The 42118-nt window shown below is 58.5% G+C and carries 48 protein-coding genes, 1 tRNA gene and 3 pseudogenes; 15 read left to right on the top strand and 37 right to left on the bottom strand.

Annotated features, from left to right (window positions below):
- Window positions 1-110, bottom strand: a pseudogene (locus ACR0CG_RS20570) (IS5/IS1182 family transposase); the annotation flags it as partial.
- Between the two features lie 50 nt (window positions 111-160).
- On the opposite strand from ACR0CG_RS20570, the gene ACR0CG_RS20575 reads away from it, so the two are divergent.
- Entirely contained in the window at window positions 161-670 is a 510-nt protein-coding gene (locus tag ACR0CG_RS20575; RefSeq protein ID WP_480527208.1) for a TIR domain-containing protein, read from the top strand.
- Window positions 671-743: 73 nt separating this feature from the next.
- On the opposite strand, the gene ACR0CG_RS20580 is transcribed toward ACR0CG_RS20575, so the two are convergent.
- The 5 genes from ACR0CG_RS20580 to ACR0CG_RS20600 all read right to left on the bottom strand — a co-directional run bounded on the left by ACR0CG_RS20580 (window position 744) and on the right by ACR0CG_RS20600 (window position 6378).
- Complete coding sequence (locus ACR0CG_RS20580) at window positions 744-2141, bottom strand: KAP family P-loop NTPase fold protein (protein WP_480527209.1); 1398 nt, start codon at window positions 2139-2141, stop codon at window positions 744-746.
- A gap of 541 nt (window positions 2142-2682) precedes the next feature.
- Window positions 2683-2759: transfer RNA gene (locus ACR0CG_RS20585), tRNA-Arg, on the bottom strand.
- Between the two features lie 64 nt (window positions 2760-2823).
- On the bottom strand, window positions 2824-4209 hold the full coding sequence (locus ACR0CG_RS20590; RefSeq protein ID WP_480527249.1) for a sensor histidine kinase: 1386 nt from the start codon (window positions 4207-4209) through the stop codon (window positions 2824-2826).
- A 15-nt stretch (window positions 4210-4224) separates the two neighbouring features.
- Window positions 4225-5643: a dihydrolipoyl dehydrogenase family protein gene (locus tag ACR0CG_RS20595; RefSeq protein ID WP_480527211.1), complete on the bottom strand. Its 1419-nt coding sequence runs from the start codon at window positions 5641-5643 to the stop codon at window positions 4225-4227.
- A gap of 3 nt (window positions 5644-5646) precedes the next feature.
- Window positions 5647-6378, bottom strand: coding sequence for a TVP38/TMEM64 family protein (locus ACR0CG_RS20600; RefSeq protein ID WP_480527212.1), 732 nt, complete (start codon window positions 6376-6378; stop codon window positions 5647-5649).
- Window positions 6379-6674: 296 nt separating this feature from the next.
- On the opposite strand from ACR0CG_RS20600, the gene rpmH reads away from it, so the two are divergent.
- From rpmH to ACR0CG_RS20665, 13 genes and pseudogenes are all read left to right on the top strand, one after another.
- Window positions 6675-6809, top strand: coding sequence for a 50S ribosomal protein L34 (gene rpmH, locus ACR0CG_RS20605; protein WP_005980833.1), 135 nt, complete (start codon window positions 6675-6677; stop codon window positions 6807-6809).
- Between the two features lie 26 nt (window positions 6810-6835).
- Window positions 6836-7262, top strand: a pseudogene (gene rnpA / locus ACR0CG_RS20610) (ribonuclease P protein component).
- Window positions 7259-7504 (top strand): membrane protein insertion efficiency factor YidD, encoded by a 246-nt coding sequence (yidD, locus tag ACR0CG_RS20615; RefSeq protein ID WP_170613710.1) that lies wholly within the window; start codon window positions 7259-7261, stop codon window positions 7502-7504. The pseudogene rnpA and the gene yidD overlap by 4 nt, the downstream one beginning before the upstream one ends.
- Window positions 7505-7574: 70 nt before the next feature.
- Complete coding sequence (locus tag ACR0CG_RS20620) at window positions 7575-9191, top strand: acyl-CoA dehydrogenase family protein (RefSeq protein ID WP_480527213.1); 1617 nt, start codon at window positions 7575-7577, stop codon at window positions 9189-9191.
- Window positions 9192-9235: 44 nt separating this feature from the next.
- A complete protein-coding gene (gene ttcA, locus ACR0CG_RS20625) occupies window positions 9236-10129 on the top strand; it encodes a tRNA 2-thiocytidine(32) synthetase TtcA (protein WP_170613714.1) in 894 nt (297 codons plus the stop codon).
- A 301-nt stretch (window positions 10130-10430) separates the two neighbouring features.
- Window positions 10431-11741: pseudogene (locus ACR0CG_RS20630) on the top strand (EAL domain-containing protein).
- A gap of 126 nt (window positions 11742-11867) precedes the next feature.
- Entirely contained in the window at window positions 11868-13697 is a 1830-nt protein-coding gene (gene yidC, locus ACR0CG_RS20635; RefSeq protein WP_480527215.1) for a membrane protein insertase YidC, read from the top strand.
- Window positions 13694-14431 carry an MOSC domain-containing protein gene (locus ACR0CG_RS20640; protein WP_480527217.1) on the top strand — a complete coding sequence of 246 codons (738 nt, stop codon included), beginning with the start codon at window positions 13694-13696 and terminating at the stop codon, window positions 14429-14431. The genes yidC and ACR0CG_RS20640 overlap by 4 nt, the downstream gene beginning before the upstream one ends.
- Complete coding sequence (gene yihA, locus ACR0CG_RS20645; protein ID WP_480527218.1) at window positions 14428-15081, top strand: ribosome biogenesis GTP-binding protein YihA/YsxC; 654 nt, start codon at window positions 14428-14430, stop codon at window positions 15079-15081. The genes ACR0CG_RS20640 and yihA overlap by 4 nt, the downstream gene beginning before the upstream one ends.
- A gap of 60 nt (window positions 15082-15141) precedes the next feature.
- Window positions 15142-16005, top strand: a complete 864-nt coding sequence (gene argB / locus ACR0CG_RS20650; protein WP_480527220.1) for an acetylglutamate kinase — start codon at window positions 15142-15144, stop codon at window positions 16003-16005.
- A 57-nt stretch (window positions 16006-16062) separates the two neighbouring features.
- Window positions 16063-16857 carry a sterol desaturase family protein gene (locus tag ACR0CG_RS20655; RefSeq protein WP_480527251.1) on the top strand — a complete coding sequence of 265 codons (795 nt, stop codon included), beginning with the start codon at window positions 16063-16065 and terminating at the stop codon, window positions 16855-16857.
- Entirely contained in the window at window positions 16794-17507 is a 714-nt protein-coding gene (locus tag ACR0CG_RS20660; protein ID WP_480527222.1) for a ferredoxin, read from the top strand. The genes ACR0CG_RS20655 and ACR0CG_RS20660 overlap by 64 nt, the downstream gene beginning before the upstream one ends.
- Window positions 17504-18001 (top strand): SixA phosphatase family protein, encoded by a 498-nt coding sequence (locus ACR0CG_RS20665; protein WP_480527223.1) that lies wholly within the window; start codon window positions 17504-17506, stop codon window positions 17999-18001. The genes ACR0CG_RS20660 and ACR0CG_RS20665 overlap by 4 nt, the downstream gene beginning before the upstream one ends.
- 46 nt (window positions 18002-18047) lie before the next feature.
- On the opposite strand, the gene ACR0CG_RS20670 is transcribed toward ACR0CG_RS20665, so the two are convergent.
- From ACR0CG_RS20670 to ACR0CG_RS20760, 19 genes are all read right to left on the bottom strand, one after another.
- The gene (locus tag ACR0CG_RS20670; RefSeq protein WP_170613728.1) at window positions 18048-18839 is read right to left on the bottom strand and encodes an amino acid ABC transporter ATP-binding protein; all 792 of its coding nucleotides are present in this window, start codon (window positions 18837-18839) and stop codon (window positions 18048-18050) included.
- 12 nt (window positions 18840-18851) lie between these two features.
- Entirely contained in the window at window positions 18852-20207 is a 1356-nt protein-coding gene (locus ACR0CG_RS20675) for an amino acid ABC transporter permease (protein WP_480527225.1), read from the bottom strand.
- 1 nt (window position 20208) lies between these two features.
- Window positions 20209-21477, bottom strand: coding sequence for an amino acid ABC transporter permease (locus tag ACR0CG_RS20680; RefSeq protein WP_170613732.1), 1269 nt, complete (start codon window positions 21475-21477; stop codon window positions 20209-20211).
- A gap of 128 nt (window positions 21478-21605) precedes the next feature.
- Window positions 21606-22622, bottom strand: coding sequence for an amino acid ABC transporter substrate-binding protein (locus ACR0CG_RS20685; RefSeq protein WP_480527227.1), 1017 nt, complete (start codon window positions 22620-22622; stop codon window positions 21606-21608).
- 206 nt (window positions 22623-22828) lie between these two features.
- The gene (locus ACR0CG_RS20690) at window positions 22829-23536 is read right to left on the bottom strand and encodes an ATP12 family chaperone protein (RefSeq protein ID WP_480527229.1); all 708 of its coding nucleotides are present in this window, start codon (window positions 23534-23536) and stop codon (window positions 22829-22831) included.
- A 4-nt stretch (window positions 23537-23540) separates the two neighbouring features.
- The gene (locus tag ACR0CG_RS20695; RefSeq protein ID WP_480527231.1) at window positions 23541-24212 is read right to left on the bottom strand and encodes an HAD-IA family hydrolase; all 672 of its coding nucleotides are present in this window, start codon (window positions 24210-24212) and stop codon (window positions 23541-23543) included.
- Window positions 24209-25252 (bottom strand): RluA family pseudouridine synthase, encoded by a 1044-nt coding sequence (locus ACR0CG_RS20700; RefSeq protein WP_480527232.1) that lies wholly within the window; start codon window positions 25250-25252, stop codon window positions 24209-24211. Before ACR0CG_RS20700 ends, ACR0CG_RS20695 begins: the two co-directional genes overlap by 4 nt.
- A 109-nt stretch (window positions 25253-25361) precedes the next feature.
- Window positions 25362-26675: a replication-associated recombination protein A gene (locus ACR0CG_RS20705; RefSeq protein WP_480527234.1), complete on the bottom strand. Its 1314-nt coding sequence runs from the start codon at window positions 26673-26675 to the stop codon at window positions 25362-25364.
- Between the two features lie 3 nt (window positions 26676-26678).
- On the bottom strand, window positions 26679-28064 hold the full coding sequence (locus ACR0CG_RS20710; RefSeq protein WP_480527236.1) for a trypsin-like peptidase domain-containing protein: 1386 nt from the start codon (window positions 28062-28064) through the stop codon (window positions 26679-26681).
- Window positions 28065-28146: 82 nt separating this feature from the next.
- On the bottom strand, window positions 28147-29202 hold the full coding sequence (locus ACR0CG_RS20715; protein ID WP_480527237.1) for a TauD/TfdA family dioxygenase: 1056 nt from the start codon (window positions 29200-29202) through the stop codon (window positions 28147-28149).
- A gap of 159 nt (window positions 29203-29361) precedes the next feature.
- Entirely contained in the window at window positions 29362-29784 is a 423-nt protein-coding gene (gene rplQ / locus ACR0CG_RS20720) for a 50S ribosomal protein L17 (RefSeq protein WP_039538314.1), read from the bottom strand.
- Window positions 29785-29902: 118 nt separating this feature from the next.
- Window positions 29903-30919 carry a DNA-directed RNA polymerase subunit alpha gene (locus ACR0CG_RS20725; RefSeq protein WP_480527239.1) on the bottom strand — a complete coding sequence of 339 codons (1017 nt, stop codon included), beginning with the start codon at window positions 30917-30919 and terminating at the stop codon, window positions 29903-29905.
- A 114-nt stretch (window positions 30920-31033) separates the two neighbouring features.
- Window positions 31034-31423 carry a 30S ribosomal protein S11 gene (gene rpsK, locus ACR0CG_RS20730; protein WP_008757289.1) on the bottom strand — a complete coding sequence of 130 codons (390 nt, stop codon included), beginning with the start codon at window positions 31421-31423 and terminating at the stop codon, window positions 31034-31036.
- A gap of 15 nt (window positions 31424-31438) precedes the next feature.
- Window positions 31439-31807 (bottom strand): 30S ribosomal protein S13, encoded by a 369-nt coding sequence (rpsM, locus tag ACR0CG_RS20735; RefSeq protein ID WP_170613752.1) that lies wholly within the window; start codon window positions 31805-31807, stop codon window positions 31439-31441.
- A 201-nt stretch (window positions 31808-32008) separates the two neighbouring features.
- Window positions 32009-32653, bottom strand: a complete 645-nt coding sequence (locus tag ACR0CG_RS20740; RefSeq protein ID WP_170613754.1) for an adenylate kinase — start codon at window positions 32651-32653, stop codon at window positions 32009-32011.
- Window positions 32650-34014 (bottom strand): preprotein translocase subunit SecY, encoded by a 1365-nt coding sequence (gene secY, locus ACR0CG_RS20745; protein WP_170613756.1) that lies wholly within the window; start codon window positions 34012-34014, stop codon window positions 32650-32652. The genes ACR0CG_RS20740 and secY overlap by 4 nt, the downstream gene beginning before the upstream one ends.
- Window positions 34015-34123: 109 nt before the next feature.
- Window positions 34124-34597 carry a 50S ribosomal protein L15 gene (gene rplO, locus ACR0CG_RS20750; protein WP_480527242.1) on the bottom strand — a complete coding sequence of 158 codons (474 nt, stop codon included), beginning with the start codon at window positions 34595-34597 and terminating at the stop codon, window positions 34124-34126.
- A gap of 147 nt (window positions 34598-34744) precedes the next feature.
- A complete protein-coding gene (locus ACR0CG_RS20755) occupies window positions 34745-35608 on the bottom strand; it encodes a hypothetical protein (RefSeq protein ID WP_480527243.1) in 864 nt (287 codons plus the stop codon).
- Between the two features lie 161 nt (window positions 35609-35769).
- The gene (locus tag ACR0CG_RS20760; protein ID WP_480527245.1) at window positions 35770-35985 is read right to left on the bottom strand and encodes a DUF1127 domain-containing protein; all 216 of its coding nucleotides are present in this window, start codon (window positions 35983-35985) and stop codon (window positions 35770-35772) included.
- A 451-nt stretch (window positions 35986-36436) separates the two neighbouring features.
- Between ACR0CG_RS20760 and ACR0CG_RS20765 the strand changes: the two genes are divergently transcribed.
- Window positions 36437-37321, top strand: coding sequence for a LysR family transcriptional regulator (locus tag ACR0CG_RS20765; protein ID WP_480527247.1), 885 nt, complete (start codon window positions 36437-36439; stop codon window positions 37319-37321).
- 122 nt (window positions 37322-37443) lie between these two features.
- Here the strand turns inward: ACR0CG_RS20765 and rpmD are convergent, their stop codons facing one another.
- The 12 genes from rpmD to ACR0CG_RS20825 all read right to left on the bottom strand — a co-directional run.
- The gene (gene rpmD, locus ACR0CG_RS20770; protein WP_170613764.1) at window positions 37444-37632 is read right to left on the bottom strand and encodes a 50S ribosomal protein L30; all 189 of its coding nucleotides are present in this window, start codon (window positions 37630-37632) and stop codon (window positions 37444-37446) included.
- Window positions 37633-37644: 12 nt separating this feature from the next.
- Window positions 37645-38214: a 30S ribosomal protein S5 gene (gene rpsE, locus ACR0CG_RS20775; RefSeq protein WP_155148691.1), complete on the bottom strand. Its 570-nt coding sequence runs from the start codon at window positions 38212-38214 to the stop codon at window positions 37645-37647.
- Window positions 38215-38330: 116 nt separating this feature from the next.
- Window positions 38331-38690 (bottom strand): 50S ribosomal protein L18, encoded by a 360-nt coding sequence (gene rplR, locus ACR0CG_RS20780; RefSeq protein ID WP_010437103.1) that lies wholly within the window; start codon window positions 38688-38690, stop codon window positions 38331-38333.
- An 11-nt stretch (window positions 38691-38701) separates the two neighbouring features.
- On the bottom strand, window positions 38702-39235 hold the full coding sequence (rplF, locus tag ACR0CG_RS20785; RefSeq protein WP_170467582.1) for a 50S ribosomal protein L6: 534 nt from the start codon (window positions 39233-39235) through the stop codon (window positions 38702-38704).
- Between the two features lie 11 nt (window positions 39236-39246).
- Complete coding sequence (gene rpsH / locus ACR0CG_RS20790) at window positions 39247-39639, bottom strand: 30S ribosomal protein S8 (RefSeq protein ID WP_155148687.1); 393 nt, start codon at window positions 39637-39639, stop codon at window positions 39247-39249.
- Between the two features lie 13 nt (window positions 39640-39652).
- Window positions 39653-39958 carry a 30S ribosomal protein S14 gene (gene rpsN, locus ACR0CG_RS20795; protein WP_068340744.1) on the bottom strand — a complete coding sequence of 102 codons (306 nt, stop codon included), beginning with the start codon at window positions 39956-39958 and terminating at the stop codon, window positions 39653-39655.
- A gap of 19 nt (window positions 39959-39977) precedes the next feature.
- Complete coding sequence (rplE, locus tag ACR0CG_RS20800) at window positions 39978-40538, bottom strand: 50S ribosomal protein L5 (RefSeq protein ID WP_170613766.1); 561 nt, start codon at window positions 40536-40538, stop codon at window positions 39978-39980.
- Window positions 40531-40842, bottom strand: a complete 312-nt coding sequence (gene rplX / locus ACR0CG_RS20805) for a 50S ribosomal protein L24 (RefSeq protein ID WP_039523375.1) — start codon at window positions 40840-40842, stop codon at window positions 40531-40533. The genes rplE and rplX overlap by 8 nt, the downstream gene beginning before the upstream one ends.
- Before the next feature lie 2 nt (window positions 40843-40844).
- Window positions 40845-41213 carry a 50S ribosomal protein L14 gene (rplN, locus tag ACR0CG_RS20810; protein WP_005621870.1) on the bottom strand — a complete coding sequence of 123 codons (369 nt, stop codon included), beginning with the start codon at window positions 41211-41213 and terminating at the stop codon, window positions 40845-40847.
- 76 nt (window positions 41214-41289) lie between these two features.
- Window positions 41290-41520, bottom strand: coding sequence for a 30S ribosomal protein S17 (gene rpsQ, locus ACR0CG_RS20815; RefSeq protein WP_170613768.1), 231 nt, complete (start codon window positions 41518-41520; stop codon window positions 41290-41292).
- A 4-nt stretch (window positions 41521-41524) separates the two neighbouring features.
- Window positions 41525-41731: a 50S ribosomal protein L29 gene (rpmC, locus tag ACR0CG_RS20820; protein ID WP_037311745.1), complete on the bottom strand. Its 207-nt coding sequence runs from the start codon at window positions 41729-41731 to the stop codon at window positions 41525-41527.
- A gap of 307 nt (window positions 41732-42038) precedes the next feature.
- Window positions 42039-42118 (bottom strand): EF-Tu C-terminal domain-related protein (locus ACR0CG_RS20825; protein WP_480525033.1); only part of this gene is annotated, 80 nt, incomplete at its 5' end.

The raw sequence follows: 42118 nt of genomic DNA on the forward strand, positions 1-42118 counted from the left end.
ATGCCGCTCAACACATGTCGATCATCAACGCGTGGTTTGCCGTGGGACTTGGGGAAGAAAGGCTCAAGACGCGCCATCTGCGCATCCGTCAACCAGAAAAGATCAGACATGGTCACCGCTCGATTTTCGAACCGTGAATAACGCAGCCACGCGGAAATCAATGGGTCCTGACCCTAAGTCGGACTTCAAATATTATGCGACGGTTCAAGGCTGGAATGCCGCCAAAGGTATCGAGTTCAAGTTTGTTAATAGCCATGAAAAGGCAAGTTCAGTACGTGACACTAGCAAGCTAGAAACGCTCAAGACCAGCATCCGAGCAAGGCTTGCTGCGTCCAAGAACATGGTAGTTATTATTTCTTCGGACACTCGGAAGACTGGAAGCTTGCTGTCCTACGAAATCGAGAAAGCAGTGGACTACTACAAAATCCCTTTGATCATCGCCTACACAGGTTACAATTCAATTCTGAACACCAAATCTCATTCCGATGAGTGGCCCACGGCCCTAAAGACTAGGCTGGACAATTCCACCGCAGCCGCAATCCACGTGCCCTTCCGTAAGGACGCCATCATGGATGCTATAGGACAGTTCACTGTAAACAGTGGGAAACTCAGTGGTCCTCACAACTACTATAGTCGCGACACGCAAGTGGACTGGGGCTATATTAAGTAGCGCACCAAGTGTAGACCAACCCCAAAGGGACAACCCAACACCGTTTGGATAGGCTAGTGTTATTTTCCCAGACTCACTGAGCTTTGAATAGCTCCAGCCAGTCCCTCTGAACCTTTTTGGGGATCGATCGCGGATCATCGGGGCCACCGCTCCATTGAGAAAACAAGCCGTCAATGAACTTTTTCATGCCATCCTCTTCGTCCGGTAAACTCCCACCGTTGGCTAGATAGAGCCATGAGTAAAACTGAGTCATGGTATAGCGGTCGAACTCCGCATTGTGTTCGTCATCAATTCGATGGGTTCGACGCCGTATTGTTGCATCAAAGTAATCCTCTATGTCGCCTTCACTAAACGACAAAGACAGGAACTTTTCGTGGATCTCCGGCCGGATGACCTTCGAAACGAGCAAGGCGATCATGACATCTATCCAACCTCGCAAGTATCTCTCATTTTGCAGTATGTCGCCGCTCAGAAGAGTGACTGCGTTCAGAATTTTTCCCACATCTCTTATTGATATTGAGTTGTTTCGGGACACGATTTTCACATGTGGTTTTAGCGCATTGGCAATGTGATCAGGTATCCCCATTTCTTGAAGCCGGTGTTCGAGGTAAACCGCTACAGTGTCTTTCGTGTGGTGCTCCCGGCCAATTTCTGAAGGTAACGCTAATGAAACGTTGATGAACTTTCGTAAGTATGCAGACGCGTCAATGTCGGGCCCATAGCGGGCTTTCACACTGTTTTCCAGCGCCCTCAGATTGACCCCCAAAACGAAGGCAATGCCCGGAATTGCAAAAAAGTGCTTTATCACCTCCAACACCTCCAACGCATAGTCCGGTCGACATCGATCCAATTCATCCACCACCAAGACCAATCGCGCCCCAACAGTCGTTGGTTGGTCTTCCGCTTCCAGATGAGCTGCTACCAGTTCCGTCAGAGCCGAACGAAATTCATCCATTGCGGCACGGCGCCCGGTTTCCTGCGACCAGTAGTTTTCCAACGCATCGGATGCCTCTGTACTCAAGGCCTTAGCGGCGGCATCCCCAACGGGTGATAACGTTTCTGTAGCACCAAATGTTGCCATTGCTACACCGATCCGCGCTAACGGTTTTGCGAACTTGAAGGTCGCAGCCTTAATCCGCTCCATGGTGCTCTCATCAGCGTGCGGGAAACGATCACTGATGGTCGATACAAGGCTAGGTAGCGGATCATTTAAGAAGTCATTTGCGAAAGCATCAAAATAGATGGTCGTTGCTTTGCCCTCGTTGGCAAGTGTATGTGCACCAACCCAACGCTTTAGAAAATAGGTCTTTCCCGTGCCCCAACCGCCATCCAAGGCAACTACTATTGGGTCTTCAATACGTTCTACTAACCCAGAAAGAGATTTACCAACTTCCGCGCGTTGTAGAATATCACGACCTTCGAAGCCCTCTTCATAGGGTGCCACCTGCGGTTCTGAAGGGAAAATCTTCATCAAACTTGGCCCTGAATTTTGCTACCTATTTAGAGTTAGTAATTTTTTCGGTGAAGTTCCAAACGCAAATTCACTGCACGAGTTTGGCAGCCGCAGAAAAAGTCTAAACTTGTGCAGCCAAGCTGCGGAGTCCGTTGCTTCGGTAAGCGCAGCTTTGGGTCGAAGTTACAAGTCGTGGCGGGGTTATCAGCCATCGACCTTTTGTGGGCCAGGGGGATTTGGGCAAGCCAAACGCCCCTGACCGTCAGGGTGAGGGCGCTGCCCTCCCCCTCGGGCAACCCTATTAGACAGGGCCGTGTCCTCGGCTTTGCCTGCGGGCCGCACCACCCCTGTCGAATAGCATTGCCTCGCCCCCTCCCGCGTTCGCCACGTGGCAGATCAGCAGGAACAGGCGGCTTCGCCGTCTGATCTGCAAATCAGCCCTGATTTTCCAGAGGAGAAGTCAGATCAAACGAAACAGTCTGCGGGAGTACGAAAAAGGGGTGTTGGGTCAGTTTATGACGCAAAGGTCAATTTCGTCTGACGTCCAACAGTAAACCAGTGGCGGACCGAGGAGGATTCGAACCCCCGACCCCTTGATTCGTAGTCAAGTACTCTATCCAGCTGAGCTATCGGTCCGCGTTGGTGAGGCGGTATTTAGACCCAGGTCCGGGGACGTGCAAGTCGATTCTCAAAAAAACTTTCAAAAAGTCCGGTCGCCGCGCGGCAGGCTTATTTCAAAGGTGGTTCCGTCAGGACCTGTGTGCTTCAGCACCAGATCTCCGCCATGTCCGCGCACCAGTTCCTGCGATATCGCGAGGCCCAAACCCGAACCTCCTTTGCGGACGCCGCCCTGAAACGGGGTAAACAGGTTTTCCCGCGCTTTCGGGGGCAGGCCCGGACCATTGTCGCGGACTTCAACGCACCAGCTATCGTCGTCTTCACGGCCTTCTATCGTGATCTTCCCGGGCTTGCCCGAGGCGACAAGCGCCTGACGCGCGTTGCGAACAAGATTCATCATGACCCGGAACATCTGCTCGGGGTCGGCGCGGGCGATCAGGTCCTGCGGCAGGTTGTTGACAATTTCCACGCAAGAATCGGCAACCGCCAGCCTTTCACTGGCCACAACATCTTCACCGACATCGCGCAACCGGACCATGGTCAATGTGGGTGCCGGTTCCTCGGCGCGGCCAAATGCCAGCGTGCTTTCACATAAGGACACCGCACGGGTGATCGAATTCACCAGCTTGGGGGCCAGACGCCGAACCACCGGATCGTCACTGGATTCGATGCGGTCCGTGAACAATTGTGCCGAGGTCAGGATATTGCGCAAATCGTGACTGACCTTGGCCACGGCCCCACCCAACTGAGCCAAGCGTTCACGCTGTTTCAGGGCCTGCGTCAGCTCCTTCTGCAACATTTGCAGGGCCTCCTCGGCTTCCCTGAGTTCCGTCACCCGGGAATCCGGCGAGATGATGCCGCGCGCATCCTCAGGTGCGCTGGCATAACGCTGCATGTATCCGACCACGCTTTTGATCGGACGCACCAGAACGACACGCACCGCAAGAAACAGGAAAAAGGCGGTGATGATGGAAATCACGAAGGACAGCCCCAGAATTCGCAGGCCGTAGTCCGTCATCGCCATGCGCAGCGGCGCGCTGTCGATCGTCACTTCGATCAGCAGCCCGGCACCCTTGACCGGCTCGCCTATCACTCGGATGACTTCGTTTTCCGGAGTGAACAGCCGGGCCATCGCGCCCCGGATCAGAACCCAAGGGCTCGCGTCGCGCAGATCGTAGGTCTTGGTGATCGGCTCGGGGATCGGTGAGGACAGCATCAGCTGACGCACCTCGTCACGCCGCAACACCACATTGTAGACGCCCGCATTGGCCAGAAGCTCGGCCTCCAGATCTTCGGCCAGCATGTCATCAGCCAGCAACGCCAGCGAGGCGATCTGGGCCCGTTCAAGCCGGTTCAGCAGGAAATCTTCGCGGAACCGCGCAATCGATGGCACAAAGATCAGCACCTCGGCCAACATCACGAAGACCGTCGTCAGGATCAGAAATCGGCCCGACAGCGAGTTCAATATGCGCTCCTTTCCCGGTCAGGGGATCCAGCGCTGGACGAACCTGACCACTCGTTTAACTGCCTGATTCTCAAACAGCCTTGGCGAGAAATAAGCGCCCGCCGCGCGTTTGTTAAGCTCTCCGATCGTCGGATAGGGGGACACCATCGCGGCGACCTGACCCATCTTCAGATTATTGGCCAGGGCCAGCGACCACAAGTTGATCAGTTCGCCCGCCTGATGACCCACGATTGTAACACCCACGGGCCGGCCTTTTACGACCATGACCTTAATGAAGCCTTTCGTTTTCCGCTGGGAAATCGCCCTGTCAACGTGATGATAGTCAAAACGGGCGACCTCGACCTTGTCGCCATGGTGTGCATGCGCCTGCGCTTCGGTCAGGCCCACCTGCGCCAGTTCCGGATCAGTATAGGTGGCCCACGGGATATGCGCCGTCTTCGCCTTGGACGGCAGGCCGAACAGTGCCGAACGGATGACAATCCCGGCGTGATATCCGGCCACATGGGTGAATTGCAGCCCACCAGCGACGTCACCGATGGCATAGACCTTGCGATTGGTGGTCCGCAACGCCTCGTTAACCTTGACCCCGGTAGGGGACAGTTCGATCCCGGCGGCTTCAAGGTTCAGGCGGTCTGTGTTTGCCTTGCGTCCCGCCGCCAGCAACAGATGCGAGCCCGAGAAGACGTCACCATTCTCGGTCACTACCTCAATCGTGCCAGCGTTGCCCCTGATCTGCGCGACCAATGCCATTTCGTGAATCACCACGCCTTCCGCGCGCAAAGTCTCCAAAACAACCTCGGCCGCTTCGGGGTCATCCTTGCCCAGTGCTGTCATCCCTTCGATCACAGTGACTTTGCATCCCAGCCGAATATGGGCCTGCGCCATTTCCATGCCGATGGGCCCGCCGCCGATGATCAAAAGGTGATCGGGCTTGTCGCGCAGGTCAAAGATGGTCTCGTTGGTGAAATACGGCACCTGATCCAACCCGGGGATCGGCGGCACCAAAGGGGAAGAACCCGTTGCGATCACCACACGCCGCGCAGTGATCAGGTGACCACCCGCCTGCACCTGGGTCGGAGAAACAAAACTGCCATATTCTCGGATGACTTTGACGCCAAAACCCTCGAACCGCTCCTGGCTGTCCATCGGTTCGATCTGGGCGATAACGCCCCGCACGTGGTCCTTGGCGGCAGCATAATCCACCTGCGGAACCACGTCCGCCACGCCCAGCGCCGAGGCATGGGCCTGCGCATGGGCTGCGTTTGCGCTGGCGATCAGGGCTTTGGACGGAACACATCCGAAGTTCAGGCAATCTCCGCCCATCTTGTGGCCTTCCAGCAGGATGACGTTTGCCCCCATCTGGCTGGCCCCTGCGGCTACGGACAACCCCCCTGACCCGGCTCCGATCACCAGGATATCGGCTTTCAGATCTTGCATGTATCAGGCGTCCTTTCGGCCTCGAACGGATTTGATGACAATCGGCAAAGCGGCCAGCACACACAAGCCGATGATGGGACCTATGACAAAGGGTTCCCACAGCAGCGAAACGTCAGGCGTCTCGCCCCGGTCGAACACACCGCCCAGCCCCACGCCGATCCACGTGTACACAATCCCTCCCGGGATAATGCCCAGCGCCGTGGTGATCAGAAAATTGCGGAACTTCACGCCGACCAGAGCGGGCACAAGGTTGGCCACGAAAAACGGCACGACGGGTACAAGGCGCAGCAGAAACAGAACCGGAATTTCATTCTCGCGCAAACTGTCCTTGAGCTTTTTGATGCTGCCCTCCGAAGATTCGAGGCGGGCCGTCAGGGCTTCGCCCAACCCCCAGCGCGCGGCCCAAAAGATCACCGATGCACCGACCGTGGCCGCAAATACGTTGAAGACGGTTCCGGCGATCAGTCCGAACAGGAACCCGCCCGTCATCGAGGCCACCGCCGCACCCGGCAAAGAAAATGCCACGATGACGATGTAAATCGTCACGAAAGCACCGGCCATTGCCCAGTAATTGGCATCACGCCACGCCAAAAGCGCCTCGCGGTTGTCGCGCAGAATTTCGAACGTCAGATAGTCGCCCAGTGTGAAAAACCCCACCGCTGCAACGGTAAGAATCACCAGCAACGGCATATGTCGCGCAAGCCCTCTGCGCGGGGCCTGAGTTGCATCACTCATGTGGCTGTCCGGTTTCGTGTGTTTCATTCTTCAAACAACATGCGCCGCATGGCGCCTCGGCAACAGGGGCCTCACGCTGCCTTGATGTTTTTGTCCGGGAATGTGAGGGTTTGGCGCCGCTGACCCGTCTTTTTGAAACCTTTTCACGGGCTGGGTTACAGAATTGTTGCAAAAGCCGCCAAAACCCCCACCTTGGGGTTTGACTTACCCCCCGCTACCCAGTAGAGGACGGGCTTCGAACACCACGGGCAGGCGAATCCGCGCCGCACCCGACCGCATAGATTGGAGACGGAGCGATGAAACGCACCTATCAGCCTTCGAACCTGGTTCGCAAACGCCGCCACGGTTTCCGCGCGCGCATGGCCACCAAGGCCGGCCGCAAGATCCTGAACGCGCGCCGCGCACGTGGCCGCAAGTCGCTGAGCGCGTAAACCGCTCGACCTGTCAGGATATGAACATGACGCCGCCGGAGGCCCCTCGTGGATGGTAAGAACCAGCCCGGGGAAACGCCCCCGGCGGCGTCCGTTTGCGCGCCTGAAACTCTGACCGTTCTCACGAAACGATCCGATTTTCTGAATGCCGCCCGTGCGCGCAGACAGGGCACATCCTCGATGATGGTACAGGCCCGCAAACGCGCACCTGACGAGGCGACCGGAATTCGCGTCGGGTTTACCTGTTCAAAGAAGGTCGGCAATGCCGTTGCCCGCAATCGCGCCAAGCGGCGTTTGCGCGAGGCCGCCCGCGCTGTGCTGCCCGTCAGTGGGCTTGATGGGTGGGACTATGTACTGGTCGGTCGCGCCGAAGTGACCGCCGCGCGCCCGTTTGACGCCCTTTTGGATGACCTACGCTATGCGCTGCGCAAAATCCACGGTGCGCGGAAATGACCCTGTTCTCTCATATCCTTGCCCTGCCTGTCAGGGCTTATCGGCTGGTTTTCAGCCCCTGGGTCGGGTTCAACTGCCGCTATCAGCCCACGTGTTCGGCCTATGCGCTGGAAGCATTGGAAAAACACGGTGCGATCAAGGGCGCGTGGCTGGCCGCCCGACGGATCGGTCGATGCCACCCTTGGGGCGGTGACGGCTACGATCCCGTGCCGGAACGCCCTGACGAGCAGAGCAGAACTTAATGACCCCCGGTCAGACTTGACCCGGTTGAACCTGCGCTCAACATTCGGATCAGTCCAACCCGAGGTTCTGATGCCACCAGACGCACGCCGCACTCTGCCCACGCACACCGTTCACAACCAACCGCAAGTTCGTGGTGACATTGACCTGTGGGCCTGCGACCCGGTGCTTCGAGACACGGTGAACGTGTCCGGCGCGCGCGTAGCGCCTTTGGCGGCTTTGGGCGAAACACTTGGACGCGCCGAGACACGAGAGCTGGGGCGCGAAGCCAACCGACAGCCGCCCGAACTCCGGGTATTCGATCAGGGCGGGCGGCGTCTGGACGAGGTGCGGTTTCACCCCGCTTACCACCAGATGATGCAGATCAGCCAGTCAGCCGGTTACGCCGCAATGGCCTGGGACGGTCAGCCTGGTGGGCACGCCACCCACGCAGCCATGGTCTACTTGGCGGGACAGGTCGAGCCGGGGCATTGTTGCCCGATGACCATGACCTACGCGGCAATCCCGGCGCTTGAGGTCAATCAGCAGATCGCCTCGGTCTGGCGCCCAAAACTCATGGCGCACAGCTATGATCCGTCGACGCGTCCGATCGACCCAAAAGCCAGCGCCACGTTGGGTATGGCGATGACTGAGAAACAGGGTGGCTCGGACGTACGCGCCAATACCACCATTGCCACCCGCGACGGCAATCACTGGCGTCTGCGCGGTCACAAATGGTTCTGCTCGGCCCCGATGTCGGACGGCTTCCTGACGCTGGCGCAGACGCCGGGTGGGCTGACCTGTTTCCTTGTTCCCCGCTGGCTGGAGGGCGAGCGTAACGCGATCCATCTGATGCGTCTGAAGGACAAGCTGGGCAACAGATCCAACGCCTCTGCCGAAATCGAATACCACGACGCGCTGGCCTATCAGCTGGGCGACGAAGGCGCTGGCGTTCAGACCATTATCGAAATGGTGCACCACACCCGTCTGGACACTGCCATGGCTCCGGCCGGACTGATGCGTGCCGCCCTGTCCGAGGCACATCATTGGGTCAGCCACCGAACCGCGTTTCAGCGCCGTCTGATCGACCAGCCCCTGATGCGCGCCGTGCTGGCCGACCTGGCACTTGATTGGGAGAGCGCTCTGACGTTGGGGATGCGGGTCGCGCAGGCGTTCGACGGCCAGTCGCCCGAAGACAGGGCCTTTGCCCGCATCAGCGTCGCACTGGCCAAATTCCTGAACAACAAGCGCTGTCCGGTTGTCGTGGTCGAGGCGATGGAGGTGCTGGGCGGCATGGGCTATGTCGAGGATACCCCTCTGCCCCTGCTCTATCGGGAAGCCCCGCTAAACGGCATTTGGGAGGGGTCAGGCAACGTGATCTGCCTCGACATTCTGCGCACCCTGATCCGAGAACCGCTGGCTGCCGAGGTAATGCAGGCCGAGTTGGACGCCGCACGAGGTGCAGACCGGGGCTATGACGCAGCGTTGAAGGCGCATCGCGACCGTTGGCCCGACCTGCCACCCGAAGCAGAGGCTCGGTGGTTCGCCGAGCGTACAGCACTTTTGTTGGCGGCGGCGCAGTTGGTGCGACATGCCCCCGGCGCGGTTGCCGACGGCTTCATTGCCACGCGTCTGTCAGGTGAAAGCGGTCGCATCCCGGGATCGGTCACAGGACTGGACACCGACGCCCTGCTGGCGCGTCTGGGCTGACCCGCCCACTTGCCCGGTTGCCGCAACTGCTGTAGGGGCAGCCCATGTTTGACGAAGCTGACGATATCCACCCGCTTTTTGCTGGTGCGCCCTCGACCACCGAGTTCAAAAAGCTGCGCAAGCGCATCGTGCGCCAGACCCGTGAGGCCATTGAGCACTACGGGATGGTGGACCCGTCCGCCCATGACAAGGATGGCAAACCGCCCCGCTGGCTGATTTGCCTGTCAGGCGGCAAGGACAGCTATACCCTTCTTGCGGTTCTCCACGAGTTGAAATGGCGCGGACTGTTGCCGGTCGACCTTCTGGCCTGCAATCTGGATCAGGGTCAGCCGGGTTTTCCCGCCACTGTTCTACCCGAGTTTCTCGAACGAATGGGTGTTCCGCACCGCATCGAATATCAGGACACCTATTCCGTCGTGATGGACAAGGTTCCGCAGGGCCGCACCTATTGTGCGCTGTGTTCACGCCTGCGCCGCGGCAACCTGTATCGCATCGCCCGGGAAGAGGGCTGCTCTGCCGTGGTACTGGGTCATCACCGTGACGACATCCTCGAAACCTTCTTCATGAACCTCTTCCACGGCGGGCGTCTGGCCACCATGCCGCCTAAACTTGTGAATGAAGAGGGCGACCTGTTCGTTTTCCGCCCCCTCGCCCATGTGGCCGAGGCCGATTGCGCGAAATTCGCAACCGCCATGAACTATCCCATCATCCCCTGTGACCTCTGCGGCAGTCAGGACGGCTTGCAGCGCCAACAGGTGAAACAGATTCTCGATCAGTGGGAAAAGAACAGCCCCGGCCGGCGTCAGGTGATGTTCCGGGCCCTGACAAACGCGCGGCCCTCGCATCTGCTGGACCCGAAATTGTTCGATTTCGCGAATCTTTCGCTTGATCCGGGTCAAAAAAACGAAAAATCGGACGAAATTCCGCGTCTGCGTTAACGACTGACTCAGTTTGGTTTCCTACGGTTGGGCTTGCGCGCTGAGTCCAAGCTGAAGGCCGTCAGAACCAATGCGGAACCGATTGATCTTTAAACGAGTTCTCAACACGATTGTCGCTGGCCTGAGCGGCCCTTCCGCACTGGCCTTCATACCGGCACTCAGCCTTGCAGCCTTCTGGATCGGCGGAGAGCAAGTGCTGTTGATCGTCGCATTGGGCTTGCCCCTGATCCTTGCCGGAGCAAGCGCCGCAAATATCTGGCCTGCGATTGGGAATTCATTTCGCGACAATTCTGGCGGGATGATGCCGGATCAGGTGTTTCGTACCAGGTTGGGGCTCCTTCTGGATGGGGCGAGGAAAAATATGGAAAGCTCGGCCTGTTTCGTGATTTCACTGGATGACTATGGGTCGCTGCTAGACCTGCACGGGCAGGCGGCGGCCGCCCATATCGCCGAACTGGCCTGCAGCCGGACCTTGTCCACGATCCGGGCCCAGGACATCGTGACACGAGACGGCAGAGACAAAATCGCTTTGGGTCTTGGGGCATCTCCGCATCTTGACCTGGAATCCTGCATTCAGATGTCCGGCCGTATCCAGACTGCAATCGAAGAACCGATCATGCTGAATGGTGCCGGGCTTTACGTCTCGTGCTCGATCGGGTTTTGCCTGATGCCTCATGACTTCGACGGCGACTCAACCGACGGGATCGAGGCGGCGAACGCCGCACTTGCCGAAGCACAAAGAAACGGCCCTTCGACCATTCGGGCCTATTCCGCCGAAACGCGCCGTCGGTCCCGGATCCGCACAAACCTGCGCAAGGATTTCGAGGCAGCGTTGGACAATGATGAAATTCGCCCCTGGTTTCAGCCTCAAATCTCGACGGACACAGGGCGCGTCACAGGTTTTGAGGCACTGGCCCGGTGGGAGCATCCGCAAAAAGGTGTGTTGGGCCCGCAGGTGTTTCTACCCTTCGCCCAACAGGCGGAACTGCTGGAACGGCTGGGCCATACGATGCGCCACCATGCGTTCACTGCCATGCAGGCCTGGGACCGGGCCGGCGTTGTGATTCCGCGGATCGGTATCAATTTCTCGTCCGATGAACTCCGCGACCCGGGGCTCATGGATCGCCTGAAATAGGAACTGGACCAGTTTGATCTGACTCCGGACAGGCTTGCGGTCGAAGTTCTGGAAACGGTGTTTGCCAAACGGCCCGATGACGTCATCACCCGCAATGTGACCGGAATGGCCGCGCTGGGGTGCTGTATCGATCTGGATGATTTCGGCACCGGTCATGCCTCGATCGCGTCCATCAAGCGCTTTGATGTTTCGCGGATCAAGATCGACCGGTCCTTTGTGACAAAATCCGATCGGGATCCCGGTCAGCAACAATTGGCCAGTGCCATCCTGACGATGGCGGAACGGCTGAACCTGGAAACACTGGCCGAAGGCGTGGAAACCCCGGGTGAGCATGCCCTGATGGCGCAGCTTGGCTGCAATCATGTGCAGGGGTTCGGAATTGGCAAACCGATGCCATTCGAGCAGACGCTCGACTGGATCGCTTCGCACCGCGCAAAAGTGAACAAGGTTCCCGGGATTGGACGGCAAACCGGATGAAATCCGGGATTTTGCAAGGCGCAATCCCTTCCGGTGGCAAATTGACGGGCGATTCCACTTGACCTTTGGGGCTGCACTCTGTTGAACACCTCCGGTGTGTTTCCCAGCTCAAGGTGGCTGTCCCAGATGGACGATCAGAACAAGAATCTCATCCTCGCAACCGCGCTCAGCTTTCTGGTGATCCTCGTCTGGTTCGTCCTTTTCCCACCCCCGGAACAGGCGCCGACACCGGATCAGGTGGAAGTCAGCGCCTCCGAGGGCAGTGAGCTTCAGACTCCGAGCGCAGCGGGTGACACAGCCGTCGGCGATACGTCTGCTGCCACAGAAGAGGCACAAGCCGATGCCGAGGCCCCGCGCATTCAGATCGACACGCCCCGCCTGTCTGGCAGCATGTCTCTGGCCGGCGGACGCATCGATGAGCTGTTTCTGAAAGACTACAAGGTCTCGATCGAAGCAGGCGCCCCGATCGTCGAGCTGCTTTCGCCCGTCGGGTCCGATTCTGCCTATTACGCCTTGTATGGCTGGGCGCCTGGGGCGGGCGTTGCCGGCGCGGATGTCCCCGGGCCGAACACGCTCTGGTCGACTGAACAAGGCGACACGCTTACCGTCGACAGCCCGGTCACACTGGTCTGGGACAACGGTAAGGGCCTGATCTTCCGCCGCACCGTGTCGGTTGATGAAGACTACATGTTCTCGGTCACGCAATCGGTCGAGAACACCACGCAGTCCGAAGTGGGCATGGCCCCCTATGGCATTCTGGCACGCCACGGTATGGGTGAGGATGGCGACCTGCCGGGCCTGAAGAACTTCTTTATCCTGCACGAAGGCGTCATGGTCATGGCGGACGGCGTTCTGGACGAGATCGATTATGGCGATGTCCGCGACTTCGACATTGATCCGAATGAACGCGCGCAAGCCGAAGTCTTTCAGATCAAGGAAGGTGGCTGGGTCGGCTTTACCGATCACTACTGGATGACCACCCTGATCCCGGCTGAAGGTTCGGCCTTCAAGGCGGCGGCAAAATACGACGCGCGCCGCAAGATTTATCAAACTGAAACCGTACTGCCGACCCTGTCCGTTGCGCCCGGCGCGACCGAGGAAGTCACCACCCGCCTGTTTGCAGGCGCCAAGGAATGGGAAACCATCCGCGAATATCAGGCGGAAGGTGTGCAGAAGTTCGTGGACAGCATCGATTGGGGCTGGTTTTACTTCCTGACCAAGCCGATTTTCTGGCTGCTGCACAACATCAACGTTTTGATCGGCAATATGGGCTGGTCGATCATCGGCCTGACGCTGATCATCAAAGCGATCCTGTTCCCGCTGGCGTTCAAGTCCTACGTCTCGATGGCCAAGATGAAGGAACTTCAGCCGCAGATGGAGGCCCTGAAAGAGGCTGCCGGCGACGATCGTCAGAAGATGCAGCAGGGCATGATGGAGCTGTACAAAAAGGAAAAGGTGAACCCGGCCGCTGGCTGTTTGCCGATCCTGATGCAGATCCCGATCTTCTTTTCGCTGTATAAAGTGATCTTTGTCACCATTGAACTGCGTCAGGCCCCCTGGTTTGGCCCGTTCCAGGACCTCAGCGCGCCGGACCCGACCTCGATCTTCAACTTCTTTGGCTGGCTGCCCTGGGCCGGACCGCAGCCTGATACGCTAATGGCGCTGATTTTCATCGGTATCTTGCCACTGCTGCTGGGTATCTCGATGTGGCTGCAGCAGAAACTGAACCCGGCACCAACGGATGCGACACAGGCGATGATCTTTGCCTGGATGCCGTGGGTCTTCATGTTCATGCTGGGCGGGTTTGCCAGCGGCCTGGTGGTTTACTGGATTGCGAACAACACGATCACGTTCACGCAGCAGTACCTGATCATGCGCAGCCAGGGCTACACGCCGGACGTGTTCGGCAACATCAAGTCCGGGTTCAAGCGGACCCCGAAGACGGATGACAAATGAGCGGGTCTGTCACCAGCCTCTGGCGGCATCCAATCAAAAGTCACGGGCGGGAAAGCCTGAGTGATGTAACCGTGACCCCCGGGCAGACAATGCCCGGGGATCGCGTTTGGGCCGTCGCACACGAGGCGTCAAAAGCCGATGGTTCGGAATGGGCGCCCTGTGCCAATTTCAGCCGCTGCTCCAAAGCCCCGCAACTGGCGGCCATATCGGCCCGGATGAACGGCGGCACCGTGACGCTCAGCCACCCGGGGCGCCCCGAGATCAACTTCGATCCCGACACGCAGCAGGATGATTTTCTGGACTGGGTCAAACCGCTGATGCCCGTCGACAGGGCTGCGTCGGCGCGGATCATCCGGGTTCCGGGACGGGGAATGACCGACAGTGACTTCCCCTCGATCAGCCTGTGCAACATGGCCTCGCACCGGGCGGTCGAGCAGAAGCTGGGGCAGGATCTATCCCTTGTCCGCTGGCGCGGCAACATCTGGTTCGACGGGCTGCCCCTGTGGGAAGAGTTTGACTGGCTGAACCGCGACATTCGCATCGGTCAGGCCGTTCTGCGAGTTCGGGAACGTATCACGCGCTGTCTGGCCACGACCGCCAACCCGGAAACCGGCACGCGGGATGCAGACACGCTGGGCACCCTGAACGCATGGGATCATCAGGACTTTGGCGTCTACGCCGAAGTTATCCAGGGCGGAGAGATCCGTGTCGGCGACAAGGTAGAACCGGTATGAGCACGCTTCCTTTTCCAATGGCGGACGCGCCGGATGCGATTGCGCAGGAAACCGGGCGCAAGTTGTTTGCTGGCCCGTCCGAATTCGTCAAAGGCGTGGTTGCCATGGACGGCCTGCCCGCCCCCGACCGGCTTGAGGTGTGTTTTGCGGGCCGCTCGAACGTGGGGAAATCCAGCCTGATCAACGCGCTGACCGGGACCAAGGGATTGGCGCGCGCATCGAACACGCCCGGCCGCACGCAGGAGATCAACTTTTTCACGCAAGGGCCCGACCTCTATCTGGTTGACCTGCCCGGTTACGGTTATGCCAACGCGCCGGTCAAAGTAGTCGAGAAATGGCAGCGACTGCTGAAACAGTACCTCAGCGGACGTCAAACCCTGCGCCGCGCTTTTGTATTGATCGACTCGCGCCATGGAGTAAAACCTGTGGACGACGAGATCATGAAGCTGCTGGATACCAGCGCCGTGACATTTCAATGCGTCATGACCAAGGCCGACAAGGTCAAGGCCAAAGAGCGTGAGAAGGTGCTGGATCAGGTCCGCTCCGCGCTGTCCAAGCACCCTGCCGCCTACCCCGAGATTGTGCTGACCTCCTCCGAGAAAGGTGACGGAATACCGACCCTGCGCTCGATCATTGCACATCTTGAGTAGCTTCGCCCTTGGCAGCACCGTCCAAAGGCCCTAACACGGTTCGCCAGAAGGACCTAAGCCATGAAGACACGAGACATGAACCGGGACTGGATTGCCACCGCCGCCACTCTAAACAGCGCACTGCCCTACCTGCAGCGGTATGACGGCGCGATCGTCGTGATCAAACTGGGCGGTCACGCCATGGGCAGCGACGAGGCGATGGAAAGCTTTGCCCGCGATGTCGTGCTGATGCGGCAGGTCGGGGTAAACCCGGTCATCGTGCATGGTGGCGGACCCATGATCAACGCGATGCTTGATCAGTTGGATATCCAGTCGGATTTCGTGAATGGCAAGCGGGTCACCGATAAGGCCACGGTCGAAGTCGTCGAGATGGTGCTGTCTGGCCTTGTCAACAAACGGATCGTGCAGGCCATCAACCGTCAGGGCGGAACGGCGGTCGGGCTGTCCGGCAAGGACGCCAATCTGATGGTTTGCGAGCAGACGGATTCCTCGTTGGGCTTCGTCGGCACACCATCCGTGATGAATCCCAAACTGCTGCATGATCTTTTCTCGCATGATGTAATCCCCGTGATTGCGCCGCTCGGAGCGGGCAAAAACGGTGAAACCTTCAACGTGAACGGCGATACCGCTGCCGGAGCCATCGCGTCGGCCCTGAAGGCGGATCGACTGTTGCTGCTGACTGATGTATCCGGCGTCAAGAATGCAGCCGGAGAGGTGGTGACCGAACTCAAAGCCGGACAGATCCGCGAGATGACCCGCGAAGGCACGATTGCCGGCGGCATGATCCCAAAAACGGAAACCGCTCTGGACGCGCTGCACAGTGGCGTTCGGGCGGTTGTCATCCTGGATGGCCGGGCCCCAAATGCCGTATTGCTGGAATTGTTCACCGAACACGGTGCGGGCTCTCTGATCCGGCCGGACTGACGCCTATGCGAATTTCCAGGACTTGTCTCGGGCTTTAATATGCCTGAATGTGAATATATGGAGCACGAATCCATTATTCGGCTGGGAATTTTCCTTGGGCTTTTTGCGGTTTTCGCAATTGCCGAGACATTTGCACCTAGACGTTCGCTAGATTGCTCGAAACGACGGCGCTGGCAAACCAATCTTGCCATAACGCTTCTCAACACCCTGACGCTGAGGGTTATGGCAATCTGGGTCCCGTTGCTGGCCGTAGGGGCGGCGGTGGACGCCGGACATCACGGGATTGGGCTTTTTAACAGGACCGACTGGCCCGGATGGCTGGAAATTCTTCTGAGCGTGCTGATTCTGGACTATGCGATCTGGCTGCAGCATCTGGTGACACACAAGGTGCCGATCCTCTGGCGGCTGCACAGGGTGCATCACGCGGACAGGGACATGGATGTAACGACCGCCGTGCGATTTCATCCCATCGAAATCGCACTGTCCATGATACTGAAAATCGCGCTGGTTTATGCATTGGGTCCCAGTGCACTAGCCGTTGTTCTGTTCGAGGTTCTGTTGAACGGAACCGCGCTGTTCAATCACTCCAACATCAAACTCCCCCTTGCCGTGGAGGCGGTGTTGCGTAGGGTTCTTGTGACACCTGACATGCACCGGGTTCACCATTCGGTGCACAGGAAAGAACACGACAGCAATTACGGCTTTGCGCTGTCAGTCTGGGATCGATTGATGGGCACCTATGTGGCGCAGCCAGGCGACGGGCATGACAAGATGAAGGTGGGACTGCAATGGCGGGACGAACGACCAACCCGGCTGGGATGGAGCCTGACACTGCCGTTTCGGCGCAAGTGACATACTCCGACGTGACAGCAGCCGCTGATCGGTCGGGCCTGGTCGTGATGGGTGCGCAGCACCCCCGGCATAGCGGCGCCAAGCAGCTGGATGGCGGCACCCTGATCCTGCTGGGTGCAGCGCAGACATTCTGGCCGGTTTTGAAGGCGTCGCCCGAATGGGTGGATGGGCAGGCGGACCCAGTCGACAGATGGTCCTTGCGGGTTGTCGGCGCGATGGCTGGCGCACTGGGTGCCACGCCATACTATCCGTTCGGCGGGCCGCCCTACACACCCTTCATCGACTGGGCGCTGAAGTCCGGGCGCACGTTTCAAAGTCCGGTTGGCGCATTGGTGCATGACACTGTTGGCATGATGATCTCGTTCCGCGGTGCGCTGCATTTTGCCGATGAGTTCCCGATACCTGCCGCCGAAGGACCAAGCCCCTGCGCCACCTGCCATGCCCCCTGCACGTCGGCCTGCCCGGTTGGCGCTTTGTCGACCCACAGCTTTTACGACGTCGACACCTGCCATGCACATCTGACCACGCCGGAAGGCCAGACCTGCATGGCTGGCGGTTGTCTCGCGCGACTTGCCTGCCCGCTAAGTGCGGGTGCCGGGCGACTGGCAGAACAATCTGCGCATCATATGAAGGCCTTTCACCCATCATGACCCGCACCCTGATCCTGACCCGCCACGCGAAGTCCAGTTGGGACAATCCGCTGAGCAACGACCATGATCGCCCGCTGAACAAGCGCGGGCGCAAGTCAGCCCCGGCCATCGGAAAATGGCTGTCACGGAACGCATGGCTTCCAGATGAAGTTCTGAGTTCTTCGGCCACCCGGACCCGCGAAACCTGGGACAGGATGGGGCTGACTACTGCCAGGACAACCTTCACCCGCGACCTGTATCTGGCCGATCCCGCTGAAATGATGAAGGTATTGCAACAGGCGACCGGACGCACCGTACTGTTGCTGGGTCATAATCCCGGTATTGCCGCCTTTGCGGATCAGATTGTGAAATACCCACCGGACCATGTGCGGTTCTACGACTATCCCACCTGCGCGACGACGGTTATTCGATTTGACATCAACACCTGGAGAGGCTTGCAGCGGCACAGCGGCAAGGTCCTGGGCTTCGCAATCCCACGCGAACTTTTGAACTGAAAAAGGCGGGGCCAGACCCCGCCTTTTTCCGGATTTAATTGCAGGTTCAGTGCCCCAGAATCTGGCTGAGGAACAGCTTGGTCCGCTCGCTTTTGGGGTTGTTGAAGAACTCTTCCGGTTCGTTCTGTTCCACGATCTGGCCGGCATCCATAAAGATCACGCGGTTGGCGACCTGACGGGCAAAGCCCATCTCGTGGGTCACACACAGCATGGTCATGCCTTCTTCGGCCAGCTCGATCATGGTGTCGAGCACCTCTTTGATCATCTCGGGGTCCAGCGCCGATGTCGGTTCATCGAACAACATGATCCGAGGCATCATGCACAACGAGCGGGCAATCGCCACACGCTGCTGCTGTCCACCGGACAGCTGGCCGGGATACTTGTCGGCCTGTTCCGGAATCTTGACCTTTTCCAGGAAATGCATCGCGCGCTCTTCAGCCTCTTTCTTGGGCGTCTTGCGCACCCAGATCGGGGCCAGCGTGCAGTTTTCCAGAATGGTCAGGTGCGGGAACAGGTTGAAGTGCTGGAACACCATGCCAACCTCGGACCGGATCTTGTCGATGTTCTTGAGGTCATTCGACAGAACGGTTCCATCCACAACGATCTTGCCCTGCTGGTGTTCCTCCAGTGCGTTCAGGCAGCGGATCAAGGTGGATTTGCCCGACCCCGAAGGCCCCGCGATCACGATCCGCTCGCCCTGATTGACGGTCAGATTGATGTCGCGCAGCACGTGGAAGGCCCCATACCATTTGTTCATGTTGGTGATTTCGATGGCGACCTCGTCGCTCACCTGCATTTTCGAGCGATCGATTTCACGATCAATTGCAAGTTCAGACATGTGTTGAACTCCTTAACGATGGCCAGTCTGAAGCTTGCGCTCCAGATACATGGAATAACGGGACATGGAGAAGCAGACGACGAAGAACAGAACGCCGATAAAGGCAAACAGTTCCCAGTAGACGCCGTTCCAGGCGGTATCGGCGCGGATGCCGTTGGTCAGACCGATCACGTCGAACAGACCGATGATCGAAACCAGTGTCGTATCCTTGAAGATACCGATGAACGTGCTCACAATGCCCGGGATCGAGATTTTCAGCGCCTGCGGCATGATGATCAGCCGCTGCGCCTGCCAGTAGTTCAGTCCAAGACTGTCAGCCCCTTCGTACTGACCCCGCGGCAGCGCCGCCAGACCACCCCGGATCACCTCGGCCATATAAGCGGCCGAGAACAGGGTCATCATGATCATCACCCTCAGGATGATGTCAAAGTTGGTCCCCGGCGGCAGGAACAGGTTCAGCAGCAGCGAGGCCACGAACAGCAGGGTGATCAGCGGCACGCCCCGAATGAACTCGATAAAGCCAACGCAGAGGTATTTGACGATCATCAGATCAGACTGACGACCGAGCGCCAGCACGATGCCGATGGGAAGCGAGACGCCAATGGCCACAACACCCAGCAGGATCGCCAGCATGAAACCGCCAAAGTCACGGCTTTCGACAGTCGCTATACCAATTGGAATGACAGAGTCGACCGCGTCAGCAACTGCGGCAGCAGCAAAAAACCACCACAGAATGGGCAGCGCGACTGCAAGGATTAACGCCGTCAGGGACCCTGCCATTGGAAGCACAACCTTGTAGGCGAAATAACCGATTGCGAACCCGGCGGCGACCATCAGCGGTCCCCAGATCGACCCGCCCCACATCAGCCAAGGCAGCAGGAACGGATAAGCCGCCGTCACGATCAACAGCTTGCGCGGCACTTTGGTGAACAACACCGGCGCAATCGCAACCAACAATAGGATGAAGGTCAGGTTCGGCCGGAAATAGGCCGGCCAGCCGCCCGATTCAGGCGGATTTGACCACGTTGCGTCCGGATGCGCCGGATAAGGTGGATAAAAACCGTACAGCAATTGCAGCCAACGGTCCTTGATAACACCCCAGCAGGCATGACCATGAGTATCGCCCCAGGTCGCCATCATGATCTCACGACATTCCGACAGGGAATTGGCGTTCCAAACGGATTCGAACGTCCAGGACAGAATGTTGGAGAGCACATAGTAGATGAAATACAGCGAGATGAGCGTCAGGATTGCGTTCAGCCAGCTTGAGAACAGGTTATGCCTGATCCATCCCAGCACACCGACCTCGGATGCGGGTGGTGCCTGTTCCGGCAACATTTCCGTGCGGACAAATGAAACATCACTCATATTACCGCTCCACCAGTTTGACACGGTTGTTGTACCAGTTCATCACCGCCGAAATGCTCAGCGAGATGGTCAGGTAGACCAGCATCAGCAGCAGAACGCATTCCAGCTCGCGGCCGGTCTGGTTCATGGTGATACCGCCCAGCGTCCCCGTGATGTCCATATATCCGACCGCGATCGCCAGCGACGAGTTCTTGGTCAGGTTCAGATAGTTCGAGATCATCGGCGGGATGATCACTCGCAACGCCTGCGGCAGGATCACCAGACGCATGGTCCGGCCCGGGCGCAGACCCAGTGCGGATGCAGCCTCGGTCTGACCCTTCGAGATGGCCAGAATACCGGCACGAACGATCTCGGCGATGAAAGCCGCAGTGTACAGCGACAGGGCCAGCCACAGGGCGATCAGCGAGTTCCGTAGGTGGGTGCCGCCGGTGAAGTTAAAGCCCTTCAGCTCGGGATAGCCCAGATGGAAGCCCAGCGCGCCCAGCAGGATGGCCGATGGCACGAACAGCAGGCCCAGTTGGATGTACCAGATGGTCGGACGGTCACCGGTCTTTTCCTGCGTGGCATTGGCCCAGGCCGACACTTTGCGCATGGCAAAGATGCTGCCGCCAAGCACGATCAGGAAAGCGATCAGGTCCAGCGAGACGTCAAAACGCAGGCTTGATGTCCCGAACAGGTGGATGTCGCCCAGGCTGCGCGAGAACAGAAACTCGGGGATATAGACCCCGCGGTTGGTCACAGCAACAGTGCCGAATAGATCCATCGTGGCTTCTGGATTTTCACCCCGGAATGCGCGCGGCGCAGGCAGGCTTTCAATCAGAATCGCCATAGCGAACACGATCCAAAGCAGGACCGGAACGTTGCGGAACATTTCGACATAAACCGTCATAATCCGCGCGATCAGCCAGTTGTTCGACAGACGCAGAACACCAACCATGACACCGATGATTGTTGCCGTGATACAGCCCAGAACTGCAACAACCAGCGTGTTCAGCAGCCCGATAAAGGCCGCGCGCAGATGGGTATCCTGCGAGTCATATTCCAGCAGGCGCTGGTTGATGTCATAGCTGGCTGGTTCGGCGAAAAAGTCGAACCCGACTGTTCTGCCCAGCGTTTCGAGGTTCTGAATGGTGTTGTTAATAATCCAGGCTGCCAGAAGCATGAAACCGATCATAGCAATGACCTGAATGGTCGCAGATCGGTACCGCGTATCGTAAAGGAGCATGGACAGCCGGAACTGCTCCTTCGGCGGGTCAGTGAGAGTCGTCATGACCTATGTTTATCCCCGTGCATCCCGGTCTTTTGTCGGCAGAGTTGATCTCTGCTCGGACGTTTCCGGGCGTGTTTCTTATTGATTGAAAAAGGGCGCAGGTTGCCCTGCGCCCTTTTCCGTGGATTTTAGCGGAAAGGCGGTGCGTACAGCAGGCCACCTTCGATCCACTGTGCGTTCAGACCGCGTGCCAGGCCAATCGGGGTTTCCTCACCGATGTTCTTGGCAAAGATTTCGCCGTAGTTGCCGCCGACCTTGATGGCGCGACGGGCCCATTCAGCGTCCAGACCCAGCATTTCACCCAGAGTGCCTTCGCTGCCCAGCAGACGATTCACTTCCGGATTGTCGGTTCCAGCGGACATTTCATCGATATTGGCCGATGTCACGCCCATTTCCTCGGCTGCGATCAGCGCGTTCAGAGTCCAGCGGACAACATCGCCCCACTCGTGGTCGCCGTGACGCACCAGCGGACCCAGCGGCTCTTTCGAGATGATTTCCGGCAGGATCACGTGATCACCGGCATTCTCGAATGTGGCGCGGGTGGCAGCCAGACCCGATGCGTCGGTGGTGTAGACGTCACAGGCACCAGCCAGATACTGTTGCTGCGCTTCGGCGTTGGTTTCGATCGGAACCGGCTCGTAGCTCATGTTGTTGATGCGGAAGAAATCCGCCAGGTTGAGCTCAGTTGTGGTGCCGGTCTGAATGCAGACGGTCGCACCGTCCAGTTCCTTGGCCGAGCTTACGCCCAGTGCCTTGGGAACCATGAAACCCTGACCGTCATAGTAGTTGACGCCGACGAATTCGAATTTCAGGTCGACATCGCGGCTGAAGGTCCAGGTGGTGTTCCGGGCCAGCATGTCGATCTCACCCGAAGCCAGCGCGGTAAAGCGTGTCTTGCCGGTGGTCGGAATGAACTCAACTGCAGTCGGATCGTTCAGAACGGCGGCTGCTACGGCGCGGCACACGGCCACATCAAAGCCTTGCCACTCACCATTGGCGTCCGGGCTGGCGAAACCGGGTACACCGGTGGCCACGCCACAGTTCAGTTTGCCGCGTGCCTTGACGTCATCTGCGGTTCCTGCCGCGGCGGCGCCAGCAGCCAGGCCAACAATCGTCGCCACGCCCAAGATTACGGATTTTTTCATTTTTACCTCTTCCTGATTGTCCGCCCCACTCGGGGGCGGTTCTGTCCGGCAGCATTTTGCCGGAAAGGTTACCCCAAAGGTGTCTCCCCTTTAGTGGCCACGAGTTTGGTCGCATTCATAAACAAACGTCAAGGGTTGGATCAGCGAAAACGATATCAGACGCCGCGCGGCCGGGCGCGACGCACTAAAATACTGTCTTTGAAGGATCAAACCGATAGATCGAAAAAGCGTTTGGCGTGTAAAAAGGCGGATTTCTTGACCTCCGAGGCTTCATGCGCCTCGTCGTCATGACCCCATTGCTCGATCTGCCAGATTTCGTCCAATCGCGAAATGCGCCATATCTCGTCCGGTTTGCGCCAATTCCGCGCTGCGGCAAAACCCAGAATCAAGGACCCGGACAGGCTCACAAGGTCGTGAAACGCGGCAAGCTGAAACTCACCAAGCTCATGAACCTGCCGCCGCAGAGTCGCCAGCGCATCGTCGGATTGCGGTTGATGCAGAACACCCTCGAAGGATACAAGCCGCGCGGACAAGGTCTTTTCCGCCCAGTCCAGCGCCGGATCCCATTGCCCCGCCTGCCGCTGCTGCAACTCCAGCGGGTGCGTGGCACGGTAACACAACAAGTCCGAATCGCCGTAGTCGGCCAGCATATCGGCCACTTCGGCATGCTGATGGCGGACCTTGTCGATTGCCGCATTTGCCGATCGGGTAAACGGCATCGAGGTCGGATCAACCTCTTTTTCTTGCGCGTCCCATTCCGTAGCTACAGCGGTTGCCATTGCGTGCGTCGGCACAACCAGCGCCGCCTTGGCCGGGGTTCTGACCTGACGCCCGTCCAGTTCGACGGTGAAGCCTTCTTCGGTTTCAGCCACCACGCTTTCGGTCCAGAACCGTTTCGGTGTCCAGTCGCTCATACCGTCATCCCCAAATACTGTGCAGCGCCGGCGGCAGCTGATCAAAGGTTTCGATCACCTGCGCAGCGTGTTCCAGTTCTGCGGTGTCGTGGTATCCCCAGGCCACACCGATACCTGTCACGCCAGCCGCGCTGGCCATATCCATGTCAAAGCGGGTATCGCCAATCATGGCCGTATTTCGCCGGTCGACACCGGTTTCCGCGCGCGCTGTATCGATCATCGACGGATGCGGTTTCGAAGGGTGATGATCTGCCACCTGACGGGTGACAAAGAACCGTTCCAAACCGTGCGCCTCGATCAACGCATCCAGCCCGCGTTGCGACTTTCCGGTGGCGACCCCCAGCAAGACCTCGGGTATGTCGTGCAGCGTCTCCAGCACCTCCCGGGCACCGGGATAGAGGGGCGAGTTCGCGGCACCCTGCCTCAGACGCTGGTCGTGATAGGCGTCCTTGTATCCATCCACCAGTTTTTCCTGGACCAAAACCGGGTGATCATGCGCCAGACGGGACAGAGCGACCGGCAGCGACAACCCGACAATCGACAGGATCGCGGAACGATCCGGCACAGTCAGGCCCAAAGCGTCAAAACTGGCGGTCATGGCCGAGACGATACTGGCCTGACTGTCGACAAGCGTACCATCGACATCGAAAAGGACCAGCCGCAATGGTGAGGTCATTGCAAATCCTCAAAGGGATCGTCCGAGGCCAGATCCTCGGTCCAGCCGAAGGTATCCCAGCTGTGTTTCATATGATCCGGCAATAGAGCCTTGACGGTGATGGTCTTGCGCGTCACCGGATGTTCAAACGACGCCTGCCGGGCATGCAGGTGCAGCTTTTTGCTGATAATCCCGCCCAATTGCGCGCCCCAGCCATCGCCTAGGTTTTCCTGACCCGAACCGCCATATTTACCATCACCAATGATCGGATGCCCAATGGCGGCCATATGCGCGCGCAACTGATGGGTGCGGCCTGTAACGGGTTCCATGGCAACCCACGCGGCGCGCCCGGCAACCCGGTACAGCGTCGCGTATAGGGTATGCGCCCTCTTCGCGCCCGGAGTACCGTCAATGTCGTTCAGGTGAACGGCGATCATCTTCTCGCCTTCACCCTTTTTGCCGTGGCCTGGGGCTTTTACCAGACCGGTTTTGATCTCGCCCAGATACGGAGTCGGCACCCCGGCAACCAGGCCCCAGTAAATCTTGCGCGTGTCGCGGTGACGAAACGCGGCTGTCAGACCTTTGGCCGCTTCGCGCGTTCTTGCCAAAAGCAAAACGCCCGAGGTGTCCTTGTCCAGACGGTGTACCAGACGGGGGTTTTCCTCATAACCGAACCGCAGCGCCTCGGACAGGCTGTCGACATGGCGGGTCTGACCACTGCCGCCCTGCACCGGCAGTCCATGGGGTTTGTTCAGGGCCAGAACATGATCGTCGCGGTAGATCACGCAGGATTGGATCATCTTTGCGTCCGCATCCGAGATCCGGCGTTTGACCTCAACCGGCTTGTGATCAGCGTCCGGCAAGGGCGGAACCCGCACGACCTGCCCGGCTTCAAGCCGGGTCGAGGCCTTGGCCCGACCCCCATCAATCCGCAGCTCGCCCTTACGGCACATCTTTTCGATACGGCCCTGCCCAACATGCGGGAACATGCGGCGCAACCAACGGTCCAGCCGCTGGTCGCTGTCGTCCTCTGCGACGGTGATCATCTGTACGCCACTCATGCCATTGCCCCTTGCACCGCGCGACTGGCCCGCCCGGATTTCACCGATGTCAGTGTGTTAGAAAACATGCGCGTCTGTCGCGCGCAAAGCAGCAAGAGTCAAGCCAGCCCTAGCTCTCGTTCCGCTGCGCGCGCAGCTTTGCGAAATAGTCCAGCCGCTTTTTCAGTTCCCTCTCGAATCCCCGCTCGACCGGCTGATACAGCATCGGCCGCTTCATCGTTTCCGGAAAGTAGTTCTGGCCCGAGAATCCATCCTCGGCATCATGGTCATAGGCATAGCCAGCCCCGTAGCCCTGGTCCTTCATCAGTGTCGTCGGCGCATTCAGGATGTGCTTTGGCGGCGGCTCGCTGCCGGATTGTTTGGCCAGACGCATCGCCGCCTTGTAGCCGACATAGGCGCCGTTCGATTTTGGCGCCAGCGCTAGATAGACCAGCGCCTGCGCCAGCGCCAATTCTCCTTCCGGAGAGCCCAGCCGCTCGTACACCTCCCACGCATGCAGGCAGATCGACTGCGCCTGCGGGTCGGCCAACCCGATATCCTCAACCGCCATCCGGGTAATCCGGCGGGCCAGATACCTTGGATCCTCGCCCCCCGTCAGCATACGTGCAAACCAATACAGCGCCGCATCCGCATCCGAACCGCGAACTGATTTGTGCAGGGCCGAGATCAGGTTGTAATGCTCGTCCCCCGATTTGTCGTATTTCGCGGCACGCCGCATCAACCGCGTGGACAGCGCGTCGGGGTCAAGCGGTCCGTCGACCTTCCAGGCCGCAACCTGTTCAATCAGGTTCAGCAACGCGCGCCCGTCTCCGTCCGCCATTTCCTGCAATGCATCCCGGGCGGCAGGCGTCAGGGGCAAGGCGCGGCCAAGATCTTTTTCGGCCCGCTGCGTCAGACGTTCCAGATCGGCAAGGCTCAGCCGTTCGAGCACCAGCACCTGTGCACGGCTGAGAACAGCTGCATTCAGCTCGAACGAAGGGTTTTCCGTGGTCGCCCCCACCAGCAGGATCGTGCCATCCTCCATATGCGGAAGAAACCCGTCCTGCTGGGCCTTGTTGAACCGGTGGATTTCATCAACGAACAAAAGGGTGCCCTGCCCGTTCTGACGCCGTATCTTTGCTGCCTCGAACACTTTTTTCAGGTCCGGAACACCGGTGAAAATCGCGCTGATCTGGACAAAATGCAGATCAGTCTCTTGTGCCAGCAACCGCGCAATCGTGGTCTTGCCTACCCCCGGCGGTCCCCAGAACACCAAACTCGACAGGCTGCCAGCGGCCAGCATGACGCCCAGGGGGGCGTCCGGGCCAAGCACCTGCTCTTGTCCGATCACCTCACCCAGCGTCTTGGGGCGCAGCCGGTCCGCCAAGGGGCGATGCGGCGCGGTTGCGGGCTCGGGTGCCCCGGTATCGAACAAATCACTCACGGGTCAGAGCCGAAACCGCAACGAAACCGCGCGTCCACCGCGCTGAACGTTCATTTGCACCCGGCGCCCGGGGTCAGTCAGCGCCTCGACCACATCGCCGGGCTGCTCAATCTCGGTGTCATTGATGCTGCTCAGGACGTCTCCGGGCCTCAGACCGGCGCGTGCTCCCAATGAGCCCGGATCAACCACAACAATGCCGGTCTGTGACAGAACCAATCCCAACTGCGAGATCAGTGCGGGATTGATCCGGGCGACGGTCAGGTTGGGCAGAACGGTTTTGTCATCCAACGTGGTCTCATCGGCGGGCGGACTGTCCGGAGCGCGGACCAAATCCACTTTCACATCCGCGCTTTTGTCTCCGCGCAGACGGGTCAGAACCGAGGTTCCCCCGACACCGGCAACCGACATCCGGAATTTCATCTCGGCGGGCGAATTTACCTCATCCCCGTCAACATGGGTGACAACATCGCCAACCCGCAACCCGGCCGCAGCCAGCGGGCTGAGGTCATGCAGGTCCGAGATCACCACGCCCAGTGGAATGGCCAGACCCAGCGATTCGGCGATATCGGCGCTCATATGCTGGCCCGCCATCCCGGCCCAGGGGCTGACAAAGCTCTCGTTGCCGGACTTCGCCTGCCGCAGGAATTCGGCAACCAGATTTGCCGGAATGGCAAAGCCAATGCCGTTGGATCCGCCCGACCGGGTCAGGATCGACGTGTTGATCCCGATCAGATCACCGTTCACGTCAATCAGCGCCCCACCGGAGTTACCCGGATTGATCGGAGCATCTGTCTGGATGAAGTACCCGCGCGCATTTCCCGTAGCTGTTCCGGTTCGTGCCAGCCCGGAAATTATGCCGGACGATACGGTTTGACCCACGCCAAACGGATTGCCGATGGCCAGCGCCAGTTCGCCCACCTCCACCTGGTCAGAATCGCGAAAGTTCAGATGCGGCAGTTCAGCGGCCTCTTCCAGCCGAAGAATGGCAATGTCGCTTTCCTGATCGCCCAGAACCACTTGCGCTGAATACTCGCGCCGGTCCGTTGTCACCACACGGATTTCCGTCGCCATGCCGACAACATGGTAGTTTGACACAACATAGCCGTCCGCAGACAGAATGACGCCGGACCCCAGCGAGTTCTGAACCCGCGGCTGCGGTTCGGCAAATCCTCTGCCGAAGAACTCCTGAAAGAACGGGTCCGAGAAAAACGGATTGGCCCGGCCTTGCGTTACGATCTTGGCGTAGATGTTGACGACGGCCGGAGCAGCCTGTTTGACCACCGGGGCAAATCCCAGGCTTATTTCGGCCTGCGAAGTCGGCACTTTCGTTTCGGCATTAACTGTCGCGGCAAGCGTCGCCAGCATCAGAGAACAGAGAACTTTCCGCATGATCCATCCGTCGATTAATAGTCCATCGGATATGCGTCTACACGGGCCGTAATGCAAGCTTCCGCGCAGCACCTGTGGGCGGTCAGTCCAACGGCGCGTGCAGGCGCGTTCCTTCTGTGATGATCCCGCCGCGTTGTCCGACCTCTATCGTTCCGTACCGCTGCCTGAATACATCGGGCAACTCACGGTCTCCCTCGGGCGACAGCCACAGTCTCAACAAGTGCCGCCGTTCAGATGGGTCAGGCCAGTCCACAAAGCCGGTCCGGTCATGCAGTTGCGAGTGGTTGTACACGAACTGCATGTCCCCCGGTTGCAGCCGCATGGTCAGGCAAAGGTCGGGGTCATTCGCCAGCCCATCAAACCGATCCAGCGCCTTAACGTGATCCGGTGTAAGGCGCATCGCATCCGGAAACCGCTGGGCACTGTCGATATACTGCCTTTGATAAAACACTGTCAGCTTGCCGTCGTGCCAGGAAAATGGTGGAATCGTCATATAGGGTTCCATGCCCTCCGGCACCTCCCCTCTTCTGTCGGTCGCAAGGGGTTCAAACAACAGTTCCAGCAATTCCGGGCATTCGGATCGCATCCTGTTATATATCGTTTCAGCACTCACCAGCAGCGAGTCTCCGCCCTCTTTGGCCTCGCGCAGACAAAGCAGGCCAACAATATCTGCGCTGTCGGTGTGAAGTGTCTGACGCTCATGCGCCTGATAGATTCGGGTATTCGGATCGTTCGCATCCGCACCGATATCGCGGACGTGGCCCAGAATGTGCCCCTGAGCATTCTGCGAACGGGCCGAGCCCAAATGGGCACCAACACCACAGAAAATCGTAGCTGCCATCTTTTGCGTATAGTCCTGCACCGGAAGGCCGCGGATCACTTCGAACCCGATCCCGTTGATCAGCTTCTCTCGTAGCAGCGCCAGATGTCGATCAAATCTTTGCAGAGGGAAAGCAGCCTTTGTGATCTCACCTATATCTCTTCCCAGGCTCAAATAGTGACTAGCGGCCCGCTCAAGATCGTCAATGTCGTCGGCCGTCAGATCGATAATCCATTCGCGCTGTCGCGTTCGCATATCCTGACCGGTCCAGACAGACGGGCCCGTGAGTACGCTTGGTATTTCATCTGGGATTGCCATAATCCGTCCTCCTCACTCACCTTGCAGTGGAACCTGTAAGGTTCAGGGTTTCATAATCGGATATCATCGCAAATGCGCTCTTTGCGACAGTTAGGGGGCAAAAAATGAAAAACCCCCGCGTCCGGGACACGGGGGTTCAGATCAGAAAGCTAGGCTTTCTTATTCTTCGTCAGCAGCCTCTTCAGCGGCAACGCGGGCTTTGTCAGCCGCGCCTTTGGCATCAACATCACGATCAACGAATTCGATGATCGCCATCGGAGCCATGTCGCCATAGCGGAAGCCAGCTTTCAGGATGCGGACATAACCGCCCTGACGCTCGGCATAGCGGGGGCCAAGAACTTCGAACAGCTTTGCGACGTCTTTGTCTTCTTTCAGCTGAGCTGCAGCCTGACGGCGGGCGTGCAGGTCGCCGCGCTTGCCAAGCGTGACCAGCTTTTCGATGATCGGGCGCAGTTCTTTTGCCTTCGGCAGAGTTGTCTTGATCTGCTCATGCTCGATGAGCGAGCCAGCCATGTTCGCAAACAGCGCCTTGCGGTGCTCATGAGTACGGTTCAGGCGGCGGTAACCACGTGCGTGACGCATTTTCTAGTTCCTTCTTTCGCGTTTTGCTTTGTCTGGCCGGCGATGCGTGTCACCGGCTCTCCTTGGGGCGGAAGTGCCCTTGTTGTCCCCGGTCGTCCGGGCATTTGTGAAGACGCGCTTAGAACGCGTCTTCGAATTTCTTGGCCAGATCTTCGATATTGTCCGGCGGCCAGTCCTCGACATCCATGCCGAGGTGCAGACCCATGCCGGACAGCACTTCTTTGATCTCGTTCAGCGACTTGCGGCCGAAGTTCGGGGTGCGCAGCATCTCGGCTTCGGTCTTCTGGATCAGGTCGCCGATATAGACGATGTTGTCGTTCTTCAGGCAGTTTGCCGAACGGACCGACAGCTCCAGCTCGTCCACTTTCTTAAGCAGCAGCGGGTTGAACTCCAGACCATCGTCTTCGTCCTGGCGGCCAGCCGATTCCGGCTCGTCGAAGTTGACGAAGATCGACAGCTGATCCTGCAGGATACGAGCGGCAAAGGCCAGCGCATCATCCGGATTGATCGATCCGTCGGTTTCGATCTTCAGGGTCAGCTTGTCGTAGTCCAGAACCTGACCTTCACGAGTCGGCTGAACGTCGTAAGCAACCTTTTTGACCGGCGAATAGATCGCGTCGATCGGGATCAGGCCGATGGGTGCGTCTTCCGGCTTGTTCTTTTCAGCCGAGACGTAGCCCTTGCCGGTGTTGACGGTCAGTTCCATGAACAGGTCGGCGCCATCGTCCAGGTGGCAGATGACGTGATCGCGGTTCAGAACCTCAATGCCGGCGCTTTCGCTGATGTCGCCAGCGGTGACGACAGCGGGGCCTTTGGCATTGATCGACAGACGCTTGGGGCCTTCGACTTCCATGCGCAGGGCGACCTGCTTGAGGTTCAGGATAATGTCGGTGACGTCTTCACGAACGCCCGCCACTGACGAGAACTCGTGCAATACGTTGTCGATCTGGACGCTGGTGATGGCCGCACCTTGAAGCGAGCTCATCAGGACGCGGCGCAGAGCGTTGCCCAGGGTCAGACCAAAGCCACGCTCCAGCGGTTCAGCAACCAGGGTCGCCTGACGCGCAGGGTCGTTGCCCGGCTTGCCTTCCAGCTGGGTCGGCTTGATCAATTCTGCCCAATTCTTGTGGATCATGTAATCCCTCCATTCCTGTCCGCGCCCCATGACCAACAAGGTGCAGACGCCCGAGGTTCAAAATGACGTGCTGGGGCCGTGCAGAAACACAGCCCCAGCCAAATTCAAAATCGCTTAGACGCGGCGGCGCTTCGGCGGTCGGCAACCGTTGTGAGCAATCGGTGTCACGTCGCGGATCGACGTGATGTTGAAGCCCACTGCAGCCAGCGCGCGCAGAGCCGATTCACGACCCGAACCGGGGCCCTGAACTTCGACTTCCAGCGTCTTGACGCCGTGTTCCTGCGCCTTTTTGCCTGCGTCTTCCGCAGCCATCTGTGCAGCATACGGTGTCGATTTCCGCGATCCCTTGAAGCCCATGGTACCGGCAGACGACCACGAGATGGCGTTGCCCTGTACGTCCGAGATCAGGATCTTGGTGTTGTTGAAGGTCGAGTTCACATGGGCAACGCCCGATGCGATGTTCTTACGCTCTTTGCGCTTAACGCGAGTCTTGTCACGTGCCATCAGTCAGACCCTCCCTTATTTCTTCTTACCAGCGATGGCCTTTGCGGGGCCTTTGCGGGTACGAGCGTTGGTGTGGGTGCGCTGACCGCGAACCGGCAGGTTGCGACGGTGACGCAGACCGCGGTAGCAGCCCAGATCCATCAGGCGCTTGACGTTCATCTGAACTTCACGACGCAGGTCACCTTCGACGGTGTAGTTGGCGTCGATGTGTTCGCGGATGGCCAGAACTTCGGCGTCGGACAGTTCATTGACGCGACGGTGCGCTTCGATGCCCACGGCTTCGCAGATGGCCTGCGCCGAGGTGTTTCCGATACCGGTGATATATGTGAGGGCGATTGGTACCCGCTTTGCAGTCGGGATGTTTACGCCGGCAATACGTGCCACGTGTCACTTTCCTTTTCGTTGCGGTTCCGTAACTCCAGAACCTTTTTTCACAACGCTTGACCGTGGCAGTGCCGCCAGAGGGTCCAGCATTATTTGAGGTGGTCGGGGCAAACGGAACGAATCCCGCCTGCGGTCTTGATTCCCTATAGGGATGGGGGTCGATATGGGCTTTTGAAGGGGCCGTCAAGCCCCAACCTGAAATCAGCCCAGGATGGCCTCGATCGAGGCTGTCACTTCTTTGATTTCAGCCAGGCCATTGACCGGCCGCAGATCACCCTTGGCATAGTAATAGCCAATCAGCGGCGAGGTCTTTTTGTAGTATTCCATCAGGCGCGTGCGTAGGCTGTCTTCGTTGTCATCCGCGCGACGCTGGAAATCATTTTCCTTGCCGCAATTGGTGCACTTTCCATCCGCCGGGATCGGTTTGGTGATGTCGTTATAGACCTCGCCACACCCCCCGCAGGTCGAGCGTGCCGTGATCCGTGACACCAGTGCTTCGTCATCGACGCGCATCTCAATTACGGTGTGCAGCGACTGGCCCAGTTTGGCCAGCAATGCCGACAGCGCATCGGCTTGCGCCAGCGTGCGGGGGAACCCGTCAAAGATGAAACCGGCCCCTGTTTCGGTGGTCAGTTTTTCTTCGATCAGACCGATCACGATCTCATCGGTGACAAGTTTGCCGGCGTCCATGATCGCGGCAACTTTCTTACCCATCTCGGTGCCCGAGGTTTTCGCTTCGCGCAGCATGTCGCCGGTGCTCAGCTGCACCATGCCGCGTGTCTCGACCAGGTGACGCGCTTGAGTCCCTTTACCTGCCCCGGGGGGGCCAAGAAGAATAATGTTCATCGACGAGATGGTCCCTTCCTGCCGCGTTTCTTGCCTTTGCCGCGCAGTTGGGACTTTTCGATAAGCCCTTCGTATTGATGCGCCAGCAAGTGGCTCTGGACCTGTTGGATCGTGTCCATGGTCACAGAGACGATAATCAGAACCGAGGTGCCGCCAAAATAGAACGGAATGGCGAACTGACCCCGCAGAATTTCAGGCAGCAGACAGACCGCCGCCAGATAGCCAGAACCCAGAACCAGCACGCGGTTGACCACGTATTCCAGATACTCTGCCGTTTTCTTGCCCGGACGGATGCCAGGAACAAAGCCGTTCTGCTTTTTCAGGTTGTCCGCCACATCGTCCGGTTTGAATGACACGTTGAACGTGTAGAAATATGCGAAGAACACGATCATCGACGCAAAGAACAGCAGGTAGAGCGGTTGCCCGGGGCCAAAATTCGCCAGCAACCACGACATCACAGGACCGCTGGCCGCACCCGACGAGAAGGTCGAGATCGTCACCGGCAGCAGCAGCAGCGAACTTGCGAAGATCGCCGGGATAACGCCGGCCGGGTTCACCTTGACCGGAAGATGGCTGGAACCGCCTTCATAGATCTTCATGCCAGCCTGACGGCGCGGATACTGGATGTGGATCTTGCGCAGGGCCCGCTCCATGAACACCACAAAGGTGATCACGGCGATGACCATTACGATTACACCAATGATCACGGCGGGGCTGATCGCACCGCTGCGTCCGCTGGCAAAGAACTGCGCCAGTGCGGCTGGAACCTCGGCGATGATGCCGACAAAGATGATCAAAGAGATACCGTTGCCGATGCCGCGCGCGGTGATCTGTTCACCCAGCCACATCAGGAACATGGTGCCACCAACCAGCGTGATCATGGTCGACATGCGGAAATAGAGACCCGGATCGGTCGCCAGATCCCCCGATTCCAGCGAAACAGCCAGGCCATAGGCCTGAACCGTGGCCAGCGCCACGGTGCCGAAACGGGTATACTGGTTGATTTTCTTGCGCCCCTGCTCGCCCTCTTTCTTGAGCTGTTCGAGCGCGGGAACCATCGAGGTCAGCAGCTGTACGATGATCGAGGCCGAGATATAGGGCATGATGCCGAGGGCAAAGATGCCCATCCGCCCAAGCGCCCCGCCGGTGAACATCGAAACCATGCCGCCGATGCCCTGCCCCGCCTGCTCCATGAACTCGCGCAGCGCCTGACCGTCGATCCCAGGCACCGGAATGAAGGTGCCCAGACGATAGACGATCAACAAACCCAGCGTGAACAGGATGCGGTTGCGCAGATCGGTGGCTTTGCCAAGGGCAGCCCAGCTTGTGTTGGCTGCCATTTGTTCTGCTGCTGATACCATAAATCGGTCTCTCTTATGAAAACACCGCCCGGAACCGTTTTCCGGCTCGGGCGGCGTCTTGGAAAACTCTGAGGTCTATGTAAGCGGGTCTTTGCCCGCTCACAAGCGCTTACTCTGCCGCAGCGGCTATTGTGACCGTCAGTGAACCGCCCGCTTTTTCAACTGCCTCAACGGCAGCTTTCGAAGCACCGGTGACTTCCAGGTTCACTTTTGCGCTGATTTCGCCCTTGGCCAGAACACGGATGCCATCCAGCTTGCGGCGCACCAGACCGGAAGCAACCAGTGCGTCCTCGGTGATCGCAGCCTTGGCGTCCAGTTTGCCGGCTTCGACAAATTTCTGGATCAGGCCCAGGTTGATAACGGCGAATTCCTTGCGGTTCGGCTTGCTGAAGCCGCGCTTGGGCAGGCGCTGGTACAGCGGCATCTGGCCGCCTTCGTAGCCATTGATGGCCACACCCGAACGGGATTTCTGGCCTTTGATACCACGGCCACCCATTTTACCTTTGCCGGAACCCGGACCACGGCCAACGCGGGTGCGTTTCGGTGTGGCGCCAGGATTGTCGCGCAGTTCGTGCAGTTTCATTTCGCTTCTCCTAAGCCGGATGTGACCCCCGAAGCGTGATGGGTCAAACACGGCATTTCTTGGTTTTTTGATTCGTATGGCGCAAGGCCACCGCAGGCGTATAGGCCCGTTAATGCCAGTTGGCAAGCCTGCGGGCAGGGTCGGATGTCATTCCTCACCCTCAGCCATTTCGTCCTCAATAACGCCCTTCGGCCTGAGCGGTGCCGCATGTGGATCGATACCATGCTTTTTCACAAGCTGACCCACCAGGCTTTCGGGGTGCGGAATGCCCGAAAACCTGTTGAAGATGAATGACCGCATGCGACGGCCGTAGAAATGGATCGACATCGTCTCGTCCGTGATGAATCGCTCGGCGCCACCATTGGCCCGGCTCATGACGCGCCGTTCCTTATAAGATACCGGGTAAAGGACTTGAGTGGAAAACGAGAAACGATCCTCGCCATTCTGCTGCAATAGCCAGGTCAGCGCTCGGGGGCCCCAAACGCCCCAGGGCATTTCACCGGCATGTTTGGGGTTGCCGTCCAGGGCATCGCGGATCAACTCGGCCCGCAGCTTCGACGGCAGCCACGGCGGAATACGATACGGGTTTTCGGTGTAATCGATCAGGTCATAGAGTGTCGGGCTCTCCGGCGGCAGCCGGAGCACACCATTGTTGATCTCATGCGCAGCGAGGCGGCCGTGGAAATGGCCGTTTTCCGTAGTGAACGGCTTGACACAATACGCATCGGTATCTGCCCAGATCAGATCTTGATGCTGCGCCAGCATGCGATAACGAAACCTGTCCGCGTGTACTGCGGGGCTGCCGGTTCGCTTATGCGTGATGATGTTTTCGTCGGGCATGACCTCCCGCGCATCGCGCCGTTCGGCTCCGTCGGGAATGTTGGGCACATCGCCGTATGTGTAAAGGCGCACGTGCTGGCCAGCGTCCAGAAACGATTTGATGCAGAGCTGCTCCAGAAAGCTCAGCGGGCCATCGACCCATAGCATCCCGATCTGAAATTCCCGCGCCATGCCCGGCCTTTCCGTCAAATTGAAACGACCCTTTCAGCACTTGACCTATCCCGCGTGCTTTCGCAACGGGGTTCAGGAAATAACCTGCTCCTGTGGCATACGTGGCTCCCAAAACAATAGAGGCGCCATAACGGCGCCTCTGGATCGGGTGGTGCGTGGTCTTACACGCAGTAGGCGTGCTTGTGCGCGATGTCCGCAATGTCGCAGCGGCGAATGCCGATATCGTCCAGCTCGCGGTTGGTCAGGCGCTGCAGTTCGGCATAGGTCCGGTTGTATTCGGCCGCCTGTGCGCGGGCTGCTTTCACGCGTTCAACGAAGTTTGCGAAGCGGACGGAGAAGTTGAAACCGTTATGTGTCAGTGTTGCGGTATGTGCCATTTCTGAGTTCCTTTCTGACCGGGGCGCATTCCCCGGAGTTGCTTGTCTTGTTCCTTTTGGGACAAGGCTCAGATAGGCGCAGAGGATAACGCTAACAACGCAAGTTTCGGTCTAGCCGGTATGCATCTTTTGAATGGGTCTGCGTCCAAGCCGGAACGCGGTCGGCCGTCCGCGTCGCAACTGCCGCGCACGGTCGACAACCAGGATCGCCAACTTTGTCAGACTACGTACCGCGATCCTAGGACGTCTCGGCAGCGATTTTGCTGCGGCGCGCTCAACTGGGTTCTGCAGTTTCAGGTGCTCGGGTGTATGTTTGAGAAGATTGGTGTCGAACGGGGGCATCATGGGCTTGCTCCTACACAGGGTTCGCTTCGGTTCCGAAGCCTGACCTCAGGCTAGGCGCAGCCTGCCGTGACTGGTATCGATCAAGAAAATGTGCTGTTCTACAAAAATGAAGAACGAGTTTCGAAACTGGTCGGACGTTCGAATATTCCTGGCGGTCTTCAGAGAGGGCTCGACCCTTGCGGCGTCACGGAAGCTGGGCATGGCACAACCAACCGTCGCGCGCCGTATCGATGTGATCGAAAATGAGATTGGCCTCACGTTGTTCGAACGTGACACGCGAGGCTTCAAACCAACGGAAAGCGCGCGTCAACTGTTTCCCCTTGCCGAAGCCATCGAGGGTGGTGTCGACGGGTTTTCAAGAAGGGCGCAGGAACTGGCCAAACCGAAACCCATCCGGATCACGGCACCGGGGTATTTCACAGATCGGGTCATGCAGATATTCAGCGAATTCACAGCGGCTCACCCGCTTGTGGAAATCGAATTTGCGCACAGTATCCGGTTCCTAAATTTGCTCGCAGGCGATGCGGATATAGCCTTCCGTGTTTCTGAAAGACCGCCGGACGAAAACCTGATTTGCCGTAGGATCGGTTTGGAACACATGGCCCTCTACGGTGCCCCCAGCTATGTTCAGAAGTTCGGGATACCAAACTCGGTGGATGAATTGCTGGGCCACCGGTTCGTGACATTCCAGCGAAATGATGGATCCGATTTTCTCCACGAATGGTTGGCCAACCACATTTCCAAGGACCAAATTGTTCAGTCCTTCGGTGAGATGGATCTGATGCACGCTTCCATTCGCGCCGGTCATGGCCTGGGTCTCATTCATGCAAGATGGGCGGATACAATCCCTGATTTGGTTCGGTGTTCCGAAAATATCGATGATCTGTCCCGAACCGTTACTAGGCTGATTTCGCCGGACGCGTACCGGCGCGCCGAAGTCCGGGCATTCACCAGTTTTTTTGCGCCCCGGTACGCGTCGACCTTCCCCTAGCCCCACGGGCTTGCTGAGGACAAATCGCGGATCAAGTTCTGTACGATGCGCAAATCGCAGCTGCAACAAAAAACGCCCCCGAGACATTCGGAGGCGTTTCAATTCATTCGAAGGTATCGCGCTTAGCCGCGCTCTTCGACGATCTCTACCAGATGCGGGATCTTGCGGATCATGCCGCGAACCGAAGGGGTATCTTCCAGCTCACGGGTCTTGTGCATCTTGTTCAGGCCCAGACCGATCAGGGTCGCGCGCTGTTCAGCGGGGCGGCGGATCGGGGAACCGACCTGCTTGACGACGATGGTTTTTGCCATGGTTCGCTCTCCTTACGCTTCTGCTTCAGCAGCAGCCGGTGCTTCGTCCCGCTTGGGCAGGATGTCGGCGACTTTTTTACCACGACGTGCGGCAACCGAGCGCGGGCTCTGCTCTTTCTGCAGGCCGTTGATGGTGGCGCGGATCATGTTGTACGGGTTCTGCGAGCCCAGCGACTTGGACACAACGTCCTTGACGCCCAGCATTTCGAACACGGCACGCATCGGACCACCGGCGATGATACCAGTACCTTCAGGTGCGGTGCGCATAACCACTTTACCAGCGCCGTGACGGCCTTCGATGTCGTGGTGCAGGGTACGACCTTCGCGCAGCTGCACGCGGATCATCTGGCGCTTGGCTTGTTCAGTCGCCTTACGGATGGCCTCAGGTACTTCTTTCGCTTTACCTTTGCCAAAGCCAACGCGGCCTTTCTGATCGCCGACAACCACCAGAGCGGCGAAGCCAAAGCGCTTACCACCTTTTACGGTTTTCGACACGCGGTTGATTGCGACCAGACGATCTGCAAATTCCGGTGCTTCTTCACGGTCGCGGCCACGGCCCCGACGGTTTTCACGTTCTGCCATTTGGCATCCCTTTTCTCATGTGGCGCATACGGCGCCGTTTTCTTCAATCCAAGTGAGCCCCGACTGTTGCCGAGGCCCCCGGATCATCGGGGCGGATCGAAACCCGCCCGCAGGTCTTAGATCTTCAGACCACCTTCACGCGCAGCGTCGGCAACTGCCTTCACCTTGCCGTGGAACAGGAAGCCGCCACGATCGAAATAGGCCTCTTCGACGCCTGCCTTCTTGGCACGCTCGGCGATGGCCGCGCCCACCTTGGTGGCCGCTTCGACGTTGTTCTTGCCAACAACACCCAGGTCTTTTTCCAGGGTCGAGGCAGATGCCAGGGTCACGCCACGTACGTCGTCGATCAGCTGAACGCTGATGTTCTTGTTCGAACGGTGTACGGACAGACGCGGACGACCCGCGTTGACCTTGCGAAGTTTGTTCCGAACGCGCAGGCGGCGCTTCAGAAACAGGGTTCTTTTGCTGTTTGCCATTGTCTGCGTCCTTACTTCTTCTTGCCTTCCTTGCGGAAGATGAACTCGCCCTTGTAGCGGATGCCCTTGCCTTTGTACGGCTCGGGACGGCGCCACTCGCGGATTTTGGCCGCGGTTTCGCCCACCAGCTGCTGGTCGATACCTTCCACAACGATCTCGGTCTGCTTCGGCGCGGTGATGGTGACACCTTCCGGAGCAGTGAAATCAACATCGTGGCTGTAGCCCAGGTTCAGCTTCAGGGTGTTGCCCTGCATCTGAGCCCGGTAACCAACACCCTGGATCTCCAGCTCTTTTTTGAAGCCAGTCGTCACACCGGTTACCAGGTTGGCAACCATTGTGCGGCTCATGCCCCACTGCTGACGGGCACGCTTGGACATGCCACGGGGGTCGATCTTGACCACGTTGTCTTCAACCGACAGCGTCACGTCGTCGGTGGCGGTGAAGCTGCGGGTGCCTTTCGGACCTTTCACTTCGATGGTCTGGCCAGACACAGAGGCGGTAACGCCGCTGGGCAGCTCGACCGGCTTTTTACCAATACGAGACATTGCAGACCTCCTTAGAAGACGGTGCAGAGCACTTCGCCACCAACATTGTTGGAGCGAGCGTTTGCGTCCGACATCACACCTTTCGGAGTGCTGACAATCGACACGCCCAGACCCTGACGGACCTGCGGGATGTCATTGACGCCCATGTATACGCGGCGACCGGGCTTCGAGACCCGCTTCAGTTCGCGAATGACAGGGGTGCCTTCGTAGTACTTCAGGCTGATTTCGATGGCCGGGTGACCGTTTTCACCGGTCGTGTTTTCGTAGCCACGGATGTAACCTTCGTCCGCCAGCACGTCCAGAACCCAACCGCGCAGCTTGGAAGCCGGGGTGGAAACGGTGGACTTGCCGCGCATTTGCGCGTTGCGGATACGGGTGAGCATATCGCCGATAGGATCATTCATATCTATGTCTCCCTTACCAGCTCGATTTCACCATGCCGGGGATCTGACCAGCAGAACCCAGCTCGCGCAGCGCGATACGGCTGACCTTCAGCTTACGGTAGTAAGCGTGGGGACGGCCGGTCAGCTGACAGCGGTTGTGCAGACGGGTCGCCGAGCTGTTGCGCGGCAGTTTCGCCAGTTTCAGACGCGCTTTGAAACGCTCTTCCATTGGGCGGCTCTCGTCATTCGCGATTTCTTTCAGCTCGGCACGCTTTGCGGCATATTTGGCCACCAGGCGTTCGCGCTTTTTCTCGCGTTCGATCATTGCTTTTTTAGCCATGTCTCAATCCTCCCGGCGCTTACGCGTTGAACGGCATGTTGAATGCTTTCAACAGGCTCTTCGCTTCAGCGTCGGTTTTCGCTGTGGTGGCAATTACGATATCCAGGCCCCAGACCTCGTCGACCTTGTCGAAGTCGATTTCCGGGAACACGATGTGCTCTTTCATGCCCATGGCAAAGTTGCCACGACCGTCGAAAGAAGGCTTAACACCGCGGAAGTCACGAACGCGAGGCATCGCGATGGTGATCAGACGATCCAGGAATTCGTACATCCGATCACCGCGCAGGGTCACTTTCGCGCCCAGCGGCATGTCTTCACGGACGCGGAAACCCGCGATCGACTTCTTCGCCTTGGTTGCAACGGCCTGTTGACCAGCAATTGCAGTCAGATCCTCGACAGCAGCTTTCGCTTTCTTCGAGTCTTTGACGGCCTCAGCACCACAACCGATGTTCAGAACGATCTTTTCCAGCTTGGGCAGCTGCATGTCGTTCTTGTAGCCAAACTCTTCTTTCAGAGCGGCACGGATGGTTTCAGCGTACTGAGCTTTCAGACGCGGGGTGTATTTTGCGGAATCAAGCATCGATCACGTCTCCCGTGGTCTTGGCGAAGCGCACCTTCTTGTCACCTTCCATGCGGAAGCCAACGCGGGTTGCTTTACCGTTCTTGTCCAGCAGAGCCAGGTTCGACAGGTCGATCGGGTTTGCCTGGGGCAGACGACCACCTTGCGAGGTTTGCGACTGGCGGGTGTGGCGGATGGCGATGTTGATGCCATCTACAACTGCTTTGCCGGCTTTGGGGTCAACCGAGGAAATGGTTCCCTCTTTGCCCTTGTCCTTGCCGGCCAGCACGACGACCTTGTCGCCTTTGCGGAGTTTGGCAGCCATGATTACAGCACCTCCGGAGCGAGCGAGATGATTTTCATGAAGTTCTTCGCGCGCAGTTCACGAACAACCGGGCCAAAGATACGGGTACCTACGGGCTCGTTGTTGTTGTTCAGGATGACGGCGGCGTTGCGATCAAAGCGGATCGCGGTACCGTCTTCGCGACGGACTTCCTTGGCGGTGCGTACGACGACGGCCTTGCGGACGTCACCTTTCTTTACGCGGCCGCGCGGGATGGCTTCCTTCACCGAGACGACAATGATGTCGCCGACGGAGGCGTATTTACGCTTGGAACCACCCAGGACCTTGATGCACTGAACTCGGCGTGCGCCGGAGTTGTCAGCGACATCCAGATTGGTCTGCATCTGGATCATGTGGTTTCTCCCGACCTGTGGGGGCTGGTCTTGTTAAATCCCCCAGGGTTTCGACAAATGGAAAAATCCCGGAAGCTTACGCTTCCAGAACTTCCCAACGTTTCGTCTTCGATTTCGGCGCGCATTCGATGATGCGGACTGTATCGCCGACCTTGAAGGCGTTCTTTTCGTCATGAGCCCGGTACTTCTTGGACTTACGGACGGTTTTGTGCAGCAGCGGGTGCTTGAAGCGGCGCTCGACCGATACGGTTACGGTCTGTTCGTTGGCGTCGCTGGTCACGGTGCCTTGCAGGATACGCTTGGGCATCTGATTACTCCTCGGATGCCGCGGCAGCGGCCTTTTCGTTCAGGATGGTTTTGACGCGGGCAGCGTTGCGGCGGGCCGCTTTGATGCCGGCTGTGCTTTCCAGCTGACCGGTTGCCTGTTGAAAGCGCAGGTTAAAGCTTTCTTTCTTCAGGTTGGCCAGTTCCTCGCGGAGCTGGTCCGGGGTCTTGTCACGCAGTTCTTGGGCGTTCATCGCCTTTTTCCTTTGCTCAAAACACCAGAAGGCCCCGTAAACGGGTCACCTTGGACCTGGTGGATGAATTACAGACATGCGAATCCCCCGACTCAGCCGGGGGACTTGCAGGATGCCGCCGTATAAGGGTTTGGGGGGTGGGTGGCAAGGGAAAGTTTTGACCAATGCGTGCATGCAGATCGTAAGCTTCAAGCCTGGCGCCAAAACCGATGCTTCCCGAGATTGTTCACCGAACAATCTCGGTGGGGTACCAAGCAAAAAGGGCGCCCCGAAGGACGCCCTTTCCGTAGCTTTTCGCAGATGCGAATTACTCGATGATCTTCGACACAACGCCGGCGCCGACGGTGCGGCCGCCTTCGCGGATGGCGAAACGCAGACCGTTCTCCA

This window comes from Ruegeria sp. AB8 (assembly GCF_056542605.1).

Bases quoted from the DNA above. Each gene is read 5' to 3' on its own strand.
- ACR0CG_RS20675 (WP_480527225.1), bottom strand. From the start codon at position 20,207: ATGAGTGATGTTTCATTTGTCCGCACGGAAATGTTGCCGGAACAGGCA.
- rplO (WP_480527242.1), bottom strand. From the start codon at position 34,597: ATGAAACTGCACGAACTGCGCGACAATCCTGGCGCCACACCGAAACGC.
- ACR0CG_RS20685 (WP_480527227.1), bottom strand. From the start codon at position 22,622: ATGAAAAAATCCGTAATCTTGGGCGTGGCGACGATTGTTGGCCTGGCT.
- ACR0CG_RS20620 (WP_480527213.1), top strand. From the start codon at position 7,575: ATGCCACCAGACGCACGCCGCACTCTGCCCACGCACACCGTTCACAAC.
- rplF (WP_170467582.1), bottom strand. From the start codon at position 39,235: ATGTCTCGTATTGGTAAAAAGCCGGTCGAGCTGCCCAGCGGCGTTACC.
- yidC (WP_480527215.1), top strand. From the start codon at position 11,868: ATGGACGATCAGAACAAGAATCTCATCCTCGCAACCGCGCTCAGCTTT.
- rpsN (WP_068340744.1), bottom strand. From the start codon at position 39,958: ATGGCTAAAAAAGCAATGATCGAACGCGAGAAAAAGCGCGAACGCCTG.
- rpmC (WP_037311745.1), bottom strand. From the start codon at position 41,731: ATGAACGCCCAAGAACTGCGTGACAAGACCCCGGACCAGCTCCGCGAG.
- rpsK (WP_008757289.1), bottom strand. From the start codon at position 31,423: ATGGCACGTGACAAGACTCGCGTTAAGCGCAAAGAGCGTAAGAACATC.
- ACR0CG_RS20695 (WP_480527231.1), bottom strand. From the start codon at position 24,212: ATGACCTCACCATTGCGGCTGGTCCTTTTCGATGTCGATGGTACGCTT.
- rplN (WP_005621870.1), bottom strand. From the start codon at position 41,213: ATGATCCAGATGCAGACCAATCTGGATGTCGCTGACAACTCCGGCGCA.
- ACR0CG_RS20765 (WP_480527247.1), top strand. From the start codon at position 36,437: ATGAAGAACGAGTTTCGAAACTGGTCGGACGTTCGAATATTCCTGGCG.
- rplQ (WP_039538314.1), bottom strand. From the start codon at position 29,784: ATGCGTCACGCACGTGGTTACCGCCGCCTGAACCGTACTCATGAGCAC.
- ACR0CG_RS20640 (WP_480527217.1), top strand. From the start codon at position 13,694: ATGAGCGGGTCTGTCACCAGCCTCTGGCGGCATCCAATCAAAAGTCAC.
- ACR0CG_RS20595 (WP_480527211.1), bottom strand. From the start codon at position 5,643: ATGCAAGATCTGAAAGCCGATATCCTGGTGATCGGAGCCGGGTCAGGG.
- ttcA (WP_170613714.1), top strand. From the start codon at position 9,236: ATGTTTGACGAAGCTGACGATATCCACCCGCTTTTTGCTGGTGCGCCC.
- ACR0CG_RS20665 (WP_480527223.1), top strand. From the start codon at position 17,504: ATGACCCGCACCCTGATCCTGACCCGCCACGCGAAGTCCAGTTGGGAC.
- ACR0CG_RS20600 (WP_480527212.1), bottom strand. From the start codon at position 6,378: ATGAGTGATGCAACTCAGGCCCCGCGCAGAGGGCTTGCGCGACATATG.
- ACR0CG_RS20580 (WP_480527209.1), bottom strand. From the start codon at position 2,141: ATGAAGATTTTCCCTTCAGAACCGCAGGTGGCACCCTATGAAGAGGGC.
- rpsQ (WP_170613768.1), bottom strand. From the start codon at position 41,520: ATGCCCAAGCGTATCCTGCAAGGCACCGTGACCAGCGACGCCAACGAA.
- ACR0CG_RS20690 (WP_480527229.1), bottom strand. From the start codon at position 23,536: ATGAGCGACTGGACACCGAAACGGTTCTGGACCGAAAGCGTGGTGGCT.
- rplR (WP_010437103.1), bottom strand. From the start codon at position 38,690: ATGGCAAACAGCAAAAGAACCCTGTTTCTGAAGCGCCGCCTGCGCGTT.
- ACR0CG_RS20725 (WP_480527239.1), bottom strand. From the start codon at position 30,919: ATGATCCACAAGAATTGGGCAGAATTGATCAAGCCGACCCAGCTGGAA.
- ACR0CG_RS20575 (WP_480527208.1), top strand. From the start codon at position 161: ATGGGTCCTGACCCTAAGTCGGACTTCAAATATTATGCGACGGTTCAA.
- yidD (WP_170613710.1), top strand. From the start codon at position 7,259: ATGACCCTGTTCTCTCATATCCTTGCCCTGCCTGTCAGGGCTTATCGG.
- secY (WP_170613756.1), bottom strand. From the start codon at position 34,014: ATGGTATCAGCAGCAGAACAAATGGCAGCCAACACAAGCTGGGCTGCC.
- rpmD (WP_170613764.1), bottom strand. From the start codon at position 37,632: ATGGCAAAAACCATCGTCGTCAAGCAGGTCGGTTCCCCGATCCGCCGC.
- rpsE (WP_155148691.1), bottom strand. From the start codon at position 38,214: ATGGCAGAACGTGAAAACCGTCGGGGCCGTGGCCGCGACCGTGAAGAA.
- ACR0CG_RS20760 (WP_480527245.1), bottom strand. From the start codon at position 35,985: ATGGCACATACCGCAACACTGACACATAACGGTTTCAACTTCTCCGTC.
- ACR0CG_RS20710 (WP_480527236.1), bottom strand. From the start codon at position 28,064: ATGCGGAAAGTTCTCTGTTCTCTGATGCTGGCGACGCTTGCCGCGACA.
- ACR0CG_RS20670 (WP_170613728.1), bottom strand. From the start codon at position 18,839: ATGTCTGAACTTGCAATTGATCGTGAAATCGATCGCTCGAAAATGCAG.
- rplE (WP_170613766.1), bottom strand. From the start codon at position 40,538: ATGCTTGATTCCGCAAAATACACCCCGCGTCTGAAAGCTCAGTACGCT.
- ACR0CG_RS20680 (WP_170613732.1), bottom strand. From the start codon at position 21,477: ATGACGACTCTCACTGACCCGCCGAAGGAGCAGTTCCGGCTGTCCATG.
- rpmH (WP_005980833.1), top strand. From the start codon at position 6,675: ATGAAACGCACCTATCAGCCTTCGAACCTGGTTCGCAAACGCCGCCAC.
- ACR0CG_RS20660 (WP_480527222.1), top strand. From the start codon at position 16,794: ATGGCGGGACGAACGACCAACCCGGCTGGGATGGAGCCTGACACTGCC.
- ACR0CG_RS20755 (WP_480527243.1), bottom strand. From the start codon at position 35,608: ATGGCGCGGGAATTTCAGATCGGGATGCTATGGGTCGATGGCCCGCTG.
- ACR0CG_RS20655 (WP_480527251.1), top strand. From the start codon at position 16,063: ATGGAGCACGAATCCATTATTCGGCTGGGAATTTTCCTTGGGCTTTTT.
- ACR0CG_RS20700 (WP_480527232.1), bottom strand. From the start codon at position 25,252: ATGAGTGGCGTACAGATGATCACCGTCGCAGAGGACGACAGCGACCAG.
- yihA (WP_480527218.1), top strand. From the start codon at position 14,428: ATGAGCACGCTTCCTTTTCCAATGGCGGACGCGCCGGATGCGATTGCG.
- argB (WP_480527220.1), top strand. From the start codon at position 15,142: ATGAAGACACGAGACATGAACCGGGACTGGATTGCCACCGCCGCCACT.
- ACR0CG_RS20740 (WP_170613754.1), bottom strand. From the start codon at position 32,653: ATGAACATTATTCTTCTTGGCCCCCCCGGGGCAGGTAAAGGGACTCAA.
- rpsH (WP_155148687.1), bottom strand. From the start codon at position 39,639: ATGAATGATCCTATCGGCGATATGCTCACCCGTATCCGCAACGCGCAA.
- ACR0CG_RS20715 (WP_480527237.1), bottom strand. From the start codon at position 29,202: ATGGCAATCCCAGATGAAATACCAAGCGTACTCACGGGCCCGTCTGTC.
- rplX (WP_039523375.1), bottom strand. From the start codon at position 40,842: ATGGCTGCCAAACTCCGCAAAGGCGACAAGGTCGTCGTGCTGGCCGGC.